The organism is Curtobacterium sp. VKM Ac-1393, assembly GCF_015350995.1.
Taxonomy (GTDB): Bacteria; Actinomycetota; Actinomycetes; order Actinomycetales; family Microbacteriaceae; genus Curtobacterium.
Map to the genome: position 1 here is coordinate 173,015 of NZ_JADKRW010000005.1, position 57,671 is coordinate 230,685.

General features: G+C 71.3%; 48 protein-coding genes and 1 tRNA gene (2 of these 49 running past the window's edge). 15 read left to right on the forward strand and 34 right to left on the reverse strand.

What is annotated here, in order from left to right; translation table 11 throughout:
- From ITJ59_RS12640 to ITJ59_RS12735, 20 genes are all read right to left on the reverse strand, one after another.
- Window positions 1-1,949, reverse strand: the 5' portion of a protein-coding gene (locus ITJ59_RS12640) for a DUF3488 domain-containing protein (protein ID WP_194651515.1). Its footprint begins 508 nt before the window's first position; the window shows 1,949 of its 2,457 coding nt (coding positions 1-1,949); the start codon lies at window positions 1,947-1,949; its stop codon lies off the left edge, out of view.
- A complete protein-coding gene (locus ITJ59_RS12645; RefSeq protein ID WP_228511469.1) occupies window positions 1,946-3,256 on the reverse strand; it encodes a DUF58 domain-containing protein in 1,311 nt (436 codons plus the stop codon). The genes ITJ59_RS12640 and ITJ59_RS12645 overlap by 4 nt, the downstream gene beginning before the upstream one ends.
- 98 nt (window positions 3,257-3,354) lie before the next feature.
- Window positions 3,355-4,326, reverse strand: coding sequence for an AAA family ATPase (locus tag ITJ59_RS12650; protein WP_194651518.1), 972 nt, complete (start codon window positions 4,324-4,326; stop codon window positions 3,355-3,357).
- A 70-nt stretch (window positions 4,327-4,396) separates the two neighbouring features.
- Window positions 4,397-10,258 carry an Ig-like domain-containing protein gene (locus ITJ59_RS12655; RefSeq protein ID WP_194651520.1) on the reverse strand — a complete coding sequence of 1,954 codons (5,862 nt, stop codon included), beginning with the start codon at window positions 10,256-10,258 and terminating at the stop codon, window positions 4,397-4,399.
- Window positions 10,255-11,667 (reverse strand): serine/threonine-protein kinase, encoded by a 1,413-nt coding sequence (locus tag ITJ59_RS12660; RefSeq protein WP_194651522.1) that lies wholly within the window; start codon window positions 11,665-11,667, stop codon window positions 10,255-10,257. The genes ITJ59_RS12655 and ITJ59_RS12660 overlap by 4 nt, the downstream gene beginning before the upstream one ends.
- 139 nt (window positions 11,668-11,806) lie before the next feature.
- On the reverse strand, window positions 11,807-12,628 hold the full coding sequence (locus ITJ59_RS12665; protein WP_194651524.1) for a PP2C family protein-serine/threonine phosphatase: 822 nt from the start codon (window positions 12,626-12,628) through the stop codon (window positions 11,807-11,809).
- Between the two features lie 3 nt (window positions 12,629-12,631).
- On the reverse strand, window positions 12,632-13,354 hold the full coding sequence (locus tag ITJ59_RS12670) for an FHA domain-containing protein (RefSeq protein WP_194651526.1): 723 nt from the start codon (window positions 13,352-13,354) through the stop codon (window positions 12,632-12,634).
- A 52-nt stretch (window positions 13,355-13,406) separates the two neighbouring features.
- Entirely contained in the window at window positions 13,407-13,970 is a 564-nt protein-coding gene (locus ITJ59_RS12675; protein WP_194651528.1) for a hypothetical protein, read from the reverse strand.
- Between the two features lie 104 nt (window positions 13,971-14,074).
- The gene (locus ITJ59_RS12680; protein WP_323749506.1) at window positions 14,075-14,845 is read right to left on the reverse strand and encodes a YaaA family protein; all 771 of its coding nucleotides are present in this window, start codon (window positions 14,843-14,845) and stop codon (window positions 14,075-14,077) included.
- The gene (locus ITJ59_RS12685) at window positions 14,842-15,105 is read right to left on the reverse strand and encodes a F0F1 ATP synthase subunit epsilon (protein WP_027465776.1); all 264 of its coding nucleotides are present in this window, start codon (window positions 15,103-15,105) and stop codon (window positions 14,842-14,844) included. Before ITJ59_RS12685 ends, ITJ59_RS12680 begins: the two co-directional genes overlap by 4 nt.
- 1 nt (window position 15,106) lies before the next feature.
- Window positions 15,107-16,561, reverse strand: coding sequence for a F0F1 ATP synthase subunit beta (atpD, locus tag ITJ59_RS12690; RefSeq protein WP_065959250.1), 1,455 nt, complete (start codon window positions 16,559-16,561; stop codon window positions 15,107-15,109).
- Window positions 16,562-16,608: 47 nt separating this feature from the next.
- Window positions 16,609-17,511: a F0F1 ATP synthase subunit gamma gene (locus tag ITJ59_RS12695; protein ID WP_123339744.1), complete on the reverse strand. Its 903-nt coding sequence runs from the start codon at window positions 17,509-17,511 to the stop codon at window positions 16,609-16,611.
- Window positions 17,512-19,140 carry a F0F1 ATP synthase subunit alpha gene (gene atpA / locus ITJ59_RS12700; RefSeq protein ID WP_194651529.1) on the reverse strand — a complete coding sequence of 543 codons (1,629 nt, stop codon included), beginning with the start codon at window positions 19,138-19,140 and terminating at the stop codon, window positions 17,512-17,514.
- Window positions 19,141-19,248: 108 nt separating this feature from the next.
- Entirely contained in the window at window positions 19,249-20,043 is a 795-nt protein-coding gene (locus ITJ59_RS12705; RefSeq protein WP_194651531.1) for a F0F1 ATP synthase subunit delta, read from the reverse strand.
- Window positions 20,044-20,045: 2 nt separating this feature from the next.
- Window positions 20,046-20,600, reverse strand: a complete 555-nt coding sequence (locus ITJ59_RS12710; RefSeq protein ID WP_194651532.1) for a F0F1 ATP synthase subunit B — start codon at window positions 20,598-20,600, stop codon at window positions 20,046-20,048.
- A gap of 9 nt (window positions 20,601-20,609) precedes the next feature.
- Window positions 20,610-20,846, reverse strand: a complete 237-nt coding sequence (gene atpE / locus ITJ59_RS12715) for an ATP synthase F0 subunit C (RefSeq protein WP_027465781.1) — start codon at window positions 20,844-20,846, stop codon at window positions 20,610-20,612.
- A 61-nt stretch (window positions 20,847-20,907) separates the two neighbouring features.
- On the reverse strand, window positions 20,908-21,768 hold the full coding sequence (gene atpB / locus ITJ59_RS12720) for a F0F1 ATP synthase subunit A (protein ID WP_323749491.1): 861 nt from the start codon (window positions 21,766-21,768) through the stop codon (window positions 20,908-20,910).
- A 107-nt stretch (window positions 21,769-21,875) separates the two neighbouring features.
- Entirely contained in the window at window positions 21,876-22,367 is a 492-nt protein-coding gene (locus tag ITJ59_RS12725; RefSeq protein WP_194651534.1) for a hypothetical protein, read from the reverse strand.
- Window positions 22,364-23,590, reverse strand: a complete 1,227-nt coding sequence (locus tag ITJ59_RS12730) for an MraY family glycosyltransferase (RefSeq protein ID WP_194651536.1) — start codon at window positions 23,588-23,590, stop codon at window positions 22,364-22,366. Before ITJ59_RS12730 ends, ITJ59_RS12725 begins: the two co-directional genes overlap by 4 nt.
- Complete coding sequence (locus ITJ59_RS12735) at window positions 23,587-24,261, reverse strand: L-threonylcarbamoyladenylate synthase (protein WP_194651538.1); 675 nt, start codon at window positions 24,259-24,261, stop codon at window positions 23,587-23,589. The genes ITJ59_RS12730 and ITJ59_RS12735 overlap by 4 nt, the downstream gene beginning before the upstream one ends.
- Window positions 24,262-24,298: 37 nt before the next feature.
- On the opposite strand from ITJ59_RS12735, the gene ITJ59_RS19640 reads away from it, so the two are divergent.
- Window positions 24,299-24,949: an HAD family hydrolase gene (locus tag ITJ59_RS19640; protein WP_194651539.1), complete on the forward strand. Its 651-nt coding sequence runs from the start codon at window positions 24,299-24,301 to the stop codon at window positions 24,947-24,949.
- Between the two features lie 223 nt (window positions 24,950-25,172).
- Here the strand turns inward: ITJ59_RS19640 and prmC are convergent, their stop codons facing one another.
- The 9 genes from prmC to argS all read right to left on the reverse strand — a co-directional run bounded on the left by prmC (window position 25,173) and on the right by argS (window position 37,212).
- Window positions 25,173-26,045 (reverse strand): peptide chain release factor N(5)-glutamine methyltransferase, encoded by an 873-nt coding sequence (prmC, locus tag ITJ59_RS12745; protein ID WP_194651540.1) that lies wholly within the window; start codon window positions 26,043-26,045, stop codon window positions 25,173-25,175.
- Window positions 26,046-26,073: 28 nt separating this feature from the next.
- Window positions 26,074-27,156 carry a peptide chain release factor 1 gene (gene prfA / locus ITJ59_RS12750; protein WP_111083862.1) on the reverse strand — a complete coding sequence of 361 codons (1,083 nt, stop codon included), beginning with the start codon at window positions 27,154-27,156 and terminating at the stop codon, window positions 26,074-26,076.
- Between the two features lie 3 nt (window positions 27,157-27,159).
- Window positions 27,160-29,475, reverse strand: coding sequence for a transcription termination factor Rho (gene rho / locus ITJ59_RS12755; protein WP_194651542.1), 2,316 nt, complete (start codon window positions 29,473-29,475; stop codon window positions 27,160-27,162).
- Window positions 29,476-29,654: 179 nt separating this feature from the next.
- Window positions 29,655-30,563 (reverse strand): homoserine kinase, encoded by a 909-nt coding sequence (thrB, locus tag ITJ59_RS12760; protein WP_323749492.1) that lies wholly within the window; start codon window positions 30,561-30,563, stop codon window positions 29,655-29,657.
- 134 nt (window positions 30,564-30,697) lie between these two features.
- On the reverse strand, window positions 30,698-31,777 hold the full coding sequence (gene thrC / locus ITJ59_RS12765) for a threonine synthase (protein ID WP_194651546.1): 1,080 nt from the start codon (window positions 31,775-31,777) through the stop codon (window positions 30,698-30,700).
- Between the two features lie 70 nt (window positions 31,778-31,847).
- Complete coding sequence (locus ITJ59_RS12770) at window positions 31,848-33,155, reverse strand: homoserine dehydrogenase (RefSeq protein ID WP_194651548.1); 1,308 nt, start codon at window positions 33,153-33,155, stop codon at window positions 31,848-31,850.
- Between the two features lie 25 nt (window positions 33,156-33,180).
- Complete coding sequence (lysA, locus tag ITJ59_RS12775; protein WP_194651549.1) at window positions 33,181-34,626, reverse strand: diaminopimelate decarboxylase; 1,446 nt, start codon at window positions 34,624-34,626, stop codon at window positions 33,181-33,183.
- Between the two features lie 58 nt (window positions 34,627-34,684).
- The gene (locus ITJ59_RS12780) at window positions 34,685-35,428 is read right to left on the reverse strand and encodes an LmeA family phospholipid-binding protein (RefSeq protein ID WP_194651551.1); all 744 of its coding nucleotides are present in this window, start codon (window positions 35,426-35,428) and stop codon (window positions 34,685-34,687) included.
- A gap of 113 nt (window positions 35,429-35,541) precedes the next feature.
- Entirely contained in the window at window positions 35,542-37,212 is a 1,671-nt protein-coding gene (gene argS, locus ITJ59_RS12785) for an arginine--tRNA ligase (RefSeq protein WP_194651553.1), read from the reverse strand.
- A gap of 59 nt (window positions 37,213-37,271) precedes the next feature.
- On the opposite strand from argS, the gene ITJ59_RS12790 reads away from it, so the two are divergent.
- From ITJ59_RS12790 to ITJ59_RS12805, 4 genes are all read left to right on the forward strand, one after another.
- Window positions 37,272-37,847, forward strand: a complete 576-nt coding sequence (locus tag ITJ59_RS12790) for a hypothetical protein (RefSeq protein WP_194651555.1) — start codon at window positions 37,272-37,274, stop codon at window positions 37,845-37,847.
- Window positions 37,848-38,257: 410 nt separating this feature from the next.
- A tRNA-Arg gene (locus ITJ59_RS12795) sits at window positions 38,258-38,329 on the forward strand.
- 269 nt (window positions 38,330-38,598) lie between these two features.
- Entirely contained in the window at window positions 38,599-42,483 is a 3,885-nt protein-coding gene (locus ITJ59_RS12800; protein WP_194651557.1) for a Pls/PosA family non-ribosomal peptide synthetase, read from the forward strand.
- A 26-nt stretch (window positions 42,484-42,509) separates the two neighbouring features.
- Window positions 42,510-43,829, forward strand: a complete 1,320-nt coding sequence (locus ITJ59_RS12805) for a M1 family metallopeptidase (protein WP_323749493.1) — start codon at window positions 42,510-42,512, stop codon at window positions 43,827-43,829.
- On the opposite strand, the gene ITJ59_RS12810 is transcribed toward ITJ59_RS12805, so the two are convergent.
- Entirely contained in the window at window positions 43,826-44,098 is a 273-nt protein-coding gene (locus ITJ59_RS12810) for a helix-turn-helix domain-containing protein (RefSeq protein ID WP_194651561.1), read from the reverse strand. The genes ITJ59_RS12805 and ITJ59_RS12810 overlap by 4 nt on opposite strands.
- A 32-nt stretch (window positions 44,099-44,130) precedes the next feature.
- Here ITJ59_RS12810 and map point away from each other — a divergent pair, with 32 nt between their 5' ends.
- Complete coding sequence (gene map / locus ITJ59_RS12815) at window positions 44,131-44,898, forward strand: type I methionyl aminopeptidase (protein ID WP_194651563.1); 768 nt, start codon at window positions 44,131-44,133, stop codon at window positions 44,896-44,898.
- On the opposite strand, the gene ITJ59_RS12820 is transcribed toward map, so the two are convergent.
- Together ITJ59_RS12820 and ITJ59_RS12825 are read right to left on the reverse strand one after the other, a co-directional pair.
- Complete coding sequence (locus ITJ59_RS12820; RefSeq protein ID WP_194651565.1) at window positions 44,882-45,466, reverse strand: 4'-phosphopantetheinyl transferase family protein; 585 nt, start codon at window positions 45,464-45,466, stop codon at window positions 44,882-44,884. The genes map and ITJ59_RS12820 overlap by 17 nt on opposite strands.
- Window positions 45,467-45,512: 46 nt before the next feature.
- The gene (locus ITJ59_RS12825; RefSeq protein ID WP_071255966.1) at window positions 45,513-45,716 is read right to left on the reverse strand and encodes a hypothetical protein; all 204 of its coding nucleotides are present in this window, start codon (window positions 45,714-45,716) and stop codon (window positions 45,513-45,515) included.
- Between the two features lie 303 nt (window positions 45,717-46,019).
- Between ITJ59_RS12825 and ITJ59_RS19410 the strand changes: the two genes are divergently transcribed.
- From ITJ59_RS19410 to ITJ59_RS12850, 5 genes are all read left to right on the forward strand, one after another.
- Window positions 46,020-47,912, forward strand: coding sequence for a TPM domain-containing protein (locus tag ITJ59_RS19410; RefSeq protein WP_267238378.1), 1,893 nt, complete (start codon window positions 46,020-46,022; stop codon window positions 47,910-47,912).
- A 72-nt stretch (window positions 47,913-47,984) separates the two neighbouring features.
- On the forward strand, window positions 47,985-48,710 hold the full coding sequence (locus tag ITJ59_RS12835) for a PspA/IM30 family protein (RefSeq protein ID WP_194651569.1): 726 nt from the start codon (window positions 47,985-47,987) through the stop codon (window positions 48,708-48,710).
- 42 nt (window positions 48,711-48,752) lie between these two features.
- Complete coding sequence (locus tag ITJ59_RS12840) at window positions 48,753-49,574, forward strand: arginase family protein (RefSeq protein ID WP_194651571.1); 822 nt, start codon at window positions 48,753-48,755, stop codon at window positions 49,572-49,574.
- 56 nt (window positions 49,575-49,630) lie between these two features.
- Window positions 49,631-51,034, forward strand: coding sequence for a dihydrolipoyl dehydrogenase family protein (locus tag ITJ59_RS12845; RefSeq protein WP_194651572.1), 1,404 nt, complete (start codon window positions 49,631-49,633; stop codon window positions 51,032-51,034).
- A gap of 2 nt (window positions 51,035-51,036) precedes the next feature.
- A complete protein-coding gene (locus ITJ59_RS12850; protein WP_416354868.1) occupies window positions 51,037-51,405 on the forward strand; it encodes a Fe-S oxidoreductase in 369 nt (122 codons plus the stop codon).
- 559 nt (window positions 51,406-51,964) lie between these two features.
- On the opposite strand, the gene ITJ59_RS12855 is transcribed toward ITJ59_RS12850, so the two are convergent.
- Both ITJ59_RS12855 and ITJ59_RS19645 read right to left on the reverse strand, forming a co-directional pair.
- Complete coding sequence (locus tag ITJ59_RS12855; protein ID WP_416354871.1) at window positions 51,965-52,795, reverse strand: ABC transporter ATP-binding protein; 831 nt, start codon at window positions 52,793-52,795, stop codon at window positions 51,965-51,967.
- Complete coding sequence (locus ITJ59_RS19645) at window positions 52,792-53,688, reverse strand: siderophore-interacting protein (protein ID WP_323749494.1); 897 nt, start codon at window positions 53,686-53,688, stop codon at window positions 52,792-52,794. The genes ITJ59_RS12855 and ITJ59_RS19645 overlap by 4 nt, the downstream gene beginning before the upstream one ends.
- A gap of 64 nt (window positions 53,689-53,752) precedes the next feature.
- Between ITJ59_RS19645 and ITJ59_RS12865 the strand changes: the two genes are divergently transcribed.
- The 4 genes in view from ITJ59_RS12865 to ITJ59_RS12880 are tightly spaced (at most 58 nt apart) and all read left to right on the forward strand, a layout consistent with a single transcriptional unit that may run on beyond the window.
- Entirely contained in the window at window positions 53,753-54,694 is a 942-nt protein-coding gene (locus ITJ59_RS12865) for an alpha/beta fold hydrolase (protein ID WP_194651574.1), read from the forward strand.
- A gap of 58 nt (window positions 54,695-54,752) precedes the next feature.
- Window positions 54,753-56,306, forward strand: a complete 1,554-nt coding sequence (locus tag ITJ59_RS12870; RefSeq protein WP_194651576.1) for an ABC transporter substrate-binding protein — start codon at window positions 54,753-54,755, stop codon at window positions 56,304-56,306.
- Between the two features lie 28 nt (window positions 56,307-56,334).
- A complete protein-coding gene (locus tag ITJ59_RS12875; protein ID WP_194651578.1) occupies window positions 56,335-57,288 on the forward strand; it encodes an ABC transporter permease in 954 nt (317 codons plus the stop codon).
- Window positions 57,285-57,671, forward strand: the 5' portion of a protein-coding gene (locus tag ITJ59_RS12880) for an ABC transporter permease (protein WP_194651580.1). 501 nt of this gene lie beyond the right edge of the window; only the first 387 of its 888 coding nucleotides appear in the window; the start codon lies at window positions 57,285-57,287; its stop codon lies off the right edge, out of view. Before ITJ59_RS12875 ends, ITJ59_RS12880 begins: the two co-directional genes overlap by 4 nt.

Below are 57,671 nucleotides of genomic sequence, written 5' to 3' on the forward strand. Positions count from 1 at the left end.
ACCCACGGCAGCGCGGCGAGCAGGATCTGCAGCCACAGTGGTTGGACGGGCGGCGTGTTGCGGTCGCTCTGCGGCGGCGCCTGCTGGTCCTGGTCCTGCTGGTCGACGGGGGGCGGCGGCACGACGGTCTCGGGTCGGGTCACCGGCTGCGGCGTCTGCTGCTGCTCGTTCGGGATCTCGCGGACACTCGGGTTCGGGTTGAGCATGACCCATCCCCACTGCGCCGTGTCGACCTCGATCCGCGCGGTGACGTCCGAGCCACGGAAGGTCGTCGTCGCCCCGCTCGCCGAGGTCCCGCCGGAGCCGGAGTCCCCACCGGCCGTGAAGCCCATGACCACTCGTGCCGGGAAGCCGAGCTCGTCAGCCATCAGGGCGGCCGCCGCGGCGTACTGCTCCTGGTCGCCGACCATCAGGGGCGACGTCAGGAGTTCCTGGATCCGGTCGGCTCCGTGCCCCGAGCGGCTCATCCGGTCGTCGCCCACCCCGTGGCTGACGTACCCGTTGCGCTTGAGCGCCTGGATCATCGCGACGAGCTTCGCGCCCGCGGTCGTCTCGGCGTCCGTCGTCGCCTCGACCGTCTCGCGCACGGCATCGGGGACGTCGCGTGCGGTCGGCACCGCGGCGTTCCCCGGACGGGCCGCAGCGAGTTGGGTGTCCGTCGGCTGGTCCGGCACGACGGCGGTCAGGGCGTACGAGGTACGGTTGCCGACTCCGCCGACGACCGCGCCCGTCTGCGTCGACCCGTTGTAGAAGAACGCACCGCGCTCGTCCTCGGAGTCGGACCCGGTGAACTCGACACGCTCCAGGTCGCCCACGGTCGGCAGCCAGACACCGCGGTAGCCCTCGAGGGTCACCCCGACGCGCACGGTCGTGCCGTCGACGCCCCGGACGTCGACGGAGGTCGGCACCCGCTCGAACGTGCCCGACGACGCGGAGCCGTCGGACCCGCCGACGCGGTAGACCACGCCGTCGTACGTGTCGAGCGTCGCGATGCGCACGAACCCGTTCTCGGGCAGACCCGTGACCCGGAGCTGCGCCGTGTCCGCCGCGGCCCGCTCTTCGTACGCCCGGAACCCGCTCAGGGGACTGACGTAGTCACGCGGGTCGAACGGCTTGACGACGTCCGTCCGGGCCACGGTGCGGTCGTTCGCGGGCGGCGCGACGAGGCCGAGTCCGGTGGCGACGACGGCCGCCGCCACGATGGTCCCGGTCCCGACCAGGGCAGGCCGCACGACGGACCGGGCGATCGGCACGGCCGACCCGATCGTGGTCGCGACGGCGACCGCGCGTCGCGCGTGCCGCACCGTGAGCGCCCAGACGAGCGCGATCGCGACGAGCACGACGGCCGTCACGATCGACGTGTCGAGCCGGCTCGGTCCGACGACGATCCCGACCGCGAACAGCGCCAGTGCCGGGATGCTCGCGAGTTCCTGCCTGGAGGCACGGGTCGCCACGCTCACGGCCGTCACCGTCGCGACGAGGAGCGTCACGAAGTACGGCACGAGCAGCGCCTCGTAGGAACCGACCGGCAGACTGATGGTCACCAGTTGCTTCCACCCGAGCGCGACGCCGGCGAACAGGGCGAGGAGCCCCTGCCCCGTCGGCAGGATCCCGGCGGCCTGGCCGGGCACGGCCGCCGGCACTCCGGCGATGGTGAACGCGGCCACCGTCGCCACCGCCACCGCGACGAAGGGCAGGCGCAGGACCGCACCGACGACCGCCACGAGCGTTCCGAGGACGATCGCGGTCACCGCCGCGACGATCATCGCCTGGTCGCGGTACACCGGCCACCAGGACACGCTCGCGACGGCGAGCAGCAGCCACACCGCGAGGGTGCCGCCGACCAGGCGGAACGGCGCGAGCCGACGGGCGTCACGGCGATCGGACCGCCGCGTGGACCGTCGCCCGCGCTCGGTCGACGCCGGGGTGACCACAGGCGGGGCGCTCACGCTGCCGCCGATCGGTGCAGGGCGTGCCGGAGGTCGTCGAGGTAGCCGATGGTCATCACGGTCAGGCCCGCGACGCGCAGGAACCGGGGCTGGGCCTCGGGTTCGCAGATCACCGCGACGACCTCGACCCCGACGGGGAACCGCGTCGCCGCGAGCCGGAGCGCCGGCAACCCGATGGTCGAACCGACGACCAGGAACGCGACCGAGATGCCCTCGGTGTCGCTTCCGACGATGCGGGAGACCTCGGCGATCGGCAGGCACGCATCGGCGAGCCCGACCGAGGCGAAGTCGTCGAGCAGACGCGTGGGCGTGACCGTCGGCAGGGTCCGCACGGCGTACACGGCACGCTTGGCGAACTCCGGGGTGCGCTCGGAAACGACGACCGAGACCTCGCGGCCGTCGCGGATGGCCCGGGCGCCGAGCGAGGCGGCCGCGCTGACCGCCAGCTCGAACTCCTCGTCGTCCCCGAACTCGGCCCGCGCGGTGCCGAGCGCCACCACGAGGTGCGATCGGCGTGTGTCCTCGAACTGCCGCACCATCAGGGCGCCGGACTTGGCCGTCGACTTCCAGTGGATGGTGCGCGGGTCGTCACCGGGCATGTACTCGCGGATGGCGTGGAACGCGATGTCCGCCGGCGACAGGTCGGTGGTCGCCTGGCCCTCGAGGTCGCGCACCAGGCCGGTGCTCGTCGACGGGATCGCGATGGTGCGCGGGTGCACGATGACCTGTTCACGGGCGGTCCACACGACCTCGCGGCGGACCAGCCCGACCGGGTCGGCGCGGACGCCCGTCACCGGCCCGACGTCGAGGACGCCGCGGCGGACCGTCGGCACCGGCACCAGCTGCTCGAAGGTGCCGTGTGCCCCGATGGCCGGGATCGCGACGTCGACGAGCCCCGGTCCCACCGGCACCTCGACCGTCGTCGGCACCGAGGGCAGCCGCGTCGGGTTCTCGGCGGTGACGACGACACCGGCCTCGTCACCGACCGCCACCCGGTGCTGCGGCAACCGCATCCGGATCACCAGGCGCGTACGGCCGATGAGCGCGATGCCCGCGACGACGACGAGCACCGCACCCGCGAAGCCGACGACGACGACCTCGCGCAGGCCGAACCGGTAGCCCGCCACGAACGCGACCAGCGTGAGCGCGGCCACGGTCCATCCGAGCCCGGTGACGACGGACGAGACCTCGCCCCAGGAACGCTTGACGAGCCTCCAGGCCGTTGCCCAGACCCGGACGATCCCGATGACCGCATCCGCGGCGACGCCGTCTCGATCACCGACGATCCGCGTGCGGACGTTGGTCATGCCGGCGACCGTCCCCGTGCGTTCGTACGCCGTCGTCCCGCGACGCGACCGCGTCGAGGACGGACGGCGCGAGCGCGTGGAGACGGGCCGGCGGTCCGTCACGTCGTGACTCGGTCGGCGGGCGGAGGCGTCTCCACCAGCAGCTGTGCGATGACGCTCGGCGCGCTGACGCCGTCGAACTCGGCCTCGGCGTCGAGGACCAGTCGGTGCGCCAGGACCGGCACCGCGAGGGCCTTGACGTCGTCGGGTGTGACGTAGTGCCGCCCGCTCAGGGCGGCGAGGACCCGCGCGGACCGGATGAGGCCCATGGCGCCGCGCACGCTGACGCCGAGCCGCACCTCGCTGGCGGAACGGGTCGCGTCGACCAGCCGGGCGACGTAGTCGGCGATGACGGCGTCGACGTGCACCGTGCGGGCCAGCGCAGCCATCTCGGTGATCGTCGCTGCCGGCACGACGCTCGCGAGCGGGACCGACGCCGACGGCGCGGAGGACGTCTCGAGGATCTTCACCGTGGCGGCGTGGTCCGGGTAACCGATGGAGGTCTTCATCAGGAAGCGGTCGAGCTGCGCCTCGGGCAGGCGGTAGGTGCCGGCCTGCTCGATCGGGTTCTGCGTCGCGATCACCATGAACGGCGCCGAGAGGCGGTGGTTCACGCCGTCGACCGTGATCGCCGACTCCTCCATCGCCTCGAGCAGCGCCGACTGCGTCTTCGGGCTCGCACGGTTGATCTCGTCGGCGAGGACGATGTTCGCGAAGACCGGTCCGCGGTGGAAGTCGAACTCCTGCGTGCGCTGGTCGTAGACACTGATGCCGGTGATGTCACCCGGCAGCAGGTCGGGGGTGAACTGGATGCGGTTCGTGCTGCCCTGCACACTCTGCGCCAGGGCACGCGCCAGGCTCGTCTTGCCCGTGCCGGGGACGTCCTCGAGGAGCAGGTGCCCCTCACTGAGCATCGCGGTGACCGCCAGGCGGATCACGAACGTCTTCCCGAGGAGCACCTGCTCGACGTTGGTGACGATGCGGCCGGCGACGTCGGCGAACCAGGTGGCCTGCTCCGGGGTCATGCTCATGCGGGGTGGTCCTCGTGGTCTCGGGGATGGCGGTGGGTGCAGCGTACGGTCAGCGGGCGGCGGAACCGGGTCAGCCGGGGGCGGGTTCCGGACCGGGCTGTTCGGGCGCGGGGGCTGCCGCGATCGTGGCGCTCGGCGGGTTCGGGTCCTTGTGGCCGTCGACGATCGCAGCGACGTACACGAGGCCGGAACTGATCGAGCTGTCGATCACCGGGAGGTCCTGGGGCGCGTAGTCAGCCGCGTCCGCGCAGTCGAGCAGACCCAGGACCGAGCGTGTGCAGATCGTCACGCTGTAGGCGGTCGGCTGGACACCGGCGTTCTGCGGAGCCGCACTCACCGTCACCTGGGTACCGGCGGTCATCGAATCCGGCAGCGTCGCTCGTGTCTGGACCGGTCGGAGCCCGTCCACAGTGGTCCCGTTGCCGCAGAAGTTCGACGTACCGTCCGCGCACGCCACGACGGTCACGCTCACGGCGGAACCGAATGCGACTCCGTCGACCCACGACCCGTTCGAGCCGAACGAGACGAACCCGCCGCCGTTCACCGAGTAGGCGTAGTGGTCGACGGTTCCGTTGGCGCTGGGCTGCGCTCGCGGGTTCCGGATGCGGATGGCGTAGGTGCCCGCGTCGTCGCTGAACTTCTCGACTGCCATGTCCGCCGAAGCGGTCCCCGGCGCCGCGTAGCCCTGCACCGAAGCGGCACGACTCGGCGTGCAGAACAATCCGTTGTCGGCCAGTGCGACGTACTGGAAGTTGCCGTTCGAGCTCAGCGTGTCCGACGCTGTGCCGCCGTCCCACTTCTTGTCCGAACCGGTCGTCGAGCATCCGGCGGGGATGGTGGCTCCCGGCGAGTACCGCACGATCGTCAGGGTCCGACCGCTGCCCGCCCAGTCGCTCTCGGCGGCGCTCAGGGCGACGGTCGTCCTGCCCGGCGACTGATCGCGTGACGCGTTCAGGGTCGGCGCCGCGGGAGTCCCGACCGCCGTCCCCGTGGCAGACGCCGAGTTCCACTGCACGACGGTGCCGTTGCGGTCGGCGTCGTTGCGGGCGGACACGGTCACCGTGTACTGCGCCGCGCTCTGGGCGCCGGTGAACGCGGTGCTCGTCGCGGTGCCGGTGTGCCGGGTGCCGGACAGCCCCGGGCCCTCGATGGTCACGATGTAGTCGTCGACCTCACTGCCCCGGTTCGGAGCGGCGACGGCGTTCCACTTGACGTCGAGCTGGTTCGGCGTGGACTTGCTGGGCGTCACGGTGATGCCCTTGGGCGGCGCCGGCACGAAGTCCGCGCTGATCGGGGCGGATCGACCCGACGGCTCGGAGTCGCCGATGGCGTTCGTGGCGATGACCTGGAACCGGTACGACGCCTTCGGGTCGAGCCCGGTCAGCGTGCAGACGGTTGCGGTGCCGCAGTTCTTCGCGACACCGTTGGTGCCCGTGACGCGGTACCCGGTGATCGGTGCGTTGTTGCCCTGCGGGGTGGACCAGGTCAGCGTGGCCTGGCCGCCGTCGTAGGACCCGGTGCGGGTCGGCGTGCCCGGTGCATCGGGGACGTCCTGCACGGAGATCGTGACGTCGCCCCAGACGTAGCGGTCGGGATCGTTCGTCGCGTCGGCGACCTGGTACTGCAGGTGGGCGTCCACCGGCTTCGCATTGCCGGACACCCGGACCTGCAGGCGCGTGCGGTCGGCGCTCGGGGTCACGGAGACGCCGCTCGGCAACCCGCCGGACAGCCCGCGGATGTTCACGACGCGCAGCCGCTGCCCGGGGAACGGGTTCGTCGGCTGGTCGTTGGTCAGGACGTCGATGGTCGTGGTCGCACCGCGCTTGGTGATCGACCGGTCGGCGCCCGGCTGCACGAGCGGTCGGGTCGAGGCGACGACCCCGACGGTCACGGTGCCGGCGCGTCCGGCGTTCGCGTCGTCGCGCACCCCGATGCCGATCGAGGCGGAGGTGTTCTTCTTCGCGGTGTCGGCGACCGTGATCGTGAGCTGCTGCTTCGCTATCGTCGCGGTGGTGCCGGCGGCGGGACGGCCGACGATCGAGTAGCGCAGCTCCGGCAGGTCCCTGGGGTACGGGTAGTCGGTGAGCTTGGTCAGGTCGATCGTCCGGGTCTCTCCCGGCTGCATCTCGACCGCAGAGCCCGTGAACGCCGGCGGCTGGTTCGACCGCGGCGTCACCGTGACGGGCAGCACCAGCGTCGCGACCCGGCCCTTGCCGCCGTTCGCCGCGGAGCCGTCCGTGACCTCGAAGGAGATGGACGCGTTGCCGTAGTAGAGCTTCGACGACGTGAACTGCAGGGTCGACGAGTCCACCACCAGGCTCTGCCCGTTCGCGTGGGTCGCCTTGACGGTGCCGCGGTCGGTGATCTTCGCCGTCTTGCCGTTCGCGGTGACGACGTAGTCCTCGAGCGGGATCCGGACGGTGGCCTCGCTCTTCACCGTGACGGCTCCGGCGGTGCGGTTGATCTGCGGCAGGGCGTCGTCGAAGCCGGGGACGTTGATGAAGCCGTACGACACGATGTCGGGGTGGTCGACCCGGGCGACCGAGAACGGGATCACCTGCGAGGCATCGGTCAGCCGGACGGTGATGCGGCCGTCGTCGGTGAGCCGGGCGGTGTCGCCGTAGCCGTCGACGATCCCGACCTGCAGGTCGGCCGCGGTGCCCTCGGCGAAGAAGACGTTGTCGAGCACGTCGACGGTCACGCTCTCGCGCCGCAGGATGTCCTGCAGGTCGAGGGTGGTGTCGTCCACCTCGGGGCGGAGCGGCTGCGCGTCGGGGTCGACCGTCACCGTGAGGAAGGCGGTGCTCGACCCGCCGCTGGCGTTCGCCACGGTGTAGAGCACGGCGTAGTCGCCCGACTTGGCGCTCTTCGGCGGGGTCACCCGGATCTGCTGCTTCCGCAGGATCTTCGCACTGACGTCGTCGGCGGTGGGTTCGGCCGCCGACACCGTGAGCTGGCCGCCCTCGGGGTCGGAGTCGTTCTGCAGCACCCGGACGGTCACCGAGCCGCCGGGCCGGATGGTCACGTGGTCGGCCTCGGCCACGGGGTTCGAGGCCTGCTCCGCCCGCGGCGCGATGCCGACGCGGACCGTCCCGGTGGCGCGGGCGCCCAGGGCGTCCACGACCGTGTACGTGAACTCGTCGGTGCCGGCCGAGTAGTCGCCCGCCTCGTAGGTCAGGGCGTCGGAGGCCACGTCGGTGACGGAGCCCTTGTCGGGGTTCGACCCGACGCCGACCAGCTGCACTGAGTCGCCGTCCGGGTCGATGCCGTTCAGTGGCACCGAGATCCGCACCGACGACCCGGCGACGACGCGGGCGGTCACGGTCTGCGGGACGGGCGGGTTGTTCGTCGCGGCGTCGCGTTCGCGGACCGAGATCGACACGGCCGCGTCGGCGTACTGTCCGTCCGGTCCGGCGACGCGGTAGACGGCGGTGTAGTTGCCGGGGGTCTTCGGCGCGAGGTACCGCAGGTGGTCACCGGACGCGAACAGCAGGCCGCCGTCGCCGGGCACGTTCTGCACGAGTTCCGGCTGGAGGGTCAGCGGCTCGCCCTCGGGCTGGGTGTCGTTGTCGAGCACGTCGATGTTCGCGACGTCCCCGACCCGAACGGTCGCGGTGTCGGGCTGGGCCACCGGGGGCTGGATGCGGTCCGGCTTGGGGATCTCGACGACGGTGATCGTGCCGGTGGACGACGCCAGGCCGTTCGTCTCGGTGTACCCGAACGAGACGGGGCCGTCGAGGGGGGCGGTGAGGGTGACGCGCACTGTGTGCTGGTCGAGGATGCTCGCCTGGACGCCGCTGCCCCGCTCCGGACCGTCGAGCGCCGTCACGAGCAGCACGCCGCCCGCCGGGTCGATGTCGGTCGCGGTGACGTCGGTGTCCTTGGTCGACAGCGTGTTGACGAAGACCGTCTTCGGGGTGGTGATCGGAGCCGTCGAGGCGTCCGGCGGCGCCAGGATCGTGACCCGGACGATGCCGCTCGACGTCTTCACGCCGTCGGTCACGGTGTACTCGAGTTGGTGGTCCCCGGCGCTCGCACCCTGCACGCGGAAGGTGCCGGCGTCGTAGCTCGGGGTGACGGTCAGCCCGCTCGCGGACGACACGCTCGTCAGGGTCACGGTGCCGTTTCCACCGCGGACGTGGTCGAGCGGATCCGCGGTGAAGGCCTTGCCTGCGTAGCCCTGCACGGGGAAGGGATCGGCACGGAGCGGCACGCTCCCCTGCTTCGCCACGCGCACGGTGACGGCGCCGCGGCCGTCGGCACGCCCGTCGCTGACGACGAGCTGCACGGAACGTTCGCCGGTCCGGCCGCTGTCCGCGCGGAAGTCGAGCAGGCCGTCCGGGGTCGTCGACACCCGGTCGCCGTCCGACGCCGCCGCGGATTTCAGGTACACCGGATCGCCGTCGGGATCGACCCAGTCGCCGAGCACACTCGTGACGACGTGCCCGTTCTGCACGACGTCCGCCGAGGTGTCGCGCACCTGTCGCGGTGCCTCGTTCTGCGAGTCCGGACGGACGGTCACCCGGACCGTGGCGGTGTCGGACCCGCCGTTGCCGTCGGTGATCGTGTACGGGAACGTCACGGTTCCGGTCGCGCGCGACGACAGCGTGACCTGCAGCCGCTGGCCGTCACCGACGATCGCGACGCGGCCGGCGGACTCCGAGATGGAGCCGACCTCGCTCACGATGATCGGGTCGCCGTTGGGGTCGTAGTCGTTGAGCAGGACCGGGAGGCTCGTGGTGCGTCCCGGACGAGCGCCCAGTTCGTCGTCCACCGCCACCGGCGGCTTCTGGTCCTTGTCGACCTCCGGGTCGTCGTCGGAGACCTGCTCCTGCTGCTGGTCGTCGTCCTGCTTGATGAGGTCGGCCCAGTTGTCGATGAGCTGGCCGCTGCGGTCGATCGCCCACGAACGCCCGCTCGACGGATCGTTGGCGACGACGGTCTGCCCGTTGTGCAGGATCTGCATCGAGCTGGTGCCGCCGGTGCTCGCGAGGCGTTGGAGGGCGCTGCCGTCGCAGGTGTTGATCGCCTGACCGCCGGCCCAGGCCGCGTAGGTGCACCTGCCGTCGACGTACGGCCGTGCGGCACGTCCGGAGACCTGGAGCGCGGTGGCGTCGACGGTTCCCGAGGCGGTCACCCGAGCGAGCCCGGCGGTGCCGGCGACGGTGACCTCGGAAGCGGTGTCGGACGACCGCTGGAGTGCTGGCGACGCCCCCACCCGGTCGCCGAGTTCGACGGTCCGGCCGTCGACGGACAGGGCCCCGCTGGTGCGGTCGAGCACGGCCATGTGCCCGTCGAACGTCGCGACCTGGAAGTCGTCGGTGCGGCCCATGCCGACCTTCCACCGCTGGTCGACGGACAGGGTCGAACCGACGGTGACGAGCGACGCCGTCCCGGTCTTCGCCGAGTACACCGCGACGTGGCCGTCCGACGCGTCGAACACGGTGTCGGCTCCGAGCGTCAGGTCGGCCTTGGTCGAGGCGTCGAACTCGGCGAGGTCGGCAGCCGGGGTCGCCCAGAGCTCGCCCGTGTCCTGGTTGCCGATCACCGCGGTGTCACCGGCGAAGAAGACCTGGGGTGTGCCGGCGGGCAGGGTCACGGCGTCGCCGACGGTGGCGTCGGCGACGTCGATCTTCGCCACGGTGCCCTTCGTCTCGTCGACGCTGTAGACCATCGACCCGCGCTGCAGCACGGACAGGTCGTCGCTCGCGGTCTCGACGGCCGTGTTGAGCTGCAGCACCCCGGTGTTGGCGCGCCCGACCGCTCCGTACTCGGCCGAGGGCACCCAGACGGTGCCGTCGCCGAGGTCGACGCGCTGTGTGTGGTAGCCCGTGGACACGATCGCCGTCGTCGCGACGACGGCCGCGACCAGCACCGAGACACCGGTGGTGACCGCAGCCGATCGGTGCTTCGCGAGGAGGGCGCGGATCACCCGGCACTCCCGGCGGTCGCGCACTTCTGCGCGCTCGCGGCACCGGTCTTGCCGTCGCGGTTCACGGCGACGGAGATGCACTCCTCGTCGCCGCGCTGACCCGAGACGACGAAGGTCGTGCCGGTCTGCTGGCTCGATGCGCCGTTCGACGAGATGACGTAGGTGTCGCCGCTCCGGAGGCCCGGGTCCGCCCACGAGAACGACACCGACCCTGCGGACGTCTGCGAACGGACGTCGGCCACCACGGGGATCGCGCCGGCACCGAGCCGCCCGACGACGACCACGGTCGCGATGGCCAGGGCGGCGACCACGACGACCGCCAGCGACGTCGCCCACACCAGGGTCGACCGGGTCCGCCGACGCGCACGGGTCACCGATCCGGTGCGGTGCACGGTGCCCACGCTGTGCGAGCCGCCGACGACGACGCCACCCTGCACCGCACGCCGGGTGCGACGACGGGCGCCGACCCGCGACGGCGGCTGGAGTTCGCGGATCATGGTCCGGTCGCCGTCCGGGGTCGGCGTCGCGATGGCCCACGACTCGACGGCGACGTCGGCGGCGGTCTGTGGGATGCCCAGCTCGGCCTCGACCTGTTGGAACCCGCGCACGAGTTCGAGGACGGTCGTCGGGCGCGACGGCACCTTGCGGGACAGTGCGGTGGCGAGCAGGCGTTCCAGCGACGGCGGCACGTCGGTCCGGCCGGTGGGCTTGACACCGCCCTTGTCGATCCGGTGCATCAGGTCGCTCGCGCCGTTCTTGCCGCCTCGGATCTCGAACGGGCTGCGTCCTGCGAGCAACGAGTAGACGGTGGCGGCGAGGGAGTACACCTCGGACTGGATCGTGCCGCGGGACTCGTCGATGAGCACCTCGGGCGCGGACCACGGGATCGACATGCCGATGGGTTCGTCCGGGTCGGTGCCGCCGATCGTCGCCGCGATGCCGAAGTCGGACAGCACCGGGTTGCCGTAGGCGGTGAGCAGGATGTTGGACGGCTTGATGTCGCGGTGGAGCACGCCTTCGCGGTGCGCGGTCTCGAGCGCTGACCCGATGCGGATGCCGATCGAGAGGACCTCGGACACCGGGATCGGCTCACGGCGGTAGCGCTCGCTCAGCGAGGAGGAGCACAGTTCCATCACCAGGTACGGACGACCATCAGCCGCGACGCTCGCCTGGAACACGGTCAGGATCGACGGGTGCGTGCTGAGCCGCGCCATGAGGTTAGCTTCGGCCTGGAACATCTGCCGGACGCGGTCGTCGACGACCTCGTCGAGCAGCACCTTGACCGCGACCTGGCGACGCGGCATGTCCTGCTCGTAGAGGAAGACGTCGGCGAATCCGCCGGAGCCGAGGACGTGCACCGGGCTGAACCCGCCGATCACGGGTGGGTTGGACGGCAGGCGTCTCGCCATCGTCCTCTCCTCCCCGGCCGAGCGGCCAACTCTCTCGTCGTGGCCTTGACATTGTACGAAGCGTTGGTGACCGACCGTCCGGACACCGACCCCCGGTGGACGGGTGCACTCCCCCAGTTCGGGGGGGGTACTGCGGGCGTCAGTGCCGGGGCAGTGTGTCCTCGAGGTCGCCGTCGTCGGGAGCGGCATCGACCTGGAGCACGACGACGGTGACGTTGTCGCGCCCACCGGCGACCACCGCGTCGCCGACCAGACGCTCGGCGAGGCCCTGCGCGCCGGGCTCGCGTGCCGCGATCCGCGCGATGCCGGCGTCGCCGAGTTCCTTGGTGAGGCCGTCCGAGCAGACGATGTAGCGGTCGCCGGCGCGGAGCGGCAGGGTCCACCAGTCGGGAGCCGGCGGCTCGCCGAACCCGACCGCGCGGGTGATGACGTTGCTGTCCGGGTGCTGTTCGGCGTCCTCGGCGCGGAGCAGACCGGCGTCCACCATCTCCTGCACCACGGAGTGGTCCACCGTGACGCGGCGGAGCACGCCGTCCTCGATCCGGTAGGTCCGCGAGTCCCCGACGTTGAAGACGAGCGCCGCCGGCTGGCCGAGCGACGCCACGAGCGCGATGCCGGTGACGGTCGTTCCGGCACCGATGGCGTTGCCGCCCGCCGCACGTTCGATGTCGGCCGTGGCGAGCAGCAGGGCGCGCTGGATCCCCTGCCGGGTCGTGAAGGGTTCCTGGGTCACCTGCTCGAGGCGCCGGACGACGGCGTCGCTCGCGCGGTCGCCCGCCAGGTGCCCGCCCATGCCGTCCGCGACGACGAAGAACGGGGCGCCGACGATGTAGCTGTCCTCGTTGTGGTCACGGCGCCGACCGATGTCGGTCGCGGCTCCCCACGAGAGCGTCAGGGTGGCGCCGTCGGCACCGGGGACGTCGATGGCGTGCGCAGTCGCTGCTCGGCCGAGTTCGGTCACGTTTCAGGATCGCTCTCTGGGGGGTCGGGGCGTGCCGTGTGCTGTCTGGTCGGTGGGCCACGGGGGAACCGGTGGGAGACCGTCCGCCGTCGGTGCGACCCGGAGGTACGGCGACAGGACCTCGATGGCGTTGCCGTCACCGACCTCGACTACCGTACCCGTCAGGGCGACGATCGACGCACCCGATGCCATGCGGTACACGGGAGCGCCGGCCGGCCGGATGACGGTGCCGTTGGTGGACCGCAGGTCCTGCACGACCACCGCCTCACCCTCGGCTTGGACGCGGACGTGCGACGACGAGACCTGACCGTTCGTCGAGCGCACCGTCACGAGTTCCGGCAACGGGCCGCTCGTGATGCGCGGCAGCGACGGACGACGTCCGATGATCACCGGGTGGTCCAGCCGGAAGGTACGGTCACCGATCCGGATCGACGGCACGCGCGCCGTCGGCGCGGCAGGGGCGGCCGGGAGGCCCGTGGCGACTCGCCCGGGCACGCTCGGCAGGACGGTGGTCCGGTCACGAGCACGGACGACCGTGTCCTCCGGGTCCATGGCCCCGCCGGACCCGACGCCGTCCGTTCCGGGCGACTCTGGTCGAGGACGGAGCACGGTGTCGCCCAGCGGGTCGCCGGCGGGCTCGCCGTCCGCTGGACCGCGGGGTCCACGGATGACGGTGTCCTCGATGTCGTCGTCGCGCAACCGGAGCCCTTCAGGTGTCGTCTCCACCACCGTAGACGATCCGGTCGACCCGCCACGGCCCCACGGCGCACCGTGTCGCTCACCCGGAGCACCGTTCCCAGGTCGGAGCGCTGCCCGCCAGCACCGACCGCAGGACGAGGCCGGCGAGGGGATCGTCGGCGCGGGTCTCCAGGGCGTAGCGGGAACGGGTCTCGGCGCGGGCCGACGAGCCGAGGGCCCAGGCGCACCAGGCACCGAGGGCGAGCGCACCGGCCGCACCCATCGCCCCGTCGACCATGCCGTCCTCCGCACGCCAGACCCGCCAGGCGTCGGCGCACCGGTCGCCCGCCGTGCGCACACGAGCGCGATCGGGTTCCGGTCCGACCCCGAGCAGCGCCGGCGGCGTCGGGTCGGCGAACGGGTCGAACCCCTGGACGGACCGTGGATCGGGCAGGTCGCGCGCTGCCAGGAACGTGACGAGGGCCAGGCGCGTGGTGAGTGCGCCGCAGGCCGTGACGATCGCGATCGCCCCGGTCTTGGGGCACGGACCCGTGCCGGGCGCGACGAGCGCGGCCGCAGCTGCTGGCAGTGTGACCGCCGCCGCGATCTCGCGAGGGAAACGGACTGCGGTGCCGTCCGGAGAATGTGCCGTCGAGGGGATCATGCACGCCATCGAAGCGTGATCCGGGCCTCCAGGCAGGCGCGGACCGACCACCTGTGGACAGCAGCGCCCCGACCCGACCTGTGGAGGACGGACCGGGGCGATGCTCAGGCGGTGACGGGCGCCAGGCTCTCGGCGACGAGGTCCCAGCCGGAGTCGCTGCGTTCGACGACGACGCCGTGCGCGGCAGCCCAGTCGACCAGGTCGTCCATGGTCTCGACGACCGCCCCGGTGCGCGCGAGCAGCGCGACCAGGCGACCCTTCGCCGTCTTGTTCCAGTGGTTGAGTGCACGCCGCCTGCCGGAGCCGTCGACGCTCACGACGCGCGGGGCGACCGCCTCCGGAACCGGACCGAGCTGCCGGTACCCCTCGGAACGGAGGTCGAGCACGAGCCCGTCCGCCCGCTCGGCCAGTACGCGGGACGACACGGTCGGCCAGTGCGACGCCAGCCGGAGCGTGCCGAGTCGTGAATCGTGCGACAGGCGGTACGCCGGGATCGGGTCGCCAGCACCGATCGGTCCGAACATGGCCGACTGCACGACCACGTGGTCGTGCCACCACGAGCGGGTCGCGGCGTCCGCGGTCTGCGCGCCGAGGGGGTCGTAGAGCACGCCCGTGTAGCGCTCGATCGCAGGCATCGTGCCCGACGTGTCCAGCTCGAGGTTGCGGAACCGTTCGGCGATGGACTTCGGGCCGAGCTTGAGAGCCGTCCTGGCCGAGGACTCCTCGGAACTGACAAAGCGGGCCACGGTGATCACCGCGGCCCGCTCTTCGGCCAGTTCCGGGAACGAGAGTGCACGCAGATCGAGCGTGCGACTCGTGTCCCCGCCCTCCCGCTTCGTCTCCGAAGGCGGGAGCAGGACGGTCAGTCCGGTCAGGACGCCAGCGCGGCCTGCCGCGCGACGATCGTCACCGTGTCGTGCTCGACCGACAGGAAGCCGTCCTCGGCGTCGACCGCGACGGTCGACCCATCGGCCCGCGTGATGCGGACCTGACCCTGCGCGAGGATCGCGAGCATCGGCTCGTGACCCGCGAGGATGCCGATCTGGCCCTCTGTCGTCCGTGCAACGACCATGGTGGTGTCGCCCGACCAGACCTCACGGTCGGCCGAGACGACGCTCACGCTGAGACCCGCCATGTCAGCGGTTCTCCTTCTGGATCTGTGCCCACTTCTCTTCCACGTCGTTGATGCCACCGACGTTGAAGAACGCCTGCGTCGCAACGTGGTCGAACTCGCCGTCGGCGATGGCGCGGAAGGACTCGATGGTGTCCTTGAGCGGCACCGTGGAACCCTCGACGCCCGTGAACTTCTTCGCCATGTACGTGTTCTGCGAGAGGAACTGCTGGATACGACGAGCGCGCTCGACCGTGATCTTGTCCTCTTCGGAGAGCTCGTCGACACCGAGGATGGCGATGATCTCCTGCAGTTCCTTGTTCTTCTGGAGGATCTGCTTGACGCGCGTGGCCGTCTCGTAGTGGTCGGCGCCCAGGTACCGCGGGTCCATGATCCGCGACGTCGAGGTCAGCGGGTCGATCGCGGGGTACAGACCCTGCGACGCGATCTCACGCGAGAGCTCGGTGGTCGCGTCGAGGTGCGCGAACGTGGTGGCCGGAGCCGGGTCGGTGTAGTCGTCAGCCGGCACGTAGATCGCCTGCAGCGAGGTGATCGAGTGACCACGCGTCGAGGTGATGCGCTCCTGGAGCACACCCATCTCGTCGGCGAGGTTGGGCTGGTAGCCCACGGCGGACGGCATGCGGCCGAGCAGCGTCGAGACCTCGGAACCGGCCTGCGTGAAGCGGAAGATGTTGTCGATGAAGAGGAGCACGTCCTGCTTCTGGACATCGCGGAAGTACTCCGCCATCGTCAGCGCCGACAGGGCCACGCGGAGACGCGTTCCCGGCGGCTCGTCCATCTGGCCGAACACGAGGGCCGTCTTGTCGAAGACCCCCGCCTCTTCCATCTCACCGATGAGGTCGTTGCCCTCACGGGTGCGCTCACCGACACCGGCGAACACCGACACACCGCCGTGGTCCTGCGCAACGCGCTGGATCATCTCCTGGATGAGGACCGTCTTGCCGACGCCCGCACCACCGAAGAGGCCGATCTTGCCACCCTGCACGTACGGGGTGAGGAGGTCGATGGACTTGATGCCGGTCTCGAACATCGAGGTCTTCGACTCGAGCTGGTCGAAGGCCGGGGCCTTGCGGTGGATCGGCCAGCGCTCGGTGATCTCGAGCTTCTCGTCCGTGTTGAGCACGTTCCCGAGGACGTCGAAGACCTTGCCCTTGGTGACGTCGCCGACGGGGACCGAGATCGGAGCGCCCGAGTCACGGACCTCCTGGCCACGGACCAGGCCGTCGGTCGGCTTCAGGGAGATGGCACGGACCAGGTCGTCGCCCAGGTGCTGGGCGACCTCGAGGCCGATCTCCTGCGACGAGTCACCGATGGTGATGGTCGTGAACAGGAGGTTGTACATCTCCGGGATTGCGTCGTGGGGGAACTCGATGTCGACGACGGGACCCGTGACACGGGCGATCCGGCCGACACCGGGCGCCGACGACGTCTCGACCGCGGTGGTTGCGGTGTCGGTCATGGCTGGTGCCTTCCTGAGGGTGGGTATCTGTCCGCGAACGACGCGGACTACTTCTTCTTCGACGAGAGGGCGTCGGCGCCGCCGACGATCTCGGAGATCTGCTGCGTGATCTCCGCCTGACGCGCGTTGTTCGCGAGCCGGGTGAAGTCACGGATCAGCGAGTCCGCGTTGTCGCTGGCCGCCTTCATCGCCTTCTGACGGGCGGCGTGCTCGGAAGCAGCCGACTGCAGCATGGCGTTGAAGATGCGGCTCTCGATGTAGACCGGGAGCAGCGAGTCGAGCACTGCATCAGCGTCCGGCTCGAACTCGTAGAGCGGCAGGGGCTCGTTGCCCTCGGGCTCTTCGACCCCTTCGACGACCTCGAGTGGCAGCAGGCGAACGACCTGCGGCTCCTGCGTCGCCATGCTGAGGAATCGGTTGAACACGATGTGGATCTCGTCCACGCCGCCCTCTGCGGTGTCCTGGAGGAACTTCGCCACGACGGCGTCGCCGATCTCCTTGGCCGTCGAGAACTCGGGCTGGTCGGTGTTGCCGACCCACTGCTGCTCCGACGCGCGCTCACGGAACGCGAAGTACCCGACGGACTTGCGACCGACCAGGTAGTAGACGACGTCCTTGCCCTCGCTGCGGAGCAGGGAGGCGAGCTCCTCGCCCTGCTTGAGGACGTTCGTGCTGAACGCACCGTTCAGGCCGCGGTCCGAGGTGAAGAGCACCACGGCCGCACGGGTCGAGGACTCCGGCTCGGTGGTCAGCACGTGGTCGACGTTCGAGAACGTCGCCACGGCCGAAACCGCACGCGTCACGGCTCGCGAGTACGGGCCGGACGCAGCCATGCGGGCCTGCGCCTTCTGGATCCGCGACGCCGAGATCAGTTCCATCGCGCGAGTGACCTTTTTCGTGGTCTTCGCGGACTTGATTCGCTGTCGGTAGACCCGGACCTGCGCTGCCATCTAGCGACGACCCTTGACGATCTGCTCCTGGTCGACGTCCTCGGCGTCTGCCGCGTCGAACTGCTCGGAGCCGAGGGTCTTGCCGTCGCTCGTCTGGAAGCTCTTCGTGAACTCGTCGATCTGCTTCTCCATCTCGGCGACGGTCTCGTCGCTGAGCTGGTTGGTCTCACGCAGCGTGGTGAGGACCTCGGAGTTGCGACGCAGGTGGTCGAGCAGCTCGGACTCGAAACGCAGCACGTCCGGCACCGGGACGGTGTCGAGCTTGCCGTTCGTACCGGCCCAGATCGAGACGACCTGCTCCTCGACCGGGTACGGCGAGTACTGCGGCTGCTTGAGGAGCTCGGTCAGGCGGGCACCACGGTCCAGCTGACGGCGCGACGCCTGGTCGAGGTCGGACGCGAACATCGCGAACGCCTCGAGGGAGCGGTACTGCGCCAGCTCGAGCTTCAGCGTGCCGGAGACCTTCTTGATCGACTTCACCTGCGCGTCACCACCGACGCGGGACACCGAGATGCCCACGTCGACGGCCGGACGCTGGTTCGCGTTGAAGAGGTCCGACTGCAGGAAGATCTGGCCGTCGGTGATGGAGATGACGTTGGTCGGGATGTACGCCGAGACGTCGTTCGCCTTGGTCTCGATGATCGGGAGACCCGTCATCGAGCCGGCGCCGAGCTCGTCGGACAACTTCGCGCAACGCTCCAGCAGACGGGAGTGCAGGTAGAAGACGTCACCCGGGTACGCCTCGCGCCCCGGCGGACGACGCAGGAGGAGCGACACGGCACGGTAGGCCTCGGCCTGCTTCGACAGGTCGTCGAAGATGATGAGGACGTGCTTGCCGGAGTACATCCAGTGCTGGCCGATGGCCGAGCCGGTGTACGGGGCGAGGTACTTGAAGCCGGCCGGGTCGGACGCGGGAGCGGCGACGATGGTGGTGTACTCCATCGCACCGGCGTCCTCGAGCGCACCCTTGACGGAGGCGATCGTGGAGCCCTTCTGGCCGATGGCGACGTAGATGCAGCGGACCTGCTTCTCCTCGTCGCCCGACTCCCAGTTGGCCTTCTGGTTGATGATCGTGTCGATCGCGATGGCCGTCTTGCCGGTCTGGCGGTCGCCGATGATCAGCTGACGCTGACCACGGCCGACGGGGATCATCGCGTCGATCGCCTTGATGCCGGTCTGCAGCGGCTGGTGGACCGACTTGCGGGCCATGACGCCGGGAGCCTGGAGCTCGAGGGCACGACGCCCTTCGGCTGCGATCTCGCCGAGACCGTCGATCGGGGCGCCGAGCGGGTCGACGACGCGACCGAGGAAGGCGTCGCCGACGGGGGCGGAGAGGACCTCACCCGTGCGGGTGACCTCCATGCCCTCTTCGATGCCGGCGAACTCGCCGAGCACGATGGCGCCGATCGAGTCTTCATCGAGGTTCTGCGCGAGGCCGAGCGTGCCGTCCGCGAAGCGGATGAGCTCGTTCGCCATGACGCCGGGGAGACCCTCGACGTGGGCGATGCCGTCACCGGCGTCGGTGACGTGCCCGACCTCGGCCGTGGAGGCCTTCGTCGGCTCGTAGTTCGAGACGAAGTCCTTCAGGGCATCACGGATCTCATCGGGGCTGATGGTGATGTCTGCCATGGGATTTTCCTTGTGGTTTTCCGGGGCCCTTCGGCTCCGAGAGGGTGACGCTGCCGGACACGGCAGTTCCCGTTGTGGACTTGGGGAGGAGCGGCTTCGACCGTACGCCTAGCCGGCGAGCTGGAGCCGGAGCTCCGAGAGTCGCGTGGACACGGTGCCGTCGATGACGTCGCCGCCGATCTGCACCCGGACCCCGCCGACGACCGTGGGGTCGACGACCTGGTTGATGCTGATGTCCTTGCCGTACCGCTCGGACAGACCGCGCGTGACGCGAGCCGACTGGGCGATGGTCAGGGGCGTCGCCGTGACGACGGTCGCGACGAGCTTGCCGGCCTGCTCCGCCACGATGCGCGAAGCATCGCGGACGATCTCACCGATGCGGCGGCCGCGAGGCTGCTGCACCATGGCCGACACGATCGTGATCGTCTGCTCGGATGCCTTGGCACCGAGGAGCCGCTCGACGAGTGCGCCCTTCTGCTGAGCGCTGCCGAGCTTCGTGCCGAGCGCCAACTCGAGGCCGGCGTCCGAACGGACAGCGGTCTCGAAGGCGAACAGCTCCGACTCGATCGACGAGTCCGGACCCGCGGTTGCGGCGACGGCGCGGATGCCCGCGTCCTCGATGCCGGCGAGCAGGTCCTGCTGCGAGGACCAGCGCGAGCCGGCCACCGCCGTCAGGACCGCACGCGTCGCGTCCGACTGGCTGGCGAAGACGCGGTCGATGAGGACCTTCTTGCCGACCGCATCGGCCGTGGGGTCGGACAGCAGCCCGAGCAGCTGCGGCGCACCGGCGATCGCACGCCCGGAGGCGAGGATCTCGGCACCCGCGGCCAGGTCGGCGCTCGAACCGAGGTCCGAGAGCACCGCCCTGGTGGACGCGAGTGCTTCTCTGGTAGCGCTGCGCATGCTCAGTGCTCCCCCGTCTTCGTGGCCTGCGAGGCCTCGAGGTCGGCGAGGAAGCGGTCGACCACTGCGGTCGACTTGGCGTCGTCCTTGAGCGACTCGCCGATCACGCCGGCGGCGAGGTCGAGGGCGAGGGTGCCCACCTCAGACCGGAGGGACTGGACGGCGCTCTGACGCTCGGCCTCGATCTGCGCCTGGGCGTTGGCCGTGATGCGTGCCGCGTCGGCCGCTGCCTGCTCGCGGACCTCGTTGCCGATCGCCGTGGCGTCGGCGCGGGCCTGCTCACGGATGCGGGACGCCTCGGAGCGGGCGTCGGCGAGCTGCTTGTTGTACTCGTCGAGCGCAGCAGCGGCCTGCTCCTGAGCAGCCTCTGCCTTCTTGATGCCACCCTCGATGGCCTCAGTGCGCTCATCGAGCATCTTCGTGATGCGCGGCGTGACGACGAGCCACATCACCAGGAAGATGATGACGAAGGCCACCGCGGACCACACGATGTCGTACACCGGCGGAATGAGGGGGTTGTGCGTCTCCTCCGCCGCGATGATGAGTGCGTTGTGCATCGAGGAACCTTAGTTGGTGAAGATGAAGTACGTGGCGATGCCGATGAAGGCCAGGGCCTCGGTGAAGGCGATACCGATGTACATGAGGGTCGTCAGGCGGCCCTGGAGCTCGGGCTGGCGAGCGACGGACTCGATCGTCTTGCCGACGACGATGCCGACACCGATGGCCGGGCCGATCGCAGCGAGGCCGTAGCCAACCGTCGCGATGTTGCCGTTGATCTCCGCGAGAACGGTCGTTGCGTCCACGTGTTTTCCTTTCGAGGTGCGGGTCCGGCGGATGCCGGTCCCGTAGGGGGTCAGTGAGGAATCAGTGCTCGTCGGCCAGCGCCAGCTGGATGTAGACGGCGGTGAGGAGCATGAAGACGTAGGCCTGGAGCAGCGCGACGAGGATCTCGAAGAAGCTGAACGCGATGCCGAACGCAAGGGTCCCGACGCCGAAGGCCTTGAAGCCGAGCGAAGCGTCGAAGAAGAAGAACTGCGTGGCCGAGAAGAACAGGACGAGCAGCAGGTGCCCGACGACCATGTTCATCAGGAGTCGCAGCGTGAGCGTCACCGGACGGAGCACGAAGGTCGAGACGAGCTCGATCGGCGTCACGATGATGTACAGCGGCCACGGCACCCCGGGCGGGAAGAGCGAGTTCCGGAGGAACGTGCCCGGGTGCTTGCGGAGACCGGCGTAGATGAACGCGACGTAGGCGACGATCGCGAGGATCATCGGCATCGCGATGCGACTGGTGCCAGCGAGGTTCATGCCCGGGATCAGACCCGTCAGGTTCATGAACAGCACGCCGAAGAAGATCGTCGCCAGGAGCGGCAGGAAACGCTTGCCGTCCTTCTCTCCGAGGTTGTCGAAGGTGTTGCGACGGACGACGTCGAACGCGTACTCGATGAACGCCTGACCGCGGTTCGGGACGAGCTTCAGCGCACGGGTCCCCACGAAGGCGAACACCAGGAGCACGGCGACGGCGAAGAAGCGGATGAGGACGACCCGATCGATCTCGAACGGCGTCCCGGCGAAGAAGATCGCATCCGGGAAGAACTCGTTGATCGACGGACCATGGAACTCGGCGGCCTTGCTGCTCCCCGCCGCAACGGTGTCAACCGCAGCAGAGAGGGACAGGGGAAGAGCGTGGGATAGCAGCGCTGTCTCCTGTGTCGGCGCGCGCACATCATGGCACGCGATGGTGGACGTTGTGGAGGCTTGCCCGCTCCGAGCGAAAGGCTCCGGTGGCGGACTCCGAGAAGCCTATCAGGTGCGAGAGGCTTCCCGGCTTCTCAGTTGTGGGGGGTCGGGTTCCCAGCGTCCGCGGAGCCGTCGATCCCGTCGCCGGGCAGCTGCACGCCGATCGGGATGCGCGCCTTCGCCACCGCGACGACGTCGATGACCAGGGACCCGACGACCCCCGCGATGATCACGATCGCGAGCACCGGGAAGTCCACCCAGGTGCGGTCCTTCAGCGCCACGAGCAGCACGATGAACACGATGAACTTGAGCAGCCACGTGCCCATCACGATGCCGAAGAACGCACCCGAGATCATCTGGCCCTTCGACACGCGCAGCGCCACGAGGACGCTGACCGCGGTGAGCCCGAGGAACACCACGCTGAGCACGGCGCCGAGCAGCCCGCCGACGAGGCCGGGAGTGTCGGCGACGAGCAGCCCCACGACTCCCCCGACGATCGCCAGGGCGACGGCGAGCACGGCACCCCAGGTGATGATGCGGCGGAACACCGGCCGGACGTGGTCGAGCGCGTTCGGTGCGGTCACGTGATGTCTCCTGGGATCGTGCGGTCGTTGGCGGCCCGGTCGAGCGGGTCGAGGCTGGCGTCCACCACGGCGGCGGAACGGTTGGCGGTCTGGGCGGCGATCTCGGTGCGTTTCCGCCCGAGCGGCGCGAACGTGGCGACGGCGCACACGGTGAAGCCGACGGCGACGAACGCCACGACCCAGTACCAGTCCACGAAGAGGAACAACAGGCACCCGAAGGCGACCGTGGCGGTCCACGCGTAGAAGATCAGCACGGCGTGGAAGTGCGAGTGCCCCATGTCGAGCAGCCGGTGGTGCAGGTGCTTGCGGTCGGCCGAGAACGGTGACTTGCCGGCGCTGAGCCGCCGGGTGACCGCGAGCCCGAAGTCCAGGATCGGCACGATCAGGATCGCGAAGGGCAGCAGGATCGGGATGAACGCCGGCAGCAGCGCCTGGCGTGTCTGCACCGCTGCGGGGTCGATGTTGCCCGTGACCGACACGGCGCTGGTGGCCATCAGGAAGCCGACGAGCAAGGCCCCCGCGTCGCCCATGAACAGCTTCGCGGGGTGCCAGTTCAGGATGAGGAACCCGAAGCAGGATCCGACGAGCACCGCCGTCAGCAGTGACGGCAGGTTGAAGAAGAACTCGGTCTGCACGACCACGCGGTTGATGAAGAAGGTGTACAGGAAGAACACCCCACCGGCGATGATCGCGACCCCGGCGACCAGGCCGTCGAGTCCGTCGATGAAGTTCACCGCGTTCATCACGAGCACCACCGCCAGCACCGTGAAGATCAGGCTCATGTACGACGAGCCGACCCCCAGCGTGTTGCCGATCGGCAGCGACACGATCGCGACGCCCTGCCAGGCGAGGATGCCCGCGGCGATGATCTGCCCCGCGAGCTTCGTCATCCAGTCGAGGTCCCAGATGTCGTCAGCAACGCCGAGCACCACGATGATCGTCGCGCCCCCGAGCACCGCAAGCACGCGACCCGGTTCGGAGAACACCAGCCGGAAGTAGTCGGTCCCCGCGATCGACGGGAACAGGAACCAGGCCGCCAGCAGCGAGACGATCACGCCGATGTACATCGCGATCCCACCGAGGCGCGGTGTCGGCGTGCGGTGCACATCGCGTTCGCGGACCTGCGGGTACCACTTGTACTTCAGCCCGAGCTTCCACACGAGCACGCTGACCAGGAAGCTCACGACCGCCGCGATCGCCCCCGCCAGCAGGTAGTACTTCATCCGACGAGGTCGGCTCCGACGACCCGGGTGATCTCGTCGTCGGAGATCACCCCGTGCCGGACGATGCGGAGCTTCCCGCCGTCCGACAGCCCCGTCGCGTCGACGATCGTCGACCCGGTCGAGGCTTCGAAGCCCTCGTGCTGGCCGATCGCGCCACCGTCGAGGTACACGGCGACGCTGTCCCCGAGCATCCGCTCGGCGGCGTCGACGTCCATCGCGGCCGGGTCACCGGTCGAGTTCGCGGACGACACCGCGAGCGGACCGACTTCTTGCAGGAGCTCGAGCGCGATCCGCGAGTCCGGCATCCGCAGGGCGACCGTGCCTCGCGTCTCGCCGAGGTCCCAGTCGAGCGACGGCTGCGCGCGCAGGATCACGGTCAGGCCGCCGGGCCAGAACTCGGCGACGAGGTCGCGCACCTGCTGCGGCACGTCGCTCGCGAGCGCGTCGAGCGTCGGCGGGCCGGGGATGAGCACCGGCGGCGGCGACTGCCGCGTCCGGCCCTTCGCGTCGAGCAGCCGCTGGACGGCGGCCGCGTTGAAGGCGTCCGCGGCGAGGCCGTAGACGGTGTCGGTGGGGACGACGACGAGGTCTCCGCGCCCGAGGGCGGCACGTGCGAGCCGCATCCCGGTCAGGAGCCCGTCGGAGTCGGTGCAGTCGTATCGGGATGCCATGACTCAACGATGATAGTGCGACACAATGGAGGACATCGTGAACGAGACCTCTTCGCCCCGCCTCCTGTTCCTCTTCGACATGGACGACGTCCTCGTCCGCTACGACTGGCAGGTGCGGATGGCCGCACTCTCCGAGTTCACCGGACACGAGTTCGAGGAGCTCCGTCGCCGTTGGTGGGACTGCGGCCACGAGATGCGTGCCGAGGCCGGTGACTTCGCCGACGGCGACGAGTACCTCGCCGCGTTCGAGCGGGCGATGGAGTGCGATGTCCCCGAGGCCGAGTGGGCCCGGATCCGCGGCTCCGCGATGACCGAACTGCCCGAGCGCATCGAGGCCGTCCGGATCGCCAGCGAGCACGGGCGTGTCGGCCTGCTCACCAACAACGGACCGCTGGCGGGTCGCTGGATCCACCAGTGGGCGCCGTCCCTGCCGGCGCTGTTCGGCGAGCACCTCGACACGTCGAGCAACTTCGGCGCCCGCAAGCCCGAGCCCGAGGTCTTCGTCCGCGCGCTCGAGCACCACGGCGTGCCCGCTGAGCGCACGTTCTTCGCCGACGACATGCCGGAGAACATCGCGGGAGCGCGGAGCGTCGGCATCCACGCCGTCCTGGTCGAGCGCGACACCGACCTGCGCGAGCACGTCCGCGCCTTCGTCGCGCAGCAGCGCGAGGCCTCCCCCGTCGCCTGACGAGCGCTGGCACGCCGGCGTCGAGCGTTCGGGGCCCTCGCAAGACGCCGGCGTCATGCGTTCATCTGCATCGCAAGACGCCGGCGTCTTCACGAGACACCGGCCAGTTGCCGACACGCCGCCACTTACCGCGGCGTCTCGCGCACTCGGCGGCGTCGCACCGACACGACGGCGTCTCACCACCGCGCGCACCTGCCGACCGGGAGGCCCGGGGTGCGTCCGCCTACCGGGTCGCGGTGGTCGTGCGGTCGCGTCCCGTCAGGTCGACGTGCGTCTCCGGGGTCCGGAACCCCCGGCGTGCGAGCACGTCGCGGACGCCGGCACCCTGCGGTTCGGCGTGCTCGATGACGAGGACCCCTCCGGGGACGAGCAAGCGCCACGCCGTCTCGGCCAGGGCGCGCACGGCGTCGAGGCCGTCCGGTCCGCCGTACAGCGCCATCGCGGGGTCGTGGTCGCGGACCTCGGGGTCGATCGGGATCGCATCGTCCGGAACGTACGGCGGGTTCGACACCACGACGGACACCCTGCCGTCGAGTTCGGGCAGCGCGTCGGCCAGGTCGCCCTCGACGAGTTGGACCGTGCCGCCGTGGGCGTCGATGTTCCGACGGGTCCAGGGCAGCGCCTCGGGCGAGGCCTCGACCGCGTAGACCACGGCGTTCGGCACCTCGGTGTCCATGGCGATGGCGATGGCGCCGCTGCCGGAACCGAGGTCCACCGCGATCGGCTCCGGGACGGCCACGGCCCGGAGCGCATCGATGCCGAACTGCACGACGCCCTCGGTCTCGGGCCGCGGGACGAACACCCCGGGTCCGACCGCCAGGGTCAGCGCACGGAAGTACGCCTGCCCGGTGATGTGCTGCAGCGGCTCACGGGTGCTCCGTCGGGCGATCGCGTGCCGGAAGCGCTCGACGTGCTCCGGTGCGATCGCTCCCCCGGTCATCGCCCGGGCCTGGACGGCACCGCGCGAGGTGTCGGTCGCCCACGCGAGCAGCAGCTCGGCGTCGACCTGGGGCGTCGGGACGCCGGATGCGACGAGCGCCGCGGCCGCCTGCTCGAGCAGGCGGTCCGCGGCGAACGTGAGGGGCGTGTCGGACACGAGCCGGGCCTCCAGGCGGGGTGTGCGGTTACGCGTCCTGGTCGCCGATGGCGGCCAGACGTGCCTCTTCGTCCGCCTGGATGGCGGACTGGACGACGGGCTCGAGCGCACCGTTCATGACGCGGTCGAGGTCGTACGCCTTGTAGCCGGTGCGGTGGTCCGCGATCCGGTTCTCCGGGAAGTTGTACGTCCGGATGCGTTCCGAACGGTCCATCCCGCGGATCTGCGACTTGCGCGCGTCCGAGGCGATCGCGTCGAGCTCCTCCTGCTGCCGCGCGAGGATGCGTGCACGGAGCACGCGCATGCCGGCCTCACGGTTCTGCAGCTGCGACTTCTCGTTCTGCATCGCCACCGTGATGCCCGTGGGCAGGTGGGTGATGCGGACCGCGGAGTCCGTCGTGTTGACGGACTGCCCGCCGGGGCCGGAGGACCGGTACACGTCGATCTTCAGGTCGTTCTGGTTGATCGCGACCTCTTCCGGCTCGTCGACCTCGGGGAACACCAGCACGCCGGTCGTCGAGGTGTGGATGCGCCCCTGCGACTCGGTCTGCGGCACCCGCTGCACGCGGTGCACGCCGCCCTCGTACTTCAGGTGCGCCCAGACGCCCTGCGACGGGTCGGTCGTGTTCGACTTGATCGCGACCTGGACGTCCTTGTAGCCACCCAGGTCGGACTCGGTGCGCTCGAGGAGCTCGACCTTCCAGCCCTTGGTCTCGGCGTAGTGCGAGTACATGCGCAGCAGGTCGGCCGCGAAGAGCGCCGATTCCTCGCCGCCCTCACCGCCCTTGATCTCCATGATCACGTCGCGCCCGTCGTCGGGGTCACGCGGGATGAGCAGCCGGCGGAGACGCTCCTGGCGCTCCGCCAACTGCTCCTCGAGCCCGGGGACCTCGTCCGCGAACGCCGAGTCCTCACGTGCGAGTTCCTGGGCGGCGGCGAGGTCGTCCCCCGCCGCCTGCCAGGACTCGTACGCGGACTTGATCTGGTTGAGCTCGGCGTACCGCCGGTTCACCTTCTTCGCCCGGGCCGCATCGGCGTGGAGCGCGGGGTCCGACAGCTGCTGCGTCAGGTCCTCGTGTTCCGCCAGCAGCCCCGCCACCGACTCGAACACGCGTTACTCCTGGTGACCGTTGTGGTGGGCGCCGCCGGTCGTCGGGACCGACTTCTGCACCTGCACCAGGAACTCGACGTTCGACTGCGTCTCCTTGAGGTTCCGCAGCACGATCTCGAGGGCCTGCTGCGGGTCGAGCCCGGCGAGGGCACGGCGCAGACGCCAGGTGATCGTGACCTCGTCGGCGGAGAGCAGCTGCTCCTCGCGACGGGTGCCGGAGGCGTTGACGTCGACAGCCGGGAAGATCCGCTTGTCCGCCAGGTGACGGTTCAGGCGGAGCTCCATGTTGCCGGTGCCCTTGAACTCCTCGAAGATGACCTCGTCCATCTTCGAACCGGTCTCGACGAGCGCGGTCGCGAGGATGGTCAGCGAGCCGCCGTCCTCGATGTTGCGCGCCGCGCCGAAGAAGCGCTTCGGCGGGTAGAGCGCCGCGGAGTCCACGCCACCGGAGAGCACACGGCCCGACGGCGGGGTCGACAGGTTGTACGCACGGCCCAGGCGGGTGATCGAGTCGAGCAGGAGCACGACGTCGTGGCCGAGCTCCACCAGGCGCTTCGCACGCTCGATGGCGAGCTCGGCGACGGTGGTGTGGTCCTCGGCGGGACGGTCGAAGGTCGAGGCGATGACCTCGCCCTTCACCGTGCGCTGCATGTCGGTGACCTCTTCGGGCCGCTCGTCGACGAGGACGACCATGAGGTGCGCCTCGGGGTTGTTCTTCGCGACGGCGTTCGCGATGGCCTGCAGCACGACGGTCTTGCCGGCCTTGGGCGGCGAGACGATCAGGCCGCGCTGGCCCTTGCCGATCGGCGACACGAGGTCGATGATGCGGGTCGACAGCTTGCCGGGCTCGGTCTCGAGACGCAGGCGCTCGTTCGGGTACAGCGGCGTCAGGTCCGAGAACTCGACGCGGGCAGCTGCCTCGTCGGCGGTCTGGCCGTTCACCGAGTCGACGGTCACGAGCGCGTTGTACTTCTGACGGCTCTGCTGCTCGTTGTCACGGGGCTGCTTGATCGAACCGACGACGGCGTCACCCTTGCGCAGGTGGTACTTCTTCACCTGGCCGAGGGAGACGTAGACGTCGTTCGGTCCGGGCAGGTACCCGGTGGTCCGGACGAAGGCGTAGTTGTCGAGGACGTCGAGGATGCCCGCGATCGGGATCAGGACGTCGTCCTCGGTGACCTCGGGCTCGAAGTCGTCGTTCTGGCCGCCACGACCACGCTTGCGGTCGCGCTGGCGACGGCTGCGGCCGCCCTCGGTGTCGTCGGCGTTCTGCTGCGCCTGCTGGCCCTGCTTCTGCTGACCGTTCTGCTTGGCCTGGTTGGCCGCCTGCTGCTTCTGCTCGGCGCGGTCGTCCTGCTTCGCGTCGCGCTGGCGGGTGTCGCCCTTGGCGTCGCCCTGCTTGCCGTCGCCCTGCTTGCCGTCGTTCTGCTTGCCGTCGCCCTGCTTGGCGTCGGCCTGCTTCTGCTGGTCGTTGCCGTTCTGCCGCTGCTGGCCGCCCTGCTGGTTCTGCTGGGCGTCCTGCTGGTCGCCGTTCTGCTCGCCGTTCTCGGCGTTCTGCCCACGGCCACGACCACGACCACGGCTGCGGCGACCGCGACGCGCTCCACCCTCGCCCTGCTGGTCGTTCTGGTCGCCCGACTGGTCCTGCGACTCGGCCTCGGCGTCCTGGCCCTGCTGGTCGGCCTGGACGGGGGCGTCCGCCGACGACGGCTGGCGCTGGTCCTGGTTCTGGTTCTGGTTCTGGTTCTGGTTCTGGTCAGCAGCCTGCTGGTCGCCGCCACGCTGACCGCGACCGCGACGCTGGCCACCGGTCGGTGCCTGTGCGGCTTCCTGCGCGTCCTTCTCGGCGCGGACCTGGTCGAGGCCCGCGAGCAGGTCCTCGGTGCCGGTGTGCCCGGCGTTGGTGTGCTCGGCGGCCGAGGTCGGGCCGGCGTTCACGGTGCCGCCGGACGACGCGCGACGCGAACGGCGGGCACGCGACGGGGCGGCCGGCTCGGTCTCGACGGCGGGTGCCCCGGCATCGGCGGCCGGTGCTGCTGCGACCGGCGCTGCCGCGGCCGGGGCCTCGGCGGCGGGCTCCGGCAGGGTCGGCTGCTCGGTCACGGGGGACGACACCGGTTCGGCGGCAGGTGCTGCCGCGGCGGGCGCGGTCTCGTCCGCGACGGGACGCTTGTCCTCGATCGAGGCGATGAGGTCGCCCTTGCGGAGCTTCGAGAGCCCGGTGATGCCGAGCGAGGAGGCGATGCGCTGGAGCTCCGGGAGACGGAGGGCGCGCAGATCGCTGGGGATCTCCACCTGGGCGGAGTTGTTGTCGGTCAAGGTCGGTGTTTCCTTTCGAACCGCAGAACGCGGAGAGTTTCCACCGTCCCGGATGCAGGGAGCATCGACCGCCGTTCAGACGACGGATCGGGATTCGGTGATCAGAAAGAGATGCACACCCGCGCACCGGACCCTGCGACGTCGCAGGAGCTGTCCTTGGGGACGGGCATTCCGTGCGGTTACGCGGGTTCGGCTTCGAGCGCCGAGTGCGGCACCACTGTAGCACCACCGAGATCGACGGCCAGCATGAGCGCCCGCCAGTCGGATTCCCCGTGTCGCGCCACGAGATCGGCGGCGGTGAGCCGCTGCGCCGGATCGCTGCCGAGCACCAACAGGCTCGGCCCCGCCCCGGACACGACGGCGGCCAGCCCGTGCTGCCGGAGCAGTCCGATCAACGCGTCGGTCTCGGGCATGGCGCTGGCCCGGTACGCCTGGTGCAGGCGGTCCTCGGTCGCGGCGAGCAGGAGCTCGGGGCTCTGGATCAGCGCGGCGACCAGCAGCGCGGAGCGCGAGACGTTGAACGCGGCGTCGGCGTGCGGCACGTTCGCGGGCTGCAGGGAGCGCGCGAGCTTCGTCGAGAGCGTGGACGTCGGCACGAAGACCACGGGGGCGACACCGCGGTGCACCAGGAGCCGCTTGTACGCGGGCCCCTCCGCCGTCATCCACGCGATCGTCAGGCCGCCGAACAGCGCGGGGGCGACGTTGTCCGGGTGACCTTCCATCTCGGTGGCCAGGCTGAGCAGGGTCGAGGCGTCCAGGTCGACGATGCCCTCGAGCAGCCCGCGGGCCGCCATCAGGCCGGCGACGATCGCGGCTGCCGACGAGCCGAGCCCGCGGCCGTGCGGGATCGCGTTCGTCGCGTGCAGTTCGAGGCCGGGCTGGTCGACGCCGGCGTGCTCGAGGCCACGGCGGACGGCACGGACGACCAGGTTCGTGTCGTCGGTCGCGACCTCACCGGCGCCGACGCCCTGCACGGTGACGGTGGCACCGGGTTCGGGGCGGACGCGCACGACGACCTCGTCATACAGCGACAGCGCGAGGCCGAGCGAGTCGAACCCCGGGCCGAGGTTGGCGGACGTCGCCGGCACGCGTACCCGCACGGCCCGTCCGGCGGGCACCCCGTGGGCCGCCCGCCCGGCGGGCACAGCGTGGACCGCCCGTCCGGCCGGTACAGCGCTGTGGGCGGTGACGCCCTCCCCCGGTCCGGACGAGCGGTCGACGCTCACTGCGCCGCGACCAGTCCGAGCACGTCCGCGATCGACTTGGTGTCGACCGGAACACTCGTCGGGGTGACCTCGCCGCCGTCCTGGGTGCGCAGGGCCCACTGCGGGTCCTTCAGGCCGTGGCCGGTGACGGTGATGACGACCTTCGCGCCCTTCGGCACGACGCCGGCGTCGGCACGCTCGAGCAGCCCGGCGACACCGATGGCCGATGCGGGCTCGACGAACACGCCGACCTCGGCCGACAGGATGCGGTGCGCCGCGAGGATGGCCTCGTCCGAGATGGCACCGAAGTAGCCGTCGGTCTCGTCACGGGCCTCGAGGGCGAACTGCCACGACGCCGGGTTGCCGATGCGGATCGCCGATGCGATGGTGTCGGGGTTCTTGACGACCTCGCCGCGGACGATCGGGGCCGAGCCGGCGGCCTGGAACCCGAACATGCGCGGGAGCTTCGTGGTGCGACCGGCCGCCACGTCCTCGCGGTACCCCCGCGAGTACGCGGTGTAGTTGCCCGCGTTGCCGACCGGCAGGAAGTGGAAGTCCGGGGCGTCACCGAGGACGTCGACGACCTCGAACGCGGCGGTCTTCTGGCCCTCGATGCGGTCGTTGTTGACCGAGTTGACGAGGTGCACCGGGTAGTTGGCCGCCAGGTCGCGGGCGATGTCGAGGCAGTCGTCGAAGTTGCCCTGGACCTGCAGCAGCTGGGCGTCGTGGGCGACGGCCTGGCTGAGCTTGCCCATGGCGATCTTGCCCTCGGGCACGAGCACCGCGGCGGTGATGCCGGCGTGCGTGGCGTACGCGGCGGCCGAGGCGCTGGTGTTGCCGGTCGAGGCGCAGATGACGGCCTTCGCGCCGTGCTCGACGGCCTTCGAGATCGCCATCGTCATGCCGCGGTCCTTGAAGGACCCGGTCGGGTTCATGCCCTCGAACTTGACGTAGACCTCGGCGCCGGTGCGCTCGGAGAGCCGACGAGCCGGGATGAGGGGCGTGCCGCCCTCACCGAGCGTGACGATCGGCGTCGCCTCGGTCACGTCGAGTCGGTCGGCGTACTCGCGCAGGACTCCCTGCCACTGGTGGGCCATCAGGCTTCTCTCTCTGTCCGGTGGGTCGGTCTGGTGGTGGTCATGGGTCGGCCTGGAGGCGCGTGGTGCGTCAGGCGCCGACGAAGCGCAGGACGCTGGTCACGTCCAGGACCACGTCCTCGCCGCGCAGCGTGCGGACGGTGTCCGCCAGGTCCGCTTCGCGCGCCAGGTGTGTGCCGATGACGAGCGCCGCCGTCCCCTCGGAGGCGCCCGCGGTGGTCTGCTCGACGGTCTCGACGCTCACGCCGTGCTTCGCGAGCACACCGGCGACGGTCGACAGCACGCCGGGGGCGTCGGTGACGTGCAACGTGATCTGGTAGCGCGTCCGGACGGTGCCGATCGGGAAGACGGGCAGGTCCGACTGCGTGGACTCCGCGACACCAGGGCCACCGATGACGTGCCGTCGTGCGGCGGAGACGAGGTCGCCGAGCACGGCCGAGGCCGTCTCGACCCCACCGGCACCGGCGCCGTAGAACATCAGGTCGCCGGCGGCCTCGGCCTCGACGAACACGGCGTTCTTCGCGCCGTGCACGCTGGCCAGGGGGTGCGACTCGGGAACGAGGGCCGGGTACACGCGGGCGCTGACGCCCTCGCGGCCGTCCTCGTCGGTCAGCCGCTCGGCAGTGGCCAGGATCTTCACGACGTAGCCGGCCTTGCGCGCGGCGCGGACCTGCTCGATCGTGACCGAGGTGATGCCCTCGCGGTGCACTGCTGCGAGCGGTACCGAGGTGTGGAACGCCAGCGAGGCCAGGATCGCGGCCTTCTGCGCGGCGTCGTAGCCCTCGATGTCGGCGGTCGGGTCGGCCTCGGCGTACCCGAGCTCGGTCGCGGTGGCCAGGGCGTCCTCGAACGTGCTCCCCTGCCGGTCCATCAGGTCGAGGATGAAGTTCGTGGTGCCGTTGACGATGCCCATGATCCGCTCGATGCGGTCCCCGGCGAGCGAGTCGTGCAGCGGTCGGATGATCGGGATCGCGCCGGCGACGGCGGCCTCGTAGTACAGCTGCGCGCCGACCTGCTCGGCCACCGCGAAGAGCTCCGGACCGTGGGTCGCGAGGAGCGCCTTGTTGCCGGTGACGACGTCCGCGCCGGACTGCAGCGCCTGCAGCACGAGCGTACGTGCGGGCTCGATGCCACCGATCAGCTCGACGACGATGTCGGCACCGAGGATGAGCGACTCAGCGTCCGTCGTGTAGAGGTCCTTCGGCAGGTCGACGTCGCGCGGGGCGTCGACGTCGCGCACGGCGATCCCGACGAGCTCGAGGCCGGCGCCGGCGCGCGAAGCGAGTTCGTCGGCGTGCTCGAGCAGGAGGCGCGCGACCTGGGACCCGACCGAGCCGGCCCCGAGCAGCGCGACGCGGACGTTGCGGTATTCGATCATCTGGAGTTGGTTCCTGTTCGTCGGGTCAGCGGCCGGTGCCGGCGTGGGGCACGGGGCGGACCCCGGTGTCGCGGGCGAGGAGGTCGTCGATCGACTCGCCCCGCACGAGGATACGGGCTGCGCCGTCCGCCACGGCGACGACCGGCGGGCGGCCCACGTGGTTGTAGTTGCTCGACAGGGCCCAGCAGTACGCCCCGGTCGCCGCGACGGCGAGCAGGTCGCCGCGCTGGACGTCACCGGGCAGGTACTCGTCGTTGACCACGATGTCGCCGCTCTCGCAGTGCTTCCCGACCACGCGGGTGAGCACGGCCGGTGACCCGGACGCGCGGGCGAGGCGGGCGGTGTAGTCGGCGCCGTACAGCGCGGGACGGGCGTTGTCACTCATGCCGCCGTCGACGGAGACGTAGGTGCGCGTGGCGTGGCAGCTGTCGGCGTCGCTGCCGTCGCTGCCGTCGCCGGTCTCGAGCGCGACCGGCTTGATGGTGCCGACGCGGTAGAGCGTGATGCCCGCCGGCCCGACGATGTAGCGGCCGGGTTCGACCGCGACCTCGGGCACCGGGATGTCCCGCTCGGCGCAGGCCTCGGCGATGATCGCGGCGAGGGCATCGGCGACGTCCTCGGGCGCGAACGCGGAGTCGGCCTCGGTGTAGTCGATGCCCCAGCCGCCGCCGAGGTTCAGCTCCGGCACGGGGCCCGTCGCCACCAGGGTCGCGTGCACGTCCATCAGCCGTCGCGCGGCCTCGCGGAACCCGGACTCGTCGAAGATCTGCGAGCCGATGTGCGAGTGCAGCCCGACGAACACGAGGGACGACTCGGCACGCACGGCCTCGGCAGCGGTGACGGCCTCGGTGAGCGGGATGCCGAACTTCTGGTCCTCGCGTGCGGTGGCGAGGTACTCGTGGGTCGAGGCGTGCACGCCGCTGTTGATCCGGATGCGCACGCGCTGCACGACTCCGGCTTCGGTCGCGGCACGGGCGACGCGCTGGACCTCTTCGTGGCTGTCGAGCACGATCGTGCCCACGCCGACCTCGACCGCGCGGGCGATCTCGGCGTCGGACTTGTCGTTGCCGTGGAAGCCGAGCAGGGCGGGGTCGATGCCCGCGGCCAGCGCGACCGCGAGCTCTCCGCCGGTGCAGACGTCCACGCGCAGGCCAGCCTCGGCCATCCACGCCACGACCTGGGTCGTCAGGAAGGCCTTGCCCGCGTAGTAGACGTGTGCCCGGGTGCCGATGCCCTCGAACGCCTCGGTGAAGGCGTTCCGCACCCGGACCGCGCGGGACTGCACGTCCCGCTCGTCGACGACGTACAGCGGGGTGCCGTACTGCGCGACCAGGTCGGTCGCGGTGACACCGCCGATCGCCAGGTCGCCGTCGTCGGTCCGCGTCGCGGACGCGGGCCAGATCCGGTCCACCAGCTGGGAGGCGTCCGTCGGGAACCGCAGTCGCGGCGGTGCAAGGGGGTTCTCGCTCACGGGACCCGATCCTACCGACGCGGGGCGGGCCTCCCGTCCGTGTGACGCAGCCACGGGATCAGCCGCAGCTGCCCACCGTCTGCAGGCCCTGCTCGTTGAGCGGCAGCGCGTCAGCGGTGATGCGGACCGTCGCGTCGCCCTTCGAGACGTCGAGCGAGCGCACGCGGAGGGCCTCGGGCAGGAACTGCGCCGTGCAGACCTGGACCGGCACGTTCGTGACACCGGGGATCGAGTTCACCTTGAGGCCGAGGTCCGAGTTGGTGATCCGGACGCTCTTCGGGGTGATCGTGATGCCGCGGCCGTCGTCCTGCGCGACGACGTCGCCCTTCGCGGCGTAGGTGATGTCGTAGCCGAGCACCGCCGTGGAACCGGAGAGCTCCACGCCACCGTCGACCAGGGTCAGCCGGTCGAACAGCGGGCTGTACTTCGACAGGTCCTTCACGCTCGACGACGCCAGGGTGACGGTGCCGTCGACGTCGTGCACGTCGCCCTTGCCGTCCACCGGGACGTCCTTCGCGGTGACGTCCGCGGCGAGCGGGATGCCGTCGACGGTGAGCTTCGCGGACGAGATCTCGACCTGGTCGAGTGTGCCGCTGATCAGCTGCGGGATGACGATGCCGTCGGCGTGCGCCTCGACCTGGCCGGTGGTGCCGTCGGGCAACGACTGCTCGACCTGCTGGGCGATGATGCGGTCGACGACGCCGCGGAGCACGAACTCGGCGATGACGACGAGGCCGGCGAGCACGACGACGACCACGATCAGGACGACGGGCCAGCGGCGGCGGGTGGTGGCAGCGGACATGCCTCCCAGCCTTCCACGTGGCAGCTTGGGGCCGGCACCGTGGAACGGACACAGCACCACGGGATTCCGCGGTGCTGTGTCCGGAACCTGGTTCCGGCGGCGTGGACCCCTCGCTACATGCGGGACGGGGCGGACACGCCGAGCAGCGTCAGGCCGTTGCGGACGACCTGACCGGTGGCGTCGTTCAGCCAGAGGCGCGTGCGGTGCAGGTCGGTCACCGGCTCGTCGCCGAGGGGCGTCACACGGCAGGAGTCGTACCAGCGGTGGTACAGCCCGGCCAGCTGCTCGATGTACCGGGCGATGCGGTGCGGCTCACGGAGCTCCGCGGCGTGGCGCACCACGCGCGGGAACTCGGCGAGGGCGCCGAGCAGCGCTCCCTCGGAGTCGTGCGTCAGCAACGAGGCGTCGAACGCGGACCGGTCGACCCCGGCGGCCTCGGCGTTGCGGGCCACCGACTGGGTGCGTGCGTGCGCGTACTGGACGTAGAACACCGGGTTGTCGTTCGTGCGCTTCGTGAGCAGGTCGAGGTCGATGTCGATCGCAGTGTCACTCGCGAACCGGACGAGCGAGTACCGGCCGGCGTCGACCCCCACGGCGTCGACGAGGTCCTCCATCGTGACGATCGTGCCGTTGCGCTTCGACATGCGCATCGGTTCGCCGTCCTTGAGCAGGTTGACCATCTGCCCGATCAGGATCTCGAGGTTCGTGCCCGGCTCGTCGCCGAACGCGGCGCACATCGCCATCATCCGGCCAACGTAGCCGTGGTGGTCCGCGCCGAGCATGATCAGGTTGCGTTCGAAGCCGCGCTCGCGCTTGTCGAGGTAGTACGCCAGGTCACCGGCGATGTACGCGGGCTCGCCGTCGGACTTGATGACCACGCGGTCGCGGTCGTCGCCGAAGTCGGTGGTGCGGAGCCACTCGGCACCCTCGGCCTCGTACATCACGCCGGACGACCGCAGCCGGGCGATGGCGCGCTCGACGGCCTTCGACTCGTGCAGTTCGTTCTCGTGGAAGTACACGTCGAAGTCCACGCCGAAGTCGTGCAGCGACGACTTGATGTCGGCGAACATGAAGTCCACGCCCTCGCGCCGGAACACTTCTTGCGCCTCGTCACGCGGCAGGTTCGTGATGTCGACCGACGGGTCGAGCGTCGCGATCACGCGCGCCGCGATCTCGGCGATGTAGGCACCGCCGTAGCCGTCCTCGGGCGTGGGCTCACCGAGCGCCGACGCCACGAGCGAACGGGCGAAGCGGTCGATCTGCGCACCGTGGTCGTTGAAGTAGTACTCGCGGGTGACCAGGCCACCCTGCGCCTGGAACACGCGGGCCAGGCTGTCACCGACGGCCGCCCACCGGACACCGCCCATGTGGATCGGGCCGGTCGGGTTCGCGGACACGAACTCCAGGTTGATCCGGACGCCGTCGTACAGGTCGCCGGTGCCGAACGACTCGCCGCCGTCCACGATGGTGCGGGCGATCTCGCCGGCGGCAGCCGCCTCGAGCGTGATGTTGATGAAGCCCGGGCCGGCGACGTCGACCGAGGCCACCCCGTCGAGCTCGGTCAGCTCGCCGGCGATCTCCGTCGCGAGCTCGCGCGGGTTCGTGCCGATGCGCTTCGCGAGCTGCATGGCCGCGTTCGACGCCCAGTCGCCGTGCGCGCGGTTCTTCGGACGCTCGAGGACCACGTGCGAGTCCCCGATCGTCACGGTCTCGGACGCGCCTCGTCGCTCGACGATCCCGGTCAGGATCGACAGGTACGCGGCGGAGAGTTCGGCAGGAGTCACGGCGGACGAGTCTACCGGGACACCCAGGTGCACGCCGGACGATGCGCCATCATGTCGGCATGACCACCCGAAGCCGTGCCCGGGCGTGCTCCGTCGCCACCGTCGCCACCGCAGCAGCCCTCGTGCTGTCGGCCTGTTCGGGTGGCGGCGACGGAGGTCCGACGCCCAGTGCGACCCCGGTCGGGAAGGCGGTGTCGCAGACGTGCGCCGAACTCCTGCCCGCCGAAGCCCTGTCCGTGTACGGGAAGACCTTCACCCTCGACGACTCCTTCACCCCTGCGAAGGGCTCCCCCGCCGCCACCATCGCGAAGCAGCGGGGTCGGGTCTGCCAGTTCGTCGCCACCGACGACGACGCCGTGACGATCACCCTGGCCGTCGCCGACCTGCCTGAGAAATCGCTCACGAACCTGAAGGACGCCCTCTACGACCGCGGCGGCTCGGTGCCCACCTACCGTGTCGAGGGGTACTTCGCGCTCAGCGGTGCCGTCGGACGCGCCGACGCCTTCGCCGACCCGTACTGGATCACCACCCAGTCGACGCTGTTCACCGAGCCCGGAGGCGCACAACCCGTCGTCGACGCGGTGCGCGCTGCGCTGCAGCCGTCGGCGACGGCGACGGCGACGCCCGCCGGCTGACCCGGCCGGCCGCGCTCGCACGGTGCCGGGGCCGCCGCTCGGTGCGAGGTTGCGTGCGCGGTGCGCGCCTGCTGCGCCGCACGGAGCGCGCAACCTCGCACCGGCCCGCGACGCACGCACCGTGCGGACGGGAGGCCCGTGGCGGCCCCGGACCGCGCCTCCCGGCCGCTCGGCGGCGCTCGCACGGTGCCGGGTCCGCCGCTCGGTGCGAGGTTGCACGCGTGGTGCGCGCCTGCTGCGCCGCACGGACCGCGCAACCTCGCACCGGCCCGCAACGCACGCACCGTGCGGACGGGAGGCCCGTGGCGGCCCCGCACCGCGCCTCCCGTCCGCCCCGTGGCGACGCCCCGTGCGCGACACGCGCTGTCCAGGAGCGCGCGCCGGACCTGCTACGGTTGTTCCACCCCTTGGCCCCCATAGCTCAGGGGATAGAGCACTGCCCTCCGGAGGCAGGGGCGGAGGTTCGAATCCTCCTGGGGGCACGTCACATTTCCGCGCAAGCAGTTGTCTTCGCTCCGCTCAGGCAGCTGCGCGCGATGTCGCCTGCGGCGACCTTCCCCCGTTGAGACTTCTCCGGGTCTGTCGCCAGTCTCGGGGTGGGTGACTCGACGTCTTCTGCTCACTCGACGGTCTGCCGCGACGCAGGGGCTCCGCGCCCGCGCCCGCGCTACCCCGTGTTTCCGAGCGCGACACCTCGGTCCCCTAGGATCACGGGCCGGTCGTCCCGCACGCGACCGGGAAGAGGGATCCGATGACCACCGGCACCGGGAACGCGCAGCTCGAACTCGCACGGGGCGGGCACGCCCCCGCACCACGGACCCTGTTCGACGTCCTCGCTGCGACCGCGGCCACCCACCCGGACGCCACCGCGCTCGAGGACCCCGCCGGCACCGTCGACTACGCCGCACTGCTCGACCTGGTGCGCGCGCAGGCCGACGACCTCGCACGCCGCGGAGTCCGCCGGGGCGACCGGGTCGGGGTGCGGATCCCCTCCGGCGGACGCGACCTGTACCTGTCGATCCTCGCCGTCCTCGCCGCCGGGGCGGCCTACGTCCCCGTCGACGCCGACGACCCCGAGGAGCGCGCGACCCTGGTGTTCGGTGAGGCCGGCGTGGTCGGGGTCATCGGCGCCGGCGGCGTCCTGCGCGACCGCGACGGCGGCGAACTGCCGGTGACGGACCCTGCGGCGAGCGCCGCACTCCCCCACGAGGACGACGACGCGTGGATCATCTTCACCTCGGGGTCGACCGGGGTGCCGAAGGGCGTGGCGGTCACCCACCGGAGTGCTGCGGCGTTCGTGGACGCCGAGGCGCGGATGTTCCTACGGCGGGCGCCGATCGGTCCGGGTGACCGGGTGTTGGCGGGGCTGAGTGTGGCGTTCGATGCGTCGTGCGAGGAGATGTGGCTCGCGTGGGGGCACGGTGCCGCGTTGGTGCCGGCGCCGCGGTCGCTGGTGCGGACAGGGGTGGACCTCGGGCCGTGGCTCATCGCGCACACGATCACGATCGTGTCGACGGTGCCGACGCTGGCGGCGCTGTGGCCGGACGACGCGTTGGAGCAGGTGCGGCTGGTCATCTTCGGCGGTGAGGCGTGCCCACCGGAACTCGCAGCCCGCATCGCGAGTCGTGACCGTGAAGTCTGGAACACGTACGGGCCGACCGAGGCGACCGTGGTGGCGTGCGGGTCCCTGCTGGACGGCGGTCAGCCGATCCGGATCGGGCTGCCGCTCGACGGGTGGGACCTGGCGGTCGTGGACGGTGCCGGGCAGCGGGTGGAGCCGGGCGGGGTCGGTGAGCTCGTGATCGGTGGGGTCGGGCTGGGTCGGTACCTGGACCCGGCGAAGGACGCGGAGAAGTACGCGCCGTTCCCGGAGCTCGGGTGGGACCGGGCGTACCGGAGTGGAGACCTGGTGCGGTACGACCCCGAGGGGCTGGTGTTCCAGGGGCGTGCGGACGACCAGGTGAAGCTCGGCGGTCGGCGCATCGAGCTCGGTGAGATCGACGCGGCGCTGCAGGGGCTCGACGACGTGGCGGGTGGTGCTGCGGTGGTGCAGCGGACCCCGGCGGGCAACCAGGTGCTGGTGGGGTACGTGGCCCCGGTGGCGGGTGCGACGGTGGACATCGCGCTCGCGAACGCCCGGTTGCGGCAGGAGCTGCCCGCGGCGCTGGTGCCCCTCGTCGCGGTGGTGGAGTCGTTGCCGACGCGGACGTCGGGCAAGGTCGACCGTGCGGCGTTGCCGTGGCCGCTCCCCGGAGCGACCGACGCCGCGATGCTGCCGGACACGGTGGCGTGGATCGCGGAGCGGTGGTCGGCGATCCTCGGGGTGCCGGTGTCGAGCGTGGACGACGACTTCTTCGCGCACGGCGGCGGTTCGCTGACCGCGGCGCAGCTGGTGTCCGCGATCCGCGAGCGGTTCCCGACGACGACGGTTGCCGACGTGTACGACCACCCGCGCATCGGGGCGTTGGCTGCAGCGCTGGACGAGTCCGGTCCGGTGTCGGCGTCGTCGCGTGACGTGACGCCGGTCCCGCCGGCCACCGGGTTCGCGATGACGCTCCTCGGTCTGCCGGTGCAGGTGCTGCGCGGGTTGCGGGTCCTGACGTGGACGGCGCTGGTCGCCGCGGTGCTGCACGCGACGACGCTTCCGTTCCTGCCGGTGCTCCCCTGGCCGGCGCTCGTGGTCGCGCTGCTGGTGTTCGTCACGCCGATCGGCAAGATGGCGCTGACCGTCGTGCTCGCACGGTTGCTGCTGGTCGGGGTCCGCCCCGGCGACCACCCGCGCGGTGGTTCGGTGCACCTGCGGGTCTGGTTGGCGGAGCGGATCGCCGAGGCGGTGGACGGGCCCTCGACCGCCGGTGCCCCGTGGATCAGCTACTACGCCCGAGCGCTCGGGGCGCGGATCGGCTCGGACGTCGACCTGCACGCGCTCCCGCCGGTCACGGGGATGCTCACGATCGGCAAGCGTGCCTCGATCGAACCCGAGGTCGACCTCGCCGGACACTGGGTGGACGGCGACGTGTTCCGTCTCGGCCGGGTGCGCGTCGACGACGACGCCGTCGTGCACAGCCGCACCACGCTGCTGCCCGGCGCGCACGTCGGCGCTGGTGCCGAGGTCGAGGCCGGTTCGGCCGTCGCCGGCCGGGTCCCCGCCGGGGAACGCTGGGCGGGGTCGCCCGCGGACCGTGTCGGGTCGGCCAGGCACGGACGGGAGGCCCGTCCCCCGTCGCGTCGACGCTGGCTGCTGGCGTACGGGGCCGGTTCCGTGGCCGTGGCCGGGTTGCCGGTGATCGGTGTCGCGGTCGGACTGCTGGTCGCGGTCGCCCTGGTCGGGCGCGCGTCGTCGCTCGGGGACGCCGTCCTGCGCGCCCTTGCCACGGTGCCGCTCGCCACCGTCGTCGCCGGGGCCGTGTACGCCCTGCTCGTGGTGGTGTCGGTGCGGCTGCTCGGCATCGGGTTGCACGAAGGCCGGCACCCGGTGCGCTCGCGGATCGGGTGGCAGGCGTGGTCGACCGAGCGGGTGCTGGACGCCGCACGCACGTTGCTCTTCCCCCTGTACGCGTCGCTCGTGACACCGGTGTGGTTGCGGCTGCTCGGTGCGCGGGTCGGCCGGAACACCGAGATCTCGACGGTGCTGCTCATCCCCTCGCTGACGCAGATCGCTTCGGGCGCGTTCCTGGCCGACGACACCATGGTCGCCACCTACGAGCTCGGTGGGGGCCGGGTGCGCATCGGCCGGTCGAAGGTGGGGCGCCGAGCGTTCCTCGGCAACAGCGGGATGACGGGCGCCGGACGCTCGGTCCCGCGCGAGGCGCTGGTGGCGGTGCTGTCCGCCGTGCCGAAGAAGGCCAAGCGCGGGTCGTCGTGGCTCGGCTCACCGCCGGTCCGCCTGCGCCGTGCAGCGACCCAGTTCGACGAGGAGCGCACCTTCCGTCCGCCGGTGCGGTTGAAGGTGGCGCGCGGGTGCTGGGAGCTGCTGCGGCTCGTGGCCCCGATGGTGTCCGCTGCGATCGCGCTGGGGGTGGCGGGCACCCTGCTCGCGCTGTGGTCGGCGGTGGGCGTCGGATGGACGGTGCTGCTGGCCGGCCCGGTGCTCATCGTCGCCGGGGCCGTCGCCGCGGTGGTGTCGACGATCGCGAAGTGGGCGTTCGTCGGCCGGATCACCGCGCGTGAGCACCCGCTGTGGTCGTCGTTCGTGTGGCGCAACGAGGTGCAGGACACCTTCGTCGAGACGGTCGCCCGGCCCTGGTTCGCCGAGCAGGCCACCGGCACCCCGGCCCTGGCGGCGTGGCTGCGGAGCCTCGGCGCGACGATCGGCCGCGGCACCTGGCTCGAGACCTACTGGCTGCCCGAGGCCGACCTCGTCACGATCGGGGCCGGCGCATCGGTGGCGCGCGGGACCGTCGTGCAGACCCACCTGTTCCACGACCGGGTGATGCAGCTCGACACCGTGCGGCTCGACGCCGGTGCGACCCTCGGGCCGCACAGCGTCGTCCTGCCCGCGGCAGGCATCGGCACGGGCGCCACGGTCGGGCCCGCGTCGCTCGTGATGCGCGGTGAGCAGGTGCCGCCGGGCTCCCGCTGGTCCGGCAACCCCATCGCTCCGTGGACAGCCGCACCGGCCACCCTGACGGACTGACCGGCCCCATGCGGTTGACTGTCACCGTGCCGACCGATCCTGCCGCCGACCCGTACACCCCGCACAGCGGCGACCGTCGGTGGAGCGCCGAGCACTACGACCTCCGCCTCGACTACCGCGTCGCCACCAACCGCCTCGACGGCACCGCCACGATCACCGCGCGCGCCCTCGAACCGCTCGACCGGATCGTGATCGACCTGCACGGCCTGAGCGTCGAGCGTGCCGACGTCGACGGCACCCGCGCGAAGAAGGTGTCGAAGGCCGTCCACAAGGTCACCGTCACGCCGGCCTCCCCGATCGCAGCCGACACCGAGTTCACGGTGCACCTGCGGTACCGCGGCAACCCGCGCCCCGTCCGCAGCGCCTGGGGCCAGGTCGGGTGGGAGGAACTCACCGACGGCGTCATCGTCGCGGCGCAGCCCACCGGTGCCCCCTCGTGGTTCCCGTGCAACGACCGACCGGACGACAAGGCGACCTACCGGTTCGAGATCGCCGCAGAGGCCGCGTACGACGTGCTCGCGAACGGCGAACTGCTCGGCAAGGAGCGGGACCGCATCGGCACCAGGTGGACCTACGCCACGACCGAGCCGATGGCGACGTACCTGGCGACGGTGCAGATCGGCCGGTACCGCACGACGAGGCTCCGCGGCGCCGTGGTGCCAGTCACCCTGCACCACCCCGCCGACCTCGCCGCCGCCGCGAAGACCGACTTCGGTCAGGTGCCGGAGATGCTCGCGCTGTTCTCGGACCGCTTCGGCTCCTACCCGTTCGCGGCGTACGGCGTCGTGGTCACCGACGACGAGCTCGAGATCCCGCTGGAGGCCCACGGGCTGGCGGTGTTCGGCCGGAACCACGTCGACGGCGAACACGGCACCGACCGGCTCATCGCGCACGAGCTCGCGCACCAGTGGTTCGGCAACTCGGTGACGGTCACCCGCTGGCAGGACATCTGGCTGCACGAGGGGTTCGCCTGCTACGCCGAGTGGCTGTGGTCCGAGCACCGCGGCGGCGACTCCACCGACGTGCTCGCGGCGCAGTACCGGCAGGGGCTCCTCGACCAGCCCGCGGACCTCGTCGTCGGCGACCCCGGCGCGAAGGACATGTTCGACGACCGCGTCTACAAGCGCGGTGCCCTCGCACTGCACGCCGTCCGCCGCACGTTCGGCGACGACGCGTTCTTCACCGGTCTCCGCAGCATCACCGAGCGGCACCGGCACGGTTCGGTGACGGTGCCCGACGTGCTCGGGGCGTTCGCCGCCGCCGCCGGTCGTGACGTCGCGGCGGTCCGGGCGGTCACCGGCCCCTGGATCGACGAACCGTCGGTGCCGACGCTGCCGGCTGGCTAACCGGCGAGCTCACCGTCGTTCGCGGGGTCGCAGCTGACCTCGGACCACACCGCGTCGAGCGACAGCCCGACCACGCCCGCGACTGACGCGATGGTCGAGAACGCGGGCGTCGCGATCCGCCCGGTCTCGATCTTGCGGAGCGTCTCGGGCGAGATCCCGGCGGCGAGGGCGGTGTCGACGATCGACCGCGGACCGCGGGCTCGGCGGAGGAGGGCACCGAGGCGACGGCCGCGCGCGACCTCGTCGGGGCGGAGCGGGAGACGGACCATGCCCACATAGTAATACCGGTATGATCATCCGCGTGATCGAGATCCTGACGCCTGCCGAGGTCGACAAGGCCCGTGCCACCGGAGCCCTCGTCGGCACCATCCTGCAGACCCTCCGTGAGCGCACCCGGGTGGGGACGAACCTGCTCGAGATCGACCGGTGGGCGAAGCAGATGATCGAGGCCGCCGGCGCCGACTCCTGCTACGTCGACTACGCACCCTCGTTCGGCCGCGGTCCGTTCGGCCACCACATCTGCACCGCCGTGAACGACGCCGTGCTGCACGGGCTGCCGCACGACCGCGCCCTGGCCGACGGCGACCTGTTGACGCTCGACCTCGCGGTGTCGCTCGACGGCATCGCCGCCGACGCCGCCGTGAGCTTCGTCGTCGGCACCCCGCGCGACGAGGACCTCGCACTCATCGACGCCACCGAACGCGCCCTGGCCGCCGGCATCGCCGCCGCCGGACCCGCCGCCCGCATCGGCGACCTGTCGCACGCCATCGGCACGGTGCTCGAAGCCGCCGGCTACCCCGTCAACATCGAGTTCGGCGGCCACGGCATCGGCTCGACCATGCACCAGGACCCGCACGTGTCGAACACCGGCCGGGCCGGCCGTGGGTACACGCTGCGTCCGGGGCTCCTGCTCGCGCTCGAACCGTGGGTGATGGCGGACACCGACGTGCTCGTCACCGACGCCGACGGCTGGACGCTCCGCAGCGCCACGGGGGCTCGGACGGCGCACACCGAGCACACCATCGCGATCACCGCGGACGGCGCCGAGGTGCTCACGCTCCCCCGCTGACCGACCCGGCCACCACCACGGGGACTCCGCCGGCCGCGACGACGAGCACCACGTCGGGTCCCGGACGGATGATCGTCACGGGGTGGTCGACCCCCTCGAACCGCGCGGACCCGGCGGCGACGTCGACGTCCACCGCCAGAGGGTCGACGCGCAGGCCGCGGCCGTCGCGCTTGAGTACCGCCTCCTTCGCCGCCCAGCAGGCCGCGAGCACGTCGGCGTCACCGGCCGAACGCTCGAGTTCGCCGGCCGTGAAGGCACCGAGCGGCGCTGCTGCGACACGGGACGGTCGTTCGACGTCCACACCGACCGGGCCGGGTGCGACCGCCAGGGCGAGCACGCCCTTCGTGCGCGACAGACTGACACCGATCCCGGTGCCGTGCGCCGCGGCCCACGGGCGACCGTGGTCGTTCCCGTCGCAGTGGGGGCAGACGCGCCCCGCGCGCACGGCGGGCGTCTCGACGCCCGTCGCCGACGCGACGGCGGCGACCAGGGCCTCCCGGTCGGCGGCACGGTCCGGACCCGGCGCACGCAACGTCACCATCACGGTCTGGAGGCCCGACTCACCCACGCACGCAGCCTACGGTGCGCGGGTGGTCAGCCCAGGGCGGTGGTCGCTATGCGTGCGTGAGGGCGATCAGTGCGACGTTCATCGTGCTGTAGAGACCCTCGGATCGGGTCGCCTGGCGGACGCGTCCGCGCAGGACTTCGTAGCGGCCGTCGTGCTCGCGCACGAAGCCGATCACGCCGGTGGCCGGCGTCGAGACACGGTGGTAGCCGTCCTCGAGCGGGACGACCTCGGTACTCGTGGTTCGCTCCATTGCTGTTCCCTTCCGTTCGTCGTCGAACAGTGGGCTCAGCCTACCCCGCTCCGGGGGACAAGACACCCATGGATCGGCTTGTCCACAGGGTTCACCGAGAGTCCGTCCGAGGGGTGCGCGCCGTGGATAGACTCCGGGCGACGGCGCTCTCAGGGTGCGGTTCCGCGCGGTGCCGAGGGGCACGGAGCGGCGACGGACGGAGGACGGATGCGAACGGTCCAGCGTGGATCGGGCACAGGCGGGTCGGACACCGGAAGGGGGACAGCGCGACGCTGGGGTCGCGTCACGGCGGCGGTCGTGGCGATGCTGATCGTCCTGGCACCGGCGGCGACCGCGCAGGCCACGGCACCCGTCGACCTGGGGAGCGCGTACGTCCTCGACGATTCCGGTTCGCTGAGCGCCTCGCAGCAGGCGCAGGTCGAACAGGCCGTCGAAGACCTCTACACGAAGACCCAGACGCAGTTGTACGTCGTGTTCGTCCCCTCGTTCACGAACCCGTCCGACCACACCGCGTGGGGCCGGGCCGTGCTCGACGAGAACCAGATCGACACCGACGGCATCCTGCTGTCCGTCGCGGTCGACGACCGTGACTACGACGTCCAGCAGACGAACGAGACGGAGATCTCCGCGTCCGACGTGCAGACCGCGGTGAACGACTCGCTGCTGCCCGCACTGAAGCAGAGCGACTGGTCGGGCGCCGCGGTGGCCTTCGCGAACGGCCTGACCGACACCCAGGCCCCGCCGGACCTGACCTGGCTCTGGATCCTGCTGCTCGTCATCGTCGTCGGGCTCGTCGTCGTCGTGCTGGTCATCCGTACCCGCAACAAGCGCAAGACCGCCGCGGCCACGAAGGCGCAGCAGGAGTCCCTCGCCGACCTCGAGCGCACCGCCGGCGGCGCGCTCGTCACGATCGACGACGAGCTCCGCACCGCCGAGCAAGAGGTCGGCTTCGCCACCGCGCAGTTCGGTCCCGACGCCGCGAAGCCGTTCGCCGACACCGTCGCCGCCGCGCAGCAGGCCGTGCGGAAGGCCTTCACGTTCCGGCAGCAGCTCGACGACGAGATCCCGGACTCCCCCCAGCAGCGTGCGGACTGGGCGAACCAGATCATCGCGATCTGCCAGCAGGCACACGCCTCGATCGAGGAGCAGACCGAGGCCTTCGACGCGCTCCGGTCGCTCGAGGACGGCGTCGACGAAGCAGCCGTCTCGCTGGCCCAAGCGGTCGCCGAAGCACCGGCGTCGGTCGGTGCAGCTGCGGCATCGCTCGACCGCGTCCGTGCGGACTACTCCGGTCGCACCCTCGCGACCGTGGCGGACAACGTCGACCAGGCGCACCAGGTGCTCGCCTACGCCACCGAGCGCTCGGACGCGGCCACCGCGGCGATCGCTGCCGGCGACAAGGGCCAAGCGGTGGTCGCCGTGCGCGACGCCCAGCACGCACTGGCCCAGGTGCAGCAGCTCACGAACAACGCGGTCGCGGCCGAGGGCACCTTCGCCGAGGCCACCGCACGCGCCGAGGCGATGCGCATCGACATCGAGGGCGACGTCGCCGCCGCCCGGACCCTCACCGTCGGTGGGCCCGACCTGGCCGCCGCGGTGACCCGGGCGCAGACCGTGCTGCGGCAAGGGTTCGACCCGAAGGACCCGATCACCGCGGTGGACGCCCTCACGAAGGCGAACACCGAGATCGACCAGGCCATCGCGGCCGCCCGGGGCGCCGAAGAGCAGCAGCGCCGCGCGACCCGTGCCCTCGACGACGCCCTGCGCGACGCACGGAACCGGATCAGCCAGGCGCGCGAGTACATCTCGCTGCACCGTGGCGGTGTCGGACCGACCGCGCGGACCCGCTTGTCCGAGGCCGAACGCGCCCTCGACGACGCCGTGCAGCTCGCCACCACCGACCCCGGGCAGGCGCTGCAGGCCGCACGGGCAGCCGAGCAGTACGCCGCCGCGGCGATGGACTCGGCGAACGACGACCTGGGCGGCTGGGGCGGTGGCGGCGGCTTCGGCGGGGGCGGCGGTCGTGGCAACGGGGCGCAGCTCGGCGGGCTGGTGACCGGCATCGTGCTCGGCGGACTCCTCGGCGGTCGCGGCGGCAGCTTCGGCGGCGGGGGCTTCGGCGGAGGCGGGGGCTTCGGGGGCGGAGGCGGCGGCGGGGGCGGCGGCGGCGGCTTCTCCGGCGGCGGCCGCTTCTGATCCCGCTCCCGTCCCGACCAGACCCGACAGACCAGTCACACCACGTCAGACCTTCCAGGAAAGGGAACAGCAATGGCAAAGCAGACGATCTTCGGCCGCATCTCCACCCTCGTGCGGGCGAACATCAACCAGCTCATCGACGACGCCGAGGACCCGCAGAAGATGCTGGACCAGCTCGTGCGCGACTACACGAACAACATCGCCGACGCGAAGACGGCGATCGCGCAGACGATCGGCAACGTTCGCCTGCTCGAGCAGGACCACGAAGAGGACAAGCGTGCCTCGACCGAGTGGGGCCAGAAGGCCGCCAACGCCTCGGCGGCGGCGGACAAGTACCGCGCCGAGGGCAAGACAGCCGACGCCGACAAGTTCGACAACCTCGCCAAGATCGCGATCGGCAAGCAGATCGCCGCCGAGCAAGAGGTCAAGGACGCCGAGCCGAACCTGGCCTCGCAGAACGAGGCCGTCGAGAAGCTCAAGACCGGTCTCGCCGGCATGGAGCAGAAGCTCGAACAGCTCCGCGCGAAGCGTGACAACCTCGTCGCCCGCTCGAAGACGGCCGAGGCGCAGTCCAAGGTCAACGACGCGCTCGGCAACATCGACGTGCTCGACCCGACGAGCGACCTCGGTCGCTTCGAGGAGAAGGTCCGCCGCGAAGAGGCGAAGGTCCTCGGGCAGCAGGAGCTGCAGTCGTCGAGCCTCGACGCCCAGTTCGAGAGCCTCGAGGACGTGGGCAAGGACGCCGAGGTCGAGGCACGACTCGCCGCACTGAAGTCCGGCGGCTCCTCGAGCCTCTGACCTCCCCGGACGACGCCGGACCCCACCTGACACACTGAGACGATGCAGTTCCTCGTGGTCGGTCAGTGGCAGGGTTCGGCGTCGTCGCGCGCGATGCGTCTCGGGGACGGAGCATCGGCGATCGCAGCCGACCTCCCCCGCGCGTCCACCACCGTCATCGACGTCCCGGCCGGGGCCGGTGACCGCCTCGAGACGGCCGTCGCCCGCTACACCTCCGTGCTCGCCGTCGCCGAACGCGTCGCAGAAGAGACCGGCGTCGCCAGCGAACCCGTCCTCGTGGTCGGTGGCGACGGGGCGAGCGTCCTCGGTGCGACCGTGGGTCTCGGACCGGACACCGCGTTCGTGCGCATCGCCGGCTCCAGCGGCTACCGTCCCCTCAACCGTGCTCAGCCGGTCGCTGCGGAGACCGCCGCGTTGCGCCTCCTGGTCGACCGACCTGACGACCTGTTCCCCACGCTGCCGGTGCTCAGTGCGTCGTCCGTCGTGGTCGCTGGTGTCCGCGGCCTCGACGACGCCGAGGTCGCCGCACTCGACCGTGCCGGTGTCGCCCGGCTCGACGTCGACGCCGCCACACCGGAAGCCCTCGCGGCTGCCGTGGACGCCACCGGTGCCACATCGGTGTTCGTGCACGTCGACCTGGACGTCCTCGATCCCTCCGAGGTCGACGGGCTGCTCGAGCCGGTGCCCTTCGGCCTCGACGGCGCAGGGCTCGTCGAGCGGATCCAGGCTGCGACCCGCGGCCGGCGGCTCGCCGGCGCGGCGCTCACCGGTTTCGCACCCGTGGACCCGGCCCGGGCAGTGGACGACCTCGGCGTGATCCTGCGCGTCGTCGGGGCGGTGACCAGCGCCTCCCGGGTCGCCTGAGAACCGACCCGGCGCGCCCGGGCGGAACCCATGCCGGTCCGCGTACGCTCGGCCGCATGACGGACTACGACCTCATCGTGATCGGCGCCGGCGCAGTCGGCGAGAACGTGGCGGACTACGCCCGGAAGCGCGGCCTGGCGGTCGCGATCGTGGAATCCGAACTGGTCGGCGGCGAGTGCTCCTACTGGGCGTGCATGCCGTCGAAGGCGCTGCTGCGGAGCGGCCACGCCCTCGCTGCGGCCAAGCGCCTCGACGGCGCGAAGCAGGCGGTCACCGGCGAACTCGACGCAGCCCGGGTGCTCGCCCGCCGCAACTCCTTCACCTCGGACTGGAAGGACGACGGCCAGGTGTCCTGGCTCGAGTCGGCCGACATCGCGCTGATCCGCGGCCACGCCCGCATCACCGGCGAGAAGACCATCGAAGTCGGCGGCGAGACGCACACCGCACGCGCGGCGGTCGCCGTCGTGACCGGCTCACTGCACGCGCTGCCGGACGTGCCCGGGCTGGCCGACGCGAAGCCGTGGGGCACGCGTGAGGGCACGAGCGCCGAGCACGTGCCGGAGAGCCTGCTCGTCATCGGCGGCGGCGTCGCCGGCTCCGAGCTCGCCACCGCGTGGGCATCCCTCGGCGCGAAGGTCACCCTCGTCGCCCGCGCCGGACTGCTCGGCGGCATGGAGCCGTTCGCCGGCGAGCTCGTCACCGACGGCCTGCGTGAGCTCGGCGTCGACGTCCGCACCGGGGTCAGCCCCGTCCGCGTCGACCGCGACGAGCACGGCCTCGTCACCACGACGCTCGACGACGACACCACCGTCATCACCAGCGAGGTCCTCGCCGCCACCGGCCGGAGCCCGCACACCGCGGACCTCGGTCTCGAGACGGTCGGTCTGACCGCCGGCGACTGGCTCGAGGTCGACGACACGATGCTCGTGCACGGCACCGACTGGCTGTACGCCGTCGGGGACGCCAACCACCGCGCGCTGCTGACCCACCAGGGCAAGTACCAAGCCCGCGCCGCCGGCGAGGCGATCGCCGCCCGCCACCAGGGCACGCCGCTGCACACCGAGCCGTGGGGTGCGCACGTCGCGACGGCGGACCACGCCGCGGTCCCCCAGGTCACGTTCACCGACCCCGAGGTCGCCAGCGTCGGCCTGACCGAGAAGACCGCCCGCGAGCAGGGGCTGCACGTCCGCGCCGTCGAGTACGACCTCGGTGCGATCGCCGGTTCGGCGCTGCAGGCCGACGGCTACACCGGCCGCGCCAAGATGGTCGTCGACGAGGACCGCGGGGTCGTCGTCGGGGTCACGTTCGTCGGCCAGGACGTCGCCGAGATGCTGCACGCCGCGACGATCGCCGTCGTCGGCGAGGTGCCGGTCGACCGGCTCTGGCACGCGGTGCCGGCGTACCCGACGATGAACGAGGTCTGGCTGCGCCTGCTCGAGACCTACGGTCGCCCGTCCTGAGCGTGCGCGGACTGGTCCGCCGGGCGCTGCTCGACTCCCCCGTCTCCCGCGCGGGGTGGGTGTTCGCGACGGCCGTCGGGCTGGCCGTGGGCATCCCGCTGTCGACGGGGCGCATCCGGGTGGTCGACGGGCTCGTCGTCTGCACGGGGCTGCCGCGGTGGGTGTTCCGCCGCGGCGGGACCTGCGTGGGCTCGGTGTACCTGACCCGCGACAACGACGGACCCCGGGTGCTGCGGCACGAGCGGGTGCACGTCGAGCAGTGGCGGCGGTACGGGATGCTGATGCCCGTGCTCTACGCGGTCGCGGGCCGCGATCCGCTCCGGAACCGCTTCGAGGTCGAGGCGGGGCTGGAGGACGGCGGCTACCGCTGACGGGTGCCCGTGCGCGGCCCGCCTGTTTACCGTGTGCCGTGTGCCGATCGGTCACGACACCCCGTCGGGGCGGCGCCGAGTGGTCGCAGACCGTCGGCGGCTCTGGCCGCATCCGACGGTCTGCGACCGGTCGGCGCGGCACGCGCGGTGCGTCGTGTCCTCCGGTGCAGGCCGGGCGGGCGACGAGACGTTACCGAACGGCGGACGGGAGGCACGGATCACGGCCGCCACGGGCCTCCTGTCCGCCTCGCGCTGGCCCACCTGCCCGGCGGACGTGCGCAGGTGCGTGGCGCCGCCGCGGGACCGGCGCCGGCGCCGAGGTTCCACGACATGCCGCGCGTGCTGCGCCGAGGTTCCACGGGGGCCCCGCAGGCGGCCCGAGGTTCCAAGATCTTGGAACCTCGGGAACACGCCCCGGCGGACGGCAACCACTCGTCGCCGAGGTTCCACGACATGCCGCGTGCGGCGTGCCGAGGTTCCACGGACGCCCTGGAAGCGAAGCGAGGTGCCGAGATTTCGGATCCTCGGGGCGGGCGGGCGGGCAGGCGGGCGGGCCGCGTCAGGCTGCGGCGGGACGACGCGGGACGATCAAGGGCGTGCCGGTCTCGGGGTCGGGGACGACCACGCACGGCAGGCCGAAGACGTCCTCGACGAGGCCGGCGGTCAACACCGACGCCGGCGGTCCGGCAGCGACGATCGACCCGCTGCGCATCGCGATGACGTGGGTGGCGTAGCGCGCCGCCTGGTTCAGGTCGTGCAGCACCGCGACGACCGTCCGGCCCGCGGCGTGCAAGGCCGAGGCCAGTTCGAGCACGTCGTACTGGTGCGCGATGTCGAGGAACGTCGTCGGCTCGTCGAGCAGCACGATGTCGGTCTCCTGCGCCAGGACCATCGCGATCCACACCCGCTGGCGCTGCCCGCCGGAGAGCTCGTCGACGCTCCGGTCCGCCAGTTCCACCGTCGACGTCTGCTCGAGCGCGGCCTGCACCGCACGTCGGTCCGACCCGGACGACGGGTGGAGCAGGTCCTGGTGCGGGAACCGTCCGCGGGACACGAGGTCGCGCACGGTGATGCCGTCCGGGGCGATCGGCGTCTGCGGCAGCATGCCGACCCGCCGGGCCACGGCTTTCGGACGGTAGGAGTCGATCGGCGCACCATCGAGGTACACGGTGCCGGCACGCGGCTTGAGGGTCCGCGCGAAGGACTTCAGCAGCGTCGACTTGCCGCACGCGTTCGGGCCGACGATGACCGTCAGCTCACCGTCGGGGACGTCCACGTCGAGCGTGTCCACGACGACACGGTCGTCGTACGCGAGCGTCAACCCACGGACGCCCAGCGCAGTCGTCGGCAGCCCGACGACGCTGGTCGGGAGCCCGGTTGCGGCGTTCAGTTCTCGGCCTTGCCGTGCCGCCAGTACCCCATGAACGCGACCTGCTTGCGATCGATGCCGACCCCGCGCACCAGGTGACGACGGAGTTCCTTCACGCAGCCGGCCTCGCCCGCGATCCATGCGTAGACCGGACGCTCGTCGACCGCAGCAGGGACGTCCCAGAGCACCTGCTCGTCGACGTCGACCTCGGTGAGTTCCGCGGCGTCGCCACAGACGGGACCGACGGCCACCGTCGACGCCCACGCGTGCACCTGGTCGGTCATGCGCACGCCGTGGGTCGCACCGTTCCGGGCGATCCAGCGGACCTCGACCCCGGCGGGCGCGGTCACGGGCAGGCGGTCGGCGTCGGTCGGCACCTCGATGAAGACGTGCCCGACGGTCGAGACGTCGAGCGCCTCGAGGATCGCGCAGATGGCCGGGGCGGCTGTCTCGTCCCCGGCGAGCAGGATGCGGTTCGCGTGGCCGGGCGCGAACTCCGCGGCACCGGTCGGCAGGTCCTCCGGCGACTCCGGCACCCGGGGTCCGACGATCCGGAGTTCGTCACCGACCCGGCAGGACGACACCCAGCGCGATGCTGGTCCGGCGTCGCCGTGGGCGACGAAGTCGATGTCGAGCTCACGGGCGTCCGGCCGGAACGACCGGACCGTGTACGTGCGCAACGGGTTGCGCTCGGCGTCGGGCAGCGCACGCCAGGCGGCGTACCAGTCCTCGCCTTCGGGCAGTTCGGAGAAGCCACCGTCGGACAGCGGCAGGACGACCTTGATCCGCTGGTCGAGTCCGACGGACGAGAAGTCCGCCAGGGCCTCGCCCGTCAGCGTCACCCGGACGAAGTGCGGGGTGAGCGACGTGACCGCTGCCACACGGACGGGGAAGACGCGGTACCGGGTTGCCACGGATCCGAGTATGGCATGCCTTACCTAACGTCTCCAGACCCCCGGACGGTGCGAGGATCGTCCCGTGTCCGATGCCCCCGACGACGAATTCGCAGATCTGACCGCCCTCGCCCGCGCGAGCGGCGTGCCGGAGCCGCTCCGCGCCTCCAGGCAGGTGGTCCGCACCGACGACGGGCAGGAGACGTCCGCCATCCGGTGGGGAGACCGGGAGGCCCGGATCACCTACCTGCACGGGCTCGGCATCGACGCCCACAGTTTCGACCAGACCGCGCTCGCCGTCGGCGAGCCGGCGGTCGCCCTCGACCTGCCCGGGCACGGCCGGTCGTCGTGGCGGGACGACGCAGACTACGGGGCGTCCGTGACGGCGCCGACCGTGCTCGCGGCCCTCGACGCCCTGCAGGTGCCACCGGGGATCGTCGTCGGGCACTCCCTCGGAGCGATCCTGGCGGCACGGCTCGCTGCCACGGCTCCGGAGCGGGTGACCGGGCTCGTGCTCGTCGACATGTCGCCGGACTTCGCGCAGCGGGCGGTCGACCGGATCGCCCGCGCACTCGAGGCCGAGGAACCGTTCGCCACGCTCGACCAGGTCGTCGACCGGGCCATCGAGGCACGCGTCGGTGACGACCGGCACGTGCTGCTGCGTGAGGCGCGACACACCACCAGGCTCGGTGCCGACGGCACGCTCGTGCGCCGCCACCACTTCCCGCACCTGCCCGCAGGACGCACGTCGTCGGTGGGGCGCTTCGCCGATGCCTGGCCGGACCTCGAGGCCCTGCGGGTGCCGATCCTGCTCGTCCGTGGCGACCGCGGGTACGTCTCCCCGAAGCTGCACGCCGCGTTCGCCGAACGCCTGCCAGAGGCCGAGATCGTCACGGTGACCGCACGGCACGCGGTGCAGAACCAGGCACCCCTCGAACTGGCCACGGCGATCCGGGCATGGGCGGGACGTCACGGTTTGTTGCACCGGATCGAAGAACCGACCGCGGACGACACCGGCCGCCGGTAACCTCGTGCGAGCGCGAGCACTGACCATCGCCCTCGCGCCCGGAAGGAACCCACCCCCCATGAGTCCACTCCTGCCCCGTCGCACCGCTCGGGCTGCGCGCACCACGCGCGCCGGGCGTGCCGTCCTCGCCGCGACCGCGGTCGCCGTCGTCTCCGCGCTCGCGCTGACCGGGTGCGCCGGGTCCTCGAACGAGAACGGCGGCGCCGACGCCACCGTGCGCGTCGGCCTGGTGCTCGAACCGACGAGCCTCGACATCCGCACGCAGTCCGGTGCAGCGCTCGACCAGGTGCTCATCGACAACGTGTACCAGGGGCTGGTCGGACGGACCGCCGACGGCGACGTCCGCGACGTGCTGGCCGCGAAGCACGAGGTCTCCGACGACGGCCTGACCTACACGTTCACGCTCCGCGACGGCATCACCTTCCAGGACGGCAAGGACGTCACCGCGGCCGACGTCGTTTGGTCGCTCGAGCAGGTCAAGTCGAACGAGACCTACGTCGACTCCGCCAAGCTCGCCGGCGTGACCTCGATCACGTCCCCGTCGACCGGTGTGGTCGAGCTCAAGTTGGCGAAGCCCGACTCGGACCTGCTCTGGAACCTGACCGGCCGCTCCGGCCTGGTGCTCGAGAAGGCGGCGACGAACGACCTGTCCGACACCGCCAACGGCACCGGCCCGTACGAGGTCGCGAGCTGGAAGCAGGGCGACTCGCTCACCTTCGACCGCAACGACGACTACTGGGGCACGAAGGCGAAGGTGTCCAAGATCGTCTTCCGGTACATCACCGACCCCTCCACCGCCGTCAACGCCATGGCGAACGGCGACCTCGACGTCCTCAACCCGGTCGACGGCACGCTGAAGAGCCAGCTCTCGGGCAACGCCGACATCGCGCTGCACTCCGGCAAGACGACCGACAAGTACACGCTCGCGTTCAACGACCAGAAGGCGCCGTTCACCGACAAGCGGGTGCGCCAGGCGATCCGGCAGGCGATCGACCCGAAGGCCCTCATCAAGGCCATCGGCGGCACGGGTGTCGAGCAGGGCGGTCCGATCCCGGAGCTCGACCCCGGGTACCAGGACCTGACCGACATCGACGCGTACGACCCGGACAACGCGAAGCGGCTCCTCGCCGCCGCCGGGCAAGAGGACCTCAAGCTCACGCTGACCTACGCGAACATCTACCCGGCGACCATCGGCGACGTGCTGAAGTCGCAGCTCGCCGACGTCGGGATCACCCTGACCGTCAAGCGCGTCGACTTCGCGACCTGGCTGTCCACGGTGTTCCAGGCCCCGAAGTCGGGCGAGCGCGACTTCGACCTGTCGATGGTGGACCACGTCGAGGCGCGCGACTTCGGCAACTGGGCGAACCCGGAGTACTACTTCGGGTACGACAACGCCGAGGTGCAGTCGCTGTACGCCGAATCGATCGCAGCCACGGACGAAGACGCGAAGGTCGACGCTCTGCAGAAGGCCGCGAAGATCGTCAGCGAGGACGCCGCCGGCGAGTGGCTGTACACGGCGACCGCGATCACCGCGGTGCGCAGCGGCGTCACGGGGTTCCCGGTCGACGGCGGCAACTCGCGCCTCGACCTGTCGAAGCTCGCCGTCAAGTGAGACGACCCGCGCCCGGAGCTCCGAGCACGTGACCCGGTTCCTCATCGGGCGGGTGCTCCTGCTCGCCGTCGGCCTGCTCGTCGCGAGCGTCATCGTCTTCGCGACCCTGCGCGTGCTGCCCGGCGACGTCGCCCAGGTCGTCGCCGGCACCCAGTCGACGCCGGCGCAGATCGAACAGCTCCGGCAGCAGCTCGGACTCGACCGCCCGGTGATCGTGCAGTACCTCGACTGGATCGGCGGCGTGTTCCGCGGCGACCTCGGCCGGTCCCTCGTCACCGGCGGACCGGTCGCGCCGGAGATCGTGCAGAAGCTCGGCGTCACGCTGCCGCTCGCAGGCATGTCGCTCGTCGCTGCGCTCGTCATCGGGGTCCCCCTCGGTGTCGTCGCAGCCGTCCTGCGCCGTCGACCGGGTGGCGCCGTGATCGGGTTCGTGGCGCAGGCCGTGGCGGCCGTGCCGGTCGTCTGGGCCGGGATGCTGCTCGTCGCGCTGTTCGCCGTCACGCTGCACTGGCTGCCGACGCAGGGCTTCCCCCTCGACGGGTGGTCGGCACCGGGGCGGGCGTTCTCGTCGCTCGTGCTGCCGGCGCTCACGATCGGTGCGGTCGAGGGCGCCGTCATCCTGCGCTTCACGCGGTCGGCGACGCTGTCCGTCCTCGACGCCGACCACGTCCGGACGGCCGCCGCCATCGGACTGACCCGCACGCAGGCGCTGCTCCGGCACGGGCTGCCGTCGGTCGCGCTCACCGTCCTCGCCGTGCTCGGGGTGCAGATCGCCGGTCTGCTGGTCGGGGCCGTCATCGTCGAGCAGCTGTTCTCGCTGCCGGGGGTCGGCCGGATGCTCGTGACCGACGTGGGCCGCCGCGACATCACCAAGGTGCAGTCCGAGCTGCTCGTGCTCACCGGGCTCGTCCTGCTGGTGGGCTTCGCCGTCGACGTGGTGCACCGCACCCTCGACCCACGCCAACGCGAGGTGTCCGAGTGATCCGCCGGTTGCTGTCCCGCCCCACCGGGGTCTTCGCCGTCGTCGTGCTCGGCCTGCTCGTGGTGCTCGCCGCGGTGTCGCTGGTGTGGACGCCCCAGGACCCGTTCCGCGCCGACCCGTTCCACCAGTGGGAGGGGCCGAGTGCCGCGCACTGGTTCGGCACCGACGCCGCCGGCCGCGACATCGCGAGCTACCTGCTCGCCGGCACCCGCACCACCGTGCTCGTCGCCGTCGGTTCCGGGGCCATCGCCAGCGTGGTCGGCATCGTCCTGACGGCCGTCGGTTCGCTCACCGCCCGCTGGGTCCGCGAGGGCACGGCCGTCCTGCTCGACATCCTGGTGGCGTTCCCGACCCTGCTCACCGCGATGCTCCTCACCGCGATC

Bases quoted from the DNA above. Each gene is read 5' to 3' on its own strand.
- ITJ59_RS12870 (WP_194651576.1), top strand. From the start codon at position 54,753: ATGAGTCCACTCCTGCCCCGTCGCACCGCTCGGGCTGCGCGCACCACG.
- ITJ59_RS12650 (WP_194651518.1), bottom strand. From the start codon at position 4,326: ATGAGCATGACCCCGGAGCAGGCCACCTGGTTCGCCGACGTCGCCGGC.
- ITJ59_RS12685 (WP_027465776.1), bottom strand. From the start codon at position 15,105: ATGGCGGGTCTCAGCGTGAGCGTCGTCTCGGCCGACCGTGAGGTCTGG.
- ITJ59_RS12770 (WP_194651548.1), bottom strand. From the start codon at position 33,155: ATGATCGAATACCGCAACGTCCGCGTCGCGCTGCTCGGGGCCGGCTCG.
- ITJ59_RS12660 (WP_194651522.1), bottom strand. From the start codon at position 11,667: ATGGCGAGACGCCTGCCGTCCAACCCACCCGTGATCGGCGGGTTCAGC.
- atpA (WP_194651529.1), bottom strand. From the start codon at position 19,140: ATGGCAGACATCACCATCAGCCCCGATGAGATCCGTGATGCCCTGAAG.
- ITJ59_RS12675 (WP_194651528.1), bottom strand. From the start codon at position 13,970: ATGATCCCCTCGACGGCACATTCTCCGGACGGCACCGCAGTCCGTTTC.
- ITJ59_RS12835 (WP_194651569.1), top strand. From the start codon at position 47,985: ATGGCAAAGCAGACGATCTTCGGCCGCATCTCCACCCTCGTGCGGGCG.
- ITJ59_RS12695 (WP_123339744.1), bottom strand. From the start codon at position 17,511: ATGGCAGCGCAGGTCCGGGTCTACCGACAGCGAATCAAGTCCGCGAAG.
- ITJ59_RS12840 (WP_194651571.1), top strand. From the start codon at position 48,753: ATGCAGTTCCTCGTGGTCGGTCAGTGGCAGGGTTCGGCGTCGTCGCGC.
- ITJ59_RS12780 (WP_194651551.1), bottom strand. From the start codon at position 35,428: ATGTCCGCTGCCACCACCCGCCGCCGCTGGCCCGTCGTCCTGATCGTG.
- ITJ59_RS12845 (WP_194651572.1), top strand. From the start codon at position 49,631: ATGACGGACTACGACCTCATCGTGATCGGCGCCGGCGCAGTCGGCGAG.
- ITJ59_RS19410 (WP_267238378.1), top strand. From the start codon at position 46,020: ATGCTGATCGTCCTGGCACCGGCGGCGACCGCGCAGGCCACGGCACCC.
- ITJ59_RS12735 (WP_194651538.1), bottom strand. From the start codon at position 24,261: ATGGCATCCCGATACGACTGCACCGACTCCGACGGGCTCCTGACCGGG.
- ITJ59_RS12730 (WP_194651536.1), bottom strand. From the start codon at position 23,590: ATGAAGTACTACCTGCTGGCGGGGGCGATCGCGGCGGTCGTGAGCTTC.
- ITJ59_RS12790 (WP_194651555.1), top strand. From the start codon at position 37,272: ATGACCACCCGAAGCCGTGCCCGGGCGTGCTCCGTCGCCACCGTCGCC.
- ITJ59_RS12645 (WP_228511469.1), bottom strand. From the start codon at position 3,256: ATGACCAACGTCCGCACGCGGATCGTCGGTGATCGAGACGGCGTCGCC.
- ITJ59_RS12800 (WP_194651557.1), top strand. From the start codon at position 38,599: ATGACCACCGGCACCGGGAACGCGCAGCTCGAACTCGCACGGGGCGGG.
- thrC (WP_194651546.1), bottom strand. From the start codon at position 31,777: ATGGCCCACCAGTGGCAGGGAGTCCTGCGCGAGTACGCCGACCGACTC.
- ITJ59_RS12825 (WP_071255966.1), bottom strand. From the start codon at position 45,716: ATGGAGCGAACCACGAGTACCGAGGTCGTCCCGCTCGAGGACGGCTAC.
- ITJ59_RS12810 (WP_194651561.1), bottom strand. From the start codon at position 44,098: ATGGTCCGTCTCCCGCTCCGCCCCGACGAGGTCGCGCGCGGCCGTCGC.
- ITJ59_RS12710 (WP_194651532.1), bottom strand. From the start codon at position 20,600: ATGCACAACGCACTCATCATCGCGGCGGAGGAGACGCACAACCCCCTC.
- ITJ59_RS12705 (WP_194651531.1), bottom strand. From the start codon at position 20,043: ATGCGCAGCGCTACCAGAGAAGCACTCGCGTCCACCAGGGCGGTGCTC.
- atpD (WP_065959250.1), bottom strand. From the start codon at position 16,561: ATGACCGACACCGCAACCACCGCGGTCGAGACGTCGTCGGCGCCCGGT.